52 protein-coding genes and 1 tRNA gene (1 of these 53 running past the window's edge) are annotated in these 57671 nt (G+C 67.4%); 22 read left to right on the forward strand and 31 right to left on the reverse strand.

Annotated elements, in window-relative coordinates; translation table 11 throughout:
* The 13 genes from NVU01S_RS42510 to uraD all read right to left on the reverse strand — a co-directional run.
* Positions 1-165 (reverse strand): thiamine pyrophosphate-binding protein (locus NVU01S_RS42510; RefSeq protein WP_043669988.1); only part of this gene is annotated, 165 nt, incomplete at its 3' end.
* 49 nt (positions 166-214) lie between these two features.
* Positions 215-1087, reverse strand: a complete 873-nt coding sequence (locus tag NVU01S_RS17725) for an NAD(P)-dependent oxidoreductase (protein ID WP_043669991.1) — start codon at positions 1085-1087, stop codon at positions 215-217.
* A complete protein-coding gene (locus NVU01S_RS17730; protein WP_043669993.1) occupies positions 1084-1887 on the reverse strand; it encodes a hydroxypyruvate isomerase family protein in 804 nt (267 codons plus the stop codon). The genes NVU01S_RS17725 and NVU01S_RS17730 overlap by 4 nt, the downstream gene beginning before the upstream one ends.
* Positions 1884-2264 (reverse strand): allophanate hydrolase-related protein, encoded by a 381-nt coding sequence (locus NVU01S_RS17735; RefSeq protein WP_043669996.1) that lies wholly within the window; start codon positions 2262-2264, stop codon positions 1884-1886. Before NVU01S_RS17735 ends, NVU01S_RS17730 begins: the two co-directional genes overlap by 4 nt.
* 145 nt (positions 2265-2409) lie before the next feature.
* Positions 2410-3477, reverse strand: coding sequence for an XdhC family protein (locus NVU01S_RS17740; RefSeq protein WP_043669999.1), 1068 nt, complete (start codon positions 3475-3477; stop codon positions 2410-2412).
* A 13-nt stretch (positions 3478-3490) separates the two neighbouring features.
* Positions 3491-4933, reverse strand: a complete 1443-nt coding sequence (locus NVU01S_RS17745) for an NCS2 family permease (RefSeq protein ID WP_043670001.1) — start codon at positions 4931-4933, stop codon at positions 3491-3493.
* A gap of 149 nt (positions 4934-5082) precedes the next feature.
* Positions 5083-7416: a xanthine dehydrogenase family protein molybdopterin-binding subunit gene (locus NVU01S_RS17750; protein WP_175068901.1), complete on the reverse strand. Its 2334-nt coding sequence runs from the start codon at positions 7414-7416 to the stop codon at positions 5083-5085.
* A complete protein-coding gene (locus NVU01S_RS17755) occupies positions 7413-8762 on the reverse strand; it encodes an 8-oxoguanine deaminase (RefSeq protein ID WP_175068902.1) in 1350 nt (449 codons plus the stop codon). Before NVU01S_RS17755 ends, NVU01S_RS17750 begins: the two co-directional genes overlap by 4 nt.
* On the reverse strand, positions 8759-9232 hold the full coding sequence (locus NVU01S_RS17760) for a (2Fe-2S)-binding protein (protein WP_043670004.1): 474 nt from the start codon (positions 9230-9232) through the stop codon (positions 8759-8761). The genes NVU01S_RS17755 and NVU01S_RS17760 overlap by 4 nt, the downstream gene beginning before the upstream one ends.
* Positions 9232-10101 carry an FAD binding domain-containing protein gene (locus tag NVU01S_RS17765; protein ID WP_043670007.1) on the reverse strand — a complete coding sequence of 290 codons (870 nt, stop codon included), beginning with the start codon at positions 10099-10101 and terminating at the stop codon, positions 9232-9234. The genes NVU01S_RS17760 and NVU01S_RS17765 overlap by 1 nt, the downstream gene beginning before the upstream one ends.
* A gap of 2 nt (positions 10102-10103) precedes the next feature.
* A complete protein-coding gene (pucL, locus tag NVU01S_RS17770; RefSeq protein WP_043670009.1) occupies positions 10104-10979 on the reverse strand; it encodes a factor-independent urate hydroxylase in 876 nt (291 codons plus the stop codon).
* Positions 10980-10983: 4 nt separating this feature from the next.
* Positions 10984-11283 carry a hydroxyisourate hydrolase gene (gene uraH / locus NVU01S_RS17775; RefSeq protein WP_043670012.1) on the reverse strand — a complete coding sequence of 100 codons (300 nt, stop codon included), beginning with the start codon at positions 11281-11283 and terminating at the stop codon, positions 10984-10986.
* Positions 11280-11792, reverse strand: a complete 513-nt coding sequence (gene uraD, locus NVU01S_RS17780) for a 2-oxo-4-hydroxy-4-carboxy-5-ureidoimidazoline decarboxylase (RefSeq protein ID WP_043670015.1) — start codon at positions 11790-11792, stop codon at positions 11280-11282. The genes uraH and uraD overlap by 4 nt, the downstream gene beginning before the upstream one ends.
* A gap of 162 nt (positions 11793-11954) precedes the next feature.
* On the opposite strand from uraD, the gene NVU01S_RS17785 reads away from it, so the two are divergent.
* The gene (locus tag NVU01S_RS17785) at positions 11955-13460 is read left to right on the forward strand and encodes a PucR family transcriptional regulator (RefSeq protein WP_043670019.1); all 1506 of its coding nucleotides are present in this window, start codon (positions 11955-11957) and stop codon (positions 13458-13460) included.
* Between the two features lie 60 nt (positions 13461-13520).
* Here the strand turns inward: NVU01S_RS17785 and NVU01S_RS17790 are convergent, their stop codons facing one another.
* Positions 13521-14060, reverse strand: a complete 540-nt coding sequence (locus NVU01S_RS17790; RefSeq protein ID WP_043670022.1) for a MarR family winged helix-turn-helix transcriptional regulator — start codon at positions 14058-14060, stop codon at positions 13521-13523.
* 77 nt (positions 14061-14137) lie between these two features.
* Here NVU01S_RS17790 and NVU01S_RS17795 point away from each other — a divergent pair, with 77 nt between their 5' ends.
* The 3 genes from NVU01S_RS17795 to NVU01S_RS17805 all read left to right on the forward strand — a co-directional run bounded on the left by NVU01S_RS17795 (position 14138) and on the right by NVU01S_RS17805 (position 17923).
* On the forward strand, positions 14138-14857 hold the full coding sequence (locus tag NVU01S_RS17795) for an SDR family NAD(P)-dependent oxidoreductase (protein WP_043670025.1): 720 nt from the start codon (positions 14138-14140) through the stop codon (positions 14855-14857).
* Positions 14858-14979: 122 nt separating this feature from the next.
* Complete coding sequence (locus NVU01S_RS17800; protein ID WP_043670028.1) at positions 14980-15912, forward strand: family 2A encapsulin nanocompartment shell protein; 933 nt, start codon at positions 14980-14982, stop codon at positions 15910-15912.
* Complete coding sequence (locus tag NVU01S_RS17805) at positions 15884-17923, forward strand: family 2A encapsulin nanocompartment cargo protein cysteine desulfurase (protein ID WP_167829377.1); 2040 nt, start codon at positions 15884-15886, stop codon at positions 17921-17923. The genes NVU01S_RS17800 and NVU01S_RS17805 overlap by 29 nt, the downstream gene beginning before the upstream one ends.
* 85 nt (positions 17924-18008) lie before the next feature.
* Here the strand turns inward: NVU01S_RS17805 and NVU01S_RS17810 are convergent, their stop codons facing one another.
* Complete coding sequence (locus NVU01S_RS17810) at positions 18009-19022, reverse strand: polysaccharide deacetylase family protein (protein ID WP_244467226.1); 1014 nt, start codon at positions 19020-19022, stop codon at positions 18009-18011.
* Between the two features lie 204 nt (positions 19023-19226).
* On the opposite strand from NVU01S_RS17810, the gene NVU01S_RS17815 reads away from it, so the two are divergent.
* Positions 19227-20741, forward strand: coding sequence for a putative glycoside hydrolase (locus tag NVU01S_RS17815; protein WP_052280560.1), 1515 nt, complete (start codon positions 19227-19229; stop codon positions 20739-20741).
* A 58-nt stretch (positions 20742-20799) separates the two neighbouring features.
* Here the strand turns inward: NVU01S_RS17815 and NVU01S_RS17820 are convergent, their stop codons facing one another.
* Positions 20800-21516: an SDR family NAD(P)-dependent oxidoreductase gene (locus NVU01S_RS17820; RefSeq protein ID WP_043670034.1), complete on the reverse strand. Its 717-nt coding sequence runs from the start codon at positions 21514-21516 to the stop codon at positions 20800-20802.
* Positions 21517-21606: 90 nt separating this feature from the next.
* Between NVU01S_RS17820 and NVU01S_RS17825 the strand changes: the two genes are divergently transcribed.
* The 3 genes from NVU01S_RS17825 to rpoB all read left to right on the forward strand — a co-directional run bounded on the left by NVU01S_RS17825 (position 21607) and on the right by rpoB (position 26787).
* Entirely contained in the window at positions 21607-22161 is a 555-nt protein-coding gene (locus NVU01S_RS17825) for a TetR/AcrR family transcriptional regulator (protein WP_052280561.1), read from the forward strand.
* Positions 22162-22189: 28 nt separating this feature from the next.
* A complete protein-coding gene (locus NVU01S_RS17830) occupies positions 22190-22969 on the forward strand; it encodes an alpha/beta fold hydrolase (protein WP_043670038.1) in 780 nt (259 codons plus the stop codon).
* A gap of 341 nt (positions 22970-23310) precedes the next feature.
* Positions 23311-26787: a DNA-directed RNA polymerase subunit beta gene (gene rpoB / locus NVU01S_RS17835; RefSeq protein WP_156161565.1), complete on the forward strand. Its 3477-nt coding sequence runs from the start codon at positions 23311-23313 to the stop codon at positions 26785-26787.
* A gap of 55 nt (positions 26788-26842) precedes the next feature.
* Here rpoB and NVU01S_RS17840 read toward each other — a convergent pair whose 3' ends face one another.
* Both NVU01S_RS17840 and dapA read right to left on the reverse strand, forming a co-directional pair.
* Positions 26843-28378 (reverse strand): DHA2 family efflux MFS transporter permease subunit, encoded by a 1536-nt coding sequence (locus NVU01S_RS17840; protein WP_043670041.1) that lies wholly within the window; start codon positions 28376-28378, stop codon positions 26843-26845.
* A 4-nt stretch (positions 28379-28382) separates the two neighbouring features.
* Positions 28383-29309 carry a 4-hydroxy-tetrahydrodipicolinate synthase gene (gene dapA, locus NVU01S_RS17845; protein ID WP_043670043.1) on the reverse strand — a complete coding sequence of 309 codons (927 nt, stop codon included), beginning with the start codon at positions 29307-29309 and terminating at the stop codon, positions 28383-28385.
* Positions 29310-29380: 71 nt separating this feature from the next.
* Between dapA and NVU01S_RS17850 the strand changes: the two genes are divergently transcribed.
* The 4 genes from NVU01S_RS17850 to NVU01S_RS17865 all read left to right on the forward strand — a co-directional run bounded on the left by NVU01S_RS17850 (position 29381) and on the right by NVU01S_RS17865 (position 33358).
* Positions 29381-30250 (forward strand): LysR family transcriptional regulator, encoded by an 870-nt coding sequence (locus NVU01S_RS17850; protein ID WP_043670045.1) that lies wholly within the window; start codon positions 29381-29383, stop codon positions 30248-30250.
* Between the two features lie 89 nt (positions 30251-30339).
* Entirely contained in the window at positions 30340-31788 is a 1449-nt protein-coding gene (locus NVU01S_RS17855; protein WP_043670047.1) for an MFS transporter, read from the forward strand.
* 60 nt (positions 31789-31848) lie between these two features.
* Positions 31849-32493, forward strand: coding sequence for a class I SAM-dependent methyltransferase (locus NVU01S_RS17860; RefSeq protein ID WP_043670049.1), 645 nt, complete (start codon positions 31849-31851; stop codon positions 32491-32493).
* A gap of 127 nt (positions 32494-32620) precedes the next feature.
* Positions 32621-33358 (forward strand): PAS and ANTAR domain-containing protein, encoded by a 738-nt coding sequence (locus tag NVU01S_RS17865; RefSeq protein ID WP_043670051.1) that lies wholly within the window; start codon positions 32621-32623, stop codon positions 33356-33358.
* Between the two features lie 12 nt (positions 33359-33370).
* On the opposite strand, the gene NVU01S_RS17870 is transcribed toward NVU01S_RS17865, so the two are convergent.
* From NVU01S_RS17870 to NVU01S_RS17900, 7 genes are all read right to left on the reverse strand, one after another.
* On the reverse strand, positions 33371-34768 hold the full coding sequence (locus NVU01S_RS17870) for an APC family permease (protein ID WP_052280562.1): 1398 nt from the start codon (positions 34766-34768) through the stop codon (positions 33371-33373).
* A 52-nt stretch (positions 34769-34820) separates the two neighbouring features.
* Positions 34821-37727, reverse strand: coding sequence for an AfsR/SARP family transcriptional regulator (locus NVU01S_RS17875; protein ID WP_052280563.1), 2907 nt, complete (start codon positions 37725-37727; stop codon positions 34821-34823).
* A gap of 321 nt (positions 37728-38048) precedes the next feature.
* Entirely contained in the window at positions 38049-38579 is a 531-nt protein-coding gene (locus NVU01S_RS17880; protein ID WP_052280564.1) for a hypothetical protein, read from the reverse strand.
* A complete protein-coding gene (locus NVU01S_RS17885; protein WP_043670057.1) occupies positions 38576-39145 on the reverse strand; it encodes a TetR/AcrR family transcriptional regulator in 570 nt (189 codons plus the stop codon). The genes NVU01S_RS17880 and NVU01S_RS17885 overlap by 4 nt, the downstream gene beginning before the upstream one ends.
* 62 nt (positions 39146-39207) lie before the next feature.
* Positions 39208-40362 (reverse strand): hypothetical protein, encoded by a 1155-nt coding sequence (locus NVU01S_RS17890; protein WP_244467227.1) that lies wholly within the window; start codon positions 40360-40362, stop codon positions 39208-39210.
* A 118-nt stretch (positions 40363-40480) separates the two neighbouring features.
* Positions 40481-40906, reverse strand: coding sequence for a tautomerase family protein (locus NVU01S_RS17895; protein ID WP_043670060.1), 426 nt, complete (start codon positions 40904-40906; stop codon positions 40481-40483).
* 24 nt (positions 40907-40930) lie between these two features.
* Positions 40931-41632, reverse strand: coding sequence for an SDR family oxidoreductase (locus NVU01S_RS17900; protein WP_043670063.1), 702 nt, complete (start codon positions 41630-41632; stop codon positions 40931-40933).
* 91 nt (positions 41633-41723) lie between these two features.
* Between NVU01S_RS17900 and NVU01S_RS17905 the strand changes: the two genes are divergently transcribed.
* Positions 41724-42197, forward strand: a complete 474-nt coding sequence (locus NVU01S_RS17905; RefSeq protein WP_043670066.1) for a winged helix-turn-helix transcriptional regulator — start codon at positions 41724-41726, stop codon at positions 42195-42197.
* Here NVU01S_RS17905 and NVU01S_RS17910 read toward each other — a convergent pair.
* Positions 42190-43548, reverse strand: coding sequence for a glycosyltransferase (locus tag NVU01S_RS17910; protein WP_052280565.1), 1359 nt, complete (start codon positions 43546-43548; stop codon positions 42190-42192). The genes NVU01S_RS17905 and NVU01S_RS17910 overlap by 8 nt on opposite strands.
* Positions 43549-43681: 133 nt before the next feature.
* Between NVU01S_RS17910 and NVU01S_RS17915 the strand changes: the two genes are divergently transcribed.
* Both NVU01S_RS17915 and NVU01S_RS17920 read left to right on the forward strand, forming a co-directional pair.
* Positions 43682-45145, forward strand: a complete 1464-nt coding sequence (locus tag NVU01S_RS17915; RefSeq protein WP_167829379.1) for a cellulase family glycosylhydrolase — start codon at positions 43682-43684, stop codon at positions 45143-45145.
* Between the two features lie 56 nt (positions 45146-45201).
* The gene (locus NVU01S_RS17920; RefSeq protein WP_043670072.1) at positions 45202-46188 is read left to right on the forward strand and encodes an SGNH/GDSL hydrolase family protein; all 987 of its coding nucleotides are present in this window, start codon (positions 45202-45204) and stop codon (positions 46186-46188) included.
* 44 nt (positions 46189-46232) lie between these two features.
* Here the strand turns inward: NVU01S_RS17920 and NVU01S_RS17925 are convergent, their stop codons facing one another.
* Entirely contained in the window at positions 46233-47033 is an 801-nt protein-coding gene (locus NVU01S_RS17925; protein WP_043670076.1) for an SDR family NAD(P)-dependent oxidoreductase, read from the reverse strand.
* A 182-nt stretch (positions 47034-47215) separates the two neighbouring features.
* On the opposite strand from NVU01S_RS17925, the gene NVU01S_RS17930 reads away from it, so the two are divergent.
* Both NVU01S_RS17930 and NVU01S_RS17935 read left to right on the forward strand, forming a co-directional pair.
* Positions 47216-47926 (forward strand): enoyl-CoA hydratase/isomerase family protein, encoded by a 711-nt coding sequence (locus NVU01S_RS17930; protein ID WP_043670080.1) that lies wholly within the window; start codon positions 47216-47218, stop codon positions 47924-47926.
* A 204-nt stretch (positions 47927-48130) separates the two neighbouring features.
* Positions 48131-49072 (forward strand): helix-turn-helix transcriptional regulator, encoded by a 942-nt coding sequence (locus tag NVU01S_RS17935; protein ID WP_043670083.1) that lies wholly within the window; start codon positions 48131-48133, stop codon positions 49070-49072.
* Positions 49073-49077: 5 nt separating this feature from the next.
* On the opposite strand, the gene NVU01S_RS17940 is transcribed toward NVU01S_RS17935, so the two are convergent.
* Positions 49078-50502: a lipase family protein gene (locus NVU01S_RS17940; RefSeq protein WP_244467228.1), complete on the reverse strand. Its 1425-nt coding sequence runs from the start codon at positions 50500-50502 to the stop codon at positions 49078-49080.
* A 293-nt stretch (positions 50503-50795) separates the two neighbouring features.
* On the opposite strand from NVU01S_RS17940, the gene NVU01S_RS17945 reads away from it, so the two are divergent.
* From NVU01S_RS17945 to NVU01S_RS17955, 3 genes are read left to right on the forward strand one after another with little or no spacing between them, the layout of a single operon-like run.
* The gene (locus tag NVU01S_RS17945) at positions 50796-51128 is read left to right on the forward strand and encodes a hypothetical protein (RefSeq protein WP_043670089.1); all 333 of its coding nucleotides are present in this window, start codon (positions 50796-50798) and stop codon (positions 51126-51128) included.
* Between the two features lie 32 nt (positions 51129-51160).
* Complete coding sequence (locus NVU01S_RS17950; RefSeq protein WP_156161566.1) at positions 51161-52063, forward strand: SGNH/GDSL hydrolase family protein; 903 nt, start codon at positions 51161-51163, stop codon at positions 52061-52063.
* On the forward strand, positions 52060-53289 hold the full coding sequence (locus NVU01S_RS17955) for an acyltransferase family protein (protein WP_043670094.1): 1230 nt from the start codon (positions 52060-52062) through the stop codon (positions 53287-53289). Before NVU01S_RS17950 ends, NVU01S_RS17955 begins: the two co-directional genes overlap by 4 nt.
* A gap of 1 nt (position 53290) precedes the next feature.
* Here NVU01S_RS17955 and NVU01S_RS17960 read toward each other — a convergent pair whose 3' ends face one another.
* Together NVU01S_RS17960 and NVU01S_RS17965 are read right to left on the reverse strand one after the other, a co-directional pair.
* The gene (locus tag NVU01S_RS17960) at positions 53291-53947 is read right to left on the reverse strand and encodes a TetR/AcrR family transcriptional regulator (protein ID WP_052280566.1); all 657 of its coding nucleotides are present in this window, start codon (positions 53945-53947) and stop codon (positions 53291-53293) included.
* A 164-nt stretch (positions 53948-54111) separates the two neighbouring features.
* Positions 54112-54960: a GAF and ANTAR domain-containing protein gene (locus tag NVU01S_RS17965; RefSeq protein WP_244467229.1), complete on the reverse strand. Its 849-nt coding sequence runs from the start codon at positions 54958-54960 to the stop codon at positions 54112-54114.
* A gap of 96 nt (positions 54961-55056) precedes the next feature.
* On the opposite strand from NVU01S_RS17965, the gene NVU01S_RS17970 reads away from it, so the two are divergent.
* Both NVU01S_RS17970 and NVU01S_RS42515 read left to right on the forward strand, forming a co-directional pair.
* A tRNA-Pro gene (locus NVU01S_RS17970) sits at positions 55057-55130 on the forward strand.
* 359 nt (positions 55131-55489) lie between these two features.
* The gene (locus tag NVU01S_RS42515) at positions 55490-56374 is read left to right on the forward strand and encodes a GIY-YIG nuclease family protein (RefSeq protein ID WP_167829380.1); all 885 of its coding nucleotides are present in this window, start codon (positions 55490-55492) and stop codon (positions 56372-56374) included.
* Between the two features lie 1073 nt (positions 56375-57447).
* Here the strand turns inward: NVU01S_RS42515 and NVU01S_RS43420 are convergent.
* On the reverse strand, positions 57448-57671 hold the end of the coding sequence (locus NVU01S_RS43420; RefSeq protein ID WP_156161567.1) for a hypothetical protein. Its footprint extends 1339 nt past the window's final position; only the last 224 of its 1563 coding nucleotides appear in the window; its start codon lies beyond the right edge, outside the window; its stop codon occupies positions 57448-57450.

Here is a 57671-nt window from a genome sequence, read left to right on the forward strand (position 1 = left end):
CGACGCCGCCTCCACATGCCGCGCCAGCACATGCCCCATCCCCCCATGCGCCCGCATCGCACTATAAAACGGATTGATCGCCGCCCCAGGCAAACCAAACGCCTGCGAAGCCCCCTCCTTCACCAAAATCAACACCGCAGCATCCACCGCACGCATCCGAGCCATCGTCAGACCTCCTCGTTGTGCCGCACGGCGCGCCCGCTCGTCACGGCGTTCATTCGCCCTTGCCCGACAGTGCTTCGGCCACCAGCAGCAGGCCGGAATGATCCAGCGAGCCATAGCCCATCGCCCTGGCCGCGGCGATCAACTGCGCGGTGAGCGCGCCCATCGGAATGGCGACCTCGGCCTCGCGCGCGGCCGCCTGGATGATGCCCATGTCCTTGTGGTGCAGGTCGATCCGGAAGCCGGGGACGAAGTTGCGGGCCAGCATGGTCTCGCGCTTGAGCTCGAGGATCTTGCTGCCCGCGAGGCCACCCGCCAGTACGTCCAGACCCTTCGCCGCGTCCGCGCCGAGATTCTCCATCAGCAAGATGGCCTCGGCGACAAGGGCATACGTCCCGCCGACCACGAGCTGGTTGGCCGCCTTGACGCATTGACCCGCGCCGTTGCCGCCGACCAGCGCGAAGGTCTTGCCGAGCGTCTGGAAAATCGGTGTCGCCGCGTCGAAATCGGCCTGCGTGCCGCCGACCATGATGGACAGGGCGGCGTTGACGGCGCCGGCCTCGCCGCCGCTCACCGGCGCGTCCAGCACCCGCAGCCGGTTCTTCTCGCCCTCGGCCGCTGTCCATTTGGCCGTCTTCGGGGTGATCGTGGAGAAGTCGATATACAGCGTGCCCGGCTCGGTGTGCGCGACGATATCGCCGAACACCTCTTCGATCTGCTCGTCCTGCGGCAGCATCGTGATCACGATGTCCTTGTCGCGCACCGCCTCCGCGACGCTGGCCGCGGTGGCACCGCCTGCCTCTTTGAGCTTCTCCAGCCCCTTGGGACCGATGTCGTAGCCGGTGACCTCGTGACCGGCCGCGACGAGGTGCCCCGCCATCGGGCTGCCCATGATCCCGAGTCCGATAAAACCGATCTTGCTCATGCGTTGATCCACTTCCAATCCAGCTCGGGGTCTTTGTATTCGAGGCCGATCCAGCCGTCGTAGCCTGCGGCGGCGAGGGTGTCGAAAAGGGTGCCGAAGTCGAGTTCGCCGGTGCCGGGTCGGCCGCGGCCGGGATCGTCGGCGATCTGCACGTGGCCGATGTGGCGTGCGTAGGTCTTGATCACCTCGAGCAGGTTCTCGTCCATCCGCGCCAGGTGGTAAAGATCGCAGAGGAAGCGCACATTCGGCTCGCCGGTCTGCTCGATCACGCGCACGGCGTGCGCGGCGCTGACGATCGGATACTGCGGCGACTCATGCGCGTTCAGTGCCTCGACCAAGACGACGGCATCGATCCGGGCGGCGGCGCGGGCGGCCAGGCGCAGATTCTCCAGCGCGAGTTCGTCCTGTCGCGCCGGATCCTCGCCCGCGATCCGGTTGCCGTACAACGCGTTCAGCGCGCGGCACCCGGTACGCTCGGCGAGACCCACGGCCACGTCGATGTTGTCCCGGAAGCGGGTGACCTCGCCGGGCACCGACACCAGTCCCCGACCCGCCGGAATCAGATCGATGAAGTTCAACCCGACCAGCGCCACGCCGGCGTCCTCGAGCGCCCGCACGAACGCGTCGATTTCTTTGTCGCCCGGCACCGGATTCTCGCCGAAGGGCCACCAGAATTCGACCGCGTCGAATCCCGCGGCCTTGGCCGCGGCGGGCCGTTCCAGCAGCGGCAGATCAGTGAAAAGAATAGAGCAGTTGACGTCGAATTTCGGGAGACCGGACTCCCCTGGGTAATGCTTCACTCAGCTCCTTCGCGATATTTCTGCCAACTGCCGACACGGGTGATGTCGATCAGCTCCGGGTAGGACGTCGGCGGTTTGCGCAGCACCATGGACAGCACCGAGCGCCCGTCGTCGAGCTCGATCGCGCCGAGCTCCAGTTCGGGCGGCTCTGCGGGCAGCAGGTGTTCCCGCAGCACGTCCATGGGCACGTCGAACAGCTCGCCGCTGATCGAGTGGCCGCCGTCGGCCGCCGGGTCCAGGCCGGGGAACCGGTCGCCCACCGAGAAGAACCGGTAGCGCGGCGCGGTTTTCGCCTCGCCGGCGAACGGCGCTCCGTGCAGCAGATGATTGAGCGGCCCTCCGCGCATGGCGGAACCGTTCAGAAAAATCAACGGCATGTTCGGGTCCTTTGTCTAGAATTTCACCAAGTATGCGGTCATTGCCTATTTTTCGGATAGCCGAGATCAACCCGAAATCGGCCGATAATTCCGAAGCAGAATTTGTAGGAAGCTCCAGCGCCGAAAGTATCGCGGCGTCGCGCGGTCACCAGGTGGGAATCAGGTCCCGGTGTATGGGTCCGCCGCTCGCGCGCAACGGCTGGGCCGATCCGCCCCGGCGGACCGCGACGATCTCCGCGGCGATGGACACCGCGGTCTCCTCCGCGGTGCGCCCGCCGAGATCGAGGCCGATCGGTGAATGCAGCGCGGACAGTTCGGTTTCCGACAGGCCGGCGGCCCGCAGACTCGCCATCCGATCCTCGTGCGTGCGCCGTGATCCCATCGCGCCGACATAGGCGACCGGCAGCCGTAATGCCAACTCCAGCAGCGGAATATCGAACTTCGCATCATGGGTCAGTACACACAGCACGGTGCGCGCGTCGACCGTGGTGTGCCGCAGATACCGGTCAGGCCAGTCCACCACGACCTCGTGCGCGTCCGGAAAGCGCGCCTTGGTGGCGAACACCGGACGGGCGTCGCAGACGGTCACCCGATAGCCCAGGAAGCGACCGATCCGGGTGAGCGCCGCGGCGAAATCTATGGCACCGAAGACGATCATCCGGGGCGGCGGCACATACGACTCCACGAACACGGTGGCTTCCCGGTCACCGCAACCGATCACCCGCAGGCCGGTGCTGCCCGCGTCGAGCATCGCCCTCGCCTCCGCCGCGACCACCGGGTCGAAGGTGGCACCCAGCGTCCACCACGGACCCAAAGCCATGGTCGCGCCGGAGTTCAGGTCACGAACCAGGGCCACCGGCTCGACCGAGCGCAGCAGCGCCTCGATGGTGCCGAAGTCCGCCGGGGTGATCGGCTGGACGAACACCTCGATGGTGCCGCCGCAGGTGAGCCCGACGGCGAAGGCGTCGTCGTCGCTGTAGCCGAAGCTTTCGCGCACCGGCTGCCCGGTGCGCAGGGCCTCGCGACAGAGCTCGTACACCGCACCCTCGACGCAGCCACCGGAAATGCTGCCGAGGACAACGCCTTCGGCGTCCACCGCGAGGGCGGCGCCGGGCGGTCGCGGCGCGCTGCCGCTGACGCCGATGACGGTGGCGACGGCGTAGGACTTGCCCGCCGTGTGCCAGTGCAGGAGTTCTGTCGCGAGGTCACGCATGGTTGTTGCCGTTCTATCCGCCGAGCAGTAGTTCGATGGCCGAGATGCCGAAGTAGGCGGCGAACACCACGCCCACCACCCAGATGAGCCAATGGATTTCGCGGAACTTCCCGCGCGCCGCCTTGATCACCACGTAGGCGATGACGCCCGCGCCGACCCCGTTGGTGATCGAGTAGGTGAACGGCATCAGCACGATGGTCAGGAAGGCGGGGACCGCGACTTCCAGGTCGGACCAGTCGATCTTGCGGGCCTGGGTCATCATCAGCGCGCCGACCAGCACCAGCGCCGGGGCGGCCGCCTGGATCGGCACCACCGCGGCCAACGGCGTGAAAAAGACCGCCAGGCAGAACAATCCGCCGGTCACCACGCTGGTCAAGCCGGTACGAGCGCCCTCACCGACGCCCGTCGCGGACTCGACGTAGACGGTGTTACCCGCCCCGCCACTGAGACCGCCGATGATCTGGCCGACGCCGTCGACGGTCAGCACCTTGCCGAGGCCGGGCATGGTGCCCTTCTCGTCGAGCAGACCCGCCTCGTCGCAGACGCCGAACACGGTGCCCATGGCGTCGAAGAAGCCGGTGAGCACAAGTGTGAACAGCACGACGCCGGCGACCAGACCACCGGCCTTGGCGAACCCGCCGACCAGATCGATGTCGAACAGCAGACCGAAGTCCGGCGCGGCGAACAGCCCCTCGGGCGTCTCCGGCACGACCGGGCCCCAGGTTTTGGGATCGATTTTCGCCAGCGAATTCACCACGATGGCCAGCACCGTGGCGATCGCGATGCTGATCAGGATGGCGCCGGGCACCTTACGGATGAACAGCGCCAGCATGAGCAGCAGCCCGACCGCGAAAATCACTACGGGCCAACCGGAAAGGTGCCCGCCCGCGCCGAGGGTCACCGGCGGACCGGTCTGCGCGCCGTGCCCGACCACCCCGGCCGACACCAGCCCGATCATCGCGATGAACATGCCGATCCCGACGCCGATGGCGTTCTTGAGGGCGAGCGGGATGGCGTTGATGATCATTGTGCGCAACCCGGTGGCGGCCAGGATCACGATGATCACGCCCATCAGCACCACCAGGCCCATGGCTTGCGGCCAGGTCATGTGCGGCGCCGCTTGGAAGGCGACTACCGGCACCACACCCAGCCCCGCGGCCAGCGCCAGCGGTACGTTGCCGACCAGGCCCATCAGAATGGTGCTCAGGCCCGCGGAAAACGCGGTGGCGGTGGTGAGTTGCGCGATGCTGAGGGTGTTGCCGTCGACGTCCTGGACCCCGCCGATGATCAGCGGGACGAGCAGGATAACGTAGGCCATCGCGACGAAAGTGGTGATACCGCCCCGGATCTCGCGCGATACCGAGGTCTTGCGGTCACTCAACCGGAAGTAGCGGTCGAGCGCGGACCTTCCGGTGGCCGGCTCCGGTACGGAGGAGTGGGTCTGTACTTGGGTCATGGCGTGCCCTCCTCGGGGCATGGCCGACCTACGATCCGGCTGCATCGCCGGATCGCGTGGTTCGGTTTGCTGTTGTGGGACCTGTGCTGTGTTGTCCACGCCGGCAACGGGTCTCCGTGACCGGCGCGGACGAGCACCGCCCCTGTTGATCAACTGCTCCGGATGATGTCTTCCGGACGCACCGGCACTCGGTTGATGTGCACGGTTCCCCCCGCCGAGCGGCACGCGTCCCGTATGGCGGCGACGATCGCGGGAGTCGAGGAGAGCGTGGGTGGCTCTCCGGCGCCGCGCAGCCCGTATGGGGCGTGCGGGTCGGCGTTTTCGAGAATCTCGAGCCGCTGTGGCGGCGAGTCGAGAATCGTGGGAATCAGATAGTCGGTGAACGAGGGGTTGAGTACCTTGCCGTCGCGGACCTGGATCTCCTCCATGACCGCGAGGCCCAGGCCCTGCGCGGAGCCGCCGTGGATCTGGCCCTCCAGCGAGAGCCGGTTCATGATCTTGCCGACGTCCTGAACCGCGTCCAGCGCAACCACTTTGACCAGACCGAGTTCGGTGTCGACATCCACCACCGCGCGGTGTACGCACAGGGCCAGCTGGGTGTGGCTGTCCCCCTGACCGGTGACCGGATCCATGCCGGTGGTCGGCTTGTGGTGGTATTTCCTGGTCTCCTCGATGATTTCGTCGCCGAGCAGATCGACGATCGCGGCGAACACCTCACCGGTGCCCGACACCACCTTGCCGCCGACCAGCCGCAGGCCGCGGGTGGCGCCGAAACGTCCCTGGGCCAGGGCGAGTACACGCATGCGCACCGCTTCACACGCGGCCTTCACCGCGCCACCGGTCATGTAGGTCTGCCGGGAGGCCGACGAGGAACCCGCGCTGTCGATCTGGTTGTCGGCGGGGTGAATGGTCACCCTCTCGATGCCGAGTTCGGTCCGCGCGATCTGCGCTTCGACCGTGACCAGTCCCTGTCCCACTTCGGCGGCGGCGGTGTGCACCAGCGCGACGGGTTCGCCGCCGATCACCTCGAGGCGCACCCGCGCGGTGGAGTAGTCGTCGAAACCCTCGGAGAAGCAGATGTTCTTGATGCCGACGCCGTAGCCGACGCCGCGCACCACGCCTTCACCGTGCGTCGTCTGCGAAGCGCCGCCGGGCAGGTTCCGGATGTCGGCCGCGTCCAGCGGCGCGGGCAGCGGCATGTCGCGCAACTGCCCGAGCATCTCGGCCATCGGCATGGGCGCGTGCACCACCTGACCGGTCGCCAGCTTGGAGCCCTGCGATACCGCGTTCACCTGACGGACGTACACCGGGTCGAGATCGAGCGCCTGCGCCAGCTTGTCCATCATCGACTCGTGCGCGAAACAGGCTTGCACCGCACCGAATCCGCGCATCGCACCGCACGGCGGGTTATTGGTGTACACGCCGTAGGCGTCGATCTTGATGTGCGGAACCTCGTAGGGGCCCAACGCCAGTGAGGACGCGTTGCCGGTGACATTGAGCGTGGCGGAGGTGTAGGCGCCGCCGTCGAGCACGATGCGCACCTCGGCGAAGACGATCTTGCCCGCGCGGGTGGCGCCGTACTCGTAGCTCAGCTGCGCCGGATGCCGGTGCACGTGCCCGAAGAACGACTCCTCGCGGTTGTACACCATCTTGATCGGCTTGCCGGTGTAGAGCGCGAGCATGCCCGCGTGGATCTGCATCGAAATGTCCTCGCGCCCACCGAACGCGCCGCCGACGCCGGCCATGGTCATCCGGATCTGGTCCGGGGACAGGTCGAGACAGGGACCGATCTGGTCGAGATCGTTGTGCATCCACTGGGTGGCGACGTAGAAGTCGAGCCCGCCGTCCTCGCCCGGCGCGACCAGCCCGGCCTCCGGGCCGAGGAACGCCTGATCCTGGATGCCGACCTCGTATTCGCCGGTCACCACGACATCGGACATGGCGCGCCCGACCGCGATATCGCCGACCCGGACCGGCTGATGCCGGGCGATACCGCCCCGCTCCTGCACCTTGTTGGCCTCCGGGTCGGCGACCACCGCGAGCGGATCGATGATGGGGGTCAGCACCTCCCATTCGATGGCGATCACTTCGACTGCGCGCCGGGCGATCTCGGGATGATCCGCGGCGACCAGCGCGATCGGCTCACCGTGGTGGCGCACCTCGTCGAAGGCGAGAACCGGTTGGTCCCAGGTCATGTCGAGGCCGTAACACTTGCGGCCGGGCACATCCTCGTGGGTGAGCACCGCGTGCACGCCCGGCAACGCGAGCGCCGCGCTGATGTCCATGCCGAGGATGCGGGCCCGCGGGTGCGGACTGCGCAGCGTGGCGCCCCACAGCATGCCGTCCATCCACATGTCCGAGGCATAGGCGAACTCGCCCTTGACCTTCAGCGTGCCGTCGGGCCGCAGCGGGCTCTCGCCGATACCGCCCTTACCGGGTGCGGCGACCTCACCCGGGAAGCGAGTGCTCCGTACCGCGGTCATCGTGCTTCCTCCCGTTCCAACAGCCGCTTGCGCGCGGCGGCACCGGCCCGGCCGACCGCGTCGTGCGACACGGTGCGCAGTTCGTCGTCGGCCACGACGGTCCGGCCGCCGACGAACAACCGCGCCAGCGGCGGTATCGGGCCGAACACCAGGGTGCAGACGGGATCTGTGACCGCGGCGCGGAAGCCGTCCACTCGCCACATCGCGATATCGGCGAGCTTGCCGACCTCGAGGCTGCCGATCTCCTGCTGCCGCCCGAGATTGCGGGCACCACCCAGGGTGCCGATCTCCAAGGCCTGGCGCGCGGTGAGCGCGGTGGGACCGTGCACGGCGCGCTGGAACAGCATGGCCTGGCGCAACTCTCCCGCCATCGAGGTCAGTTCGCTGGAGGCCGCCCCGTCCACGCCTAGACCGACGGTCGCGCCGGCGCGCAAAAGCTCGGAGACGCGGGCGATTCCGGCGCCGAGCCGGGCATTGGAGCTGGGGCAGTGCGCCGATCCGGTACCGGTCTCGGCGAAGCGCCGGATATCCGCGTCGTGCAGGTGCACCGCGTGCGCGAACCAGACGTCATCACCGAGCCAGCCGAGCTTGTCCATGTATTCCACCGGCGTGCAACCCATCTGCTCGCGGCAGTGCACTTCCTCGTCCAGTGTCTCGGCGAGGTGGGTGTGCAGCCGCACGCCCTTGGTGCGGGCCAGCAGGGCGGCGTCGGTCATCAGGCCCTCGCTCACCGAGAACGGCGAGCACGGCGCGACTGCTACCCGCAGCATCGAGTCGAACGACGGATCGTGGTACTTGTCAATGGTTTCCGCGGTGTTCAGCAGGATCTCGTCGCGATCCTCCACCACCTCGTCCGGCGGCAGGCCGCCCGCGGACTGGCCCCGGTCCATCGAGCCGCGGCACGGATGGAACCGCAGACCGATCTCGTGTGCCGCGCGGACCTCGGCGTCGAACAGGTCACCGCGTCCCTTGGGGAACACGTAGTGGTGGTCGCTGCTGGTGGTGCAGCCGGTCAGGGCGAGCCAGCCCAGCCCCGCCGCGGCCGCGCCGTAGACCACCTCCGCGTCCATGCCCGCCCAGGTGCGGTAGAGCCCGGTGAGCCATTCGAACAGCGTGGCGTCCTGGTACAGCCCCTGGGTCGCCCACTGGTAGAGGTGATGGTGGGTGTTGACCAGGCCGGGGGTGACCAGGCAACCGGTGCCGTCGACCCGCTGTGCGTCCGGCACCACCGGCGCGGGACCGGCGCCGAGCGCTTCGATCCGGCCGTCGGCGATCACCAGGTAGCCGGACGGGATCTCCGGGCCGACCACCGGTGCGATGTAGGCGTTTTCGATGATGGTCTTCATCGGGCCGCCGCTTTCCGCTGCGCCGCGAGCCGCACGGCGTCCAGGATCTTCTCGTAACCGGTGCAGCGGCACAGGTTTCCGGCCAGGGCCTCGCGGATCTCGACATCGGACGGGTCCGGGTTGTGCTCGATCAGGTCGTGCGCCTGCACGATGAGACCCGGTGTGCAGAAACCGCATTGCACCGCGCCCGCCTCGACGAACGCCTGCTGCATCGGATCCAGCTTCGCCCCCTCGGCCAGCCCCTCCACGGTGCGCACCGAGCGGCCTTCGGCCTGGCCGGCCGCCACCAGGCAGGAGCAGACCGGCGTGCCGTCCAAATAGACCGTGCACGAACCGCATTCGCCTTGTTCACAGGCATTCTTGGAGCCGGGCAGGCCCATCCGCTCGCGCAGCATGTAGAGCAGGCTCTCGCCCTCCCACACGTCGTCCACGGTCTCCTGCGAGCCGTTCACATCGAACCTCACGCGCATCAGGCCGCCTTCCTTTCTGTCAGATAGTCCGTCCAGGCCCAGCCCAGGGTGCGGCGGGCCAGCACCGAGAGGGCGTGTTTGCGGTAGTCCGCGGTGCCGCGGACGTCGTCGATCGGCTTCGCGGCGGCAGCGACGAGCGCGCCGAATTCGCGTAGCACGCTGTCGCTCAGCGGCGTCGCCTGCTGCCACGGCAACTGGGTCGCCAGGAATTCCTCGGCCGACCCGGCGCGCAGCGGTGTCGGACCGGACGATCCGATGCCGGTGCGGACCGTCCCGCTGCCGGGGTACAGCGCGATCGCGAACGAGCACACCGCGATCACCATCGCGTTGCGCGTGCCGACCTTCGAAAAGTATTGCGGCCCTTCGGCGGGTGGCAACCAGATCGCCCGGATCAGCTCGTCCGGTTCGAGCGCGGTCTTGCGCACCCAGAGGTAGAAATCGTCGATCGGGATCATCCGGGTGCCGCGCGCCGCGGACTCGACCTCGACGACCGCGTCCCCGGCGAGCAGCGCGGGATGGGCGTCACCGGCCGGGGACGCCCCGCCCAGATTGCCGCCGACCGTGCCGCGATTGCGGATCTGCGGCGAACCGACGGTGCGCGAGGCCTGCGCCAGGCCGGGCAACTGCTTGCCGAGCCGGTTGATGATCTTGACGTACGGCACACCGGAACCGATCCGGATCCTGCCGTCGATCTCCTTGTGGTCGAACAGTTCCCGGCACGGGTTGAGATCCAGCAGGGCGTCCGGCCTGCCCTTGTCGAAATTGAGTTCGACCATCATGTCGGTGCCGCCCTGAATGGGCACCGCATCCGGTCGATCGGCCTTGATGGCCAGGGCATCCGCCCAGCTGCTCGGTCGCAAGAAATCCATCGTCACTCCCACGCCGGGCCTGCGGCCGGCGCGTCCTCGCGCAGGACCGTGCCCTCGATCAGGCCGTACGGGCGGTCGGCGGCGTAGAACACCTCGTTGTCGTTGGTCAGGCCGAACGCGGACAGGTCGACCACGAAGTGATGTTTGTTCGGCAGCGACAGCCGCACCTCGCCGATCTCCGGGCAGGCGGCGAGTACCCGCTCACCCATCGCGTACAGCGTCTGCTGCAACGAGTAGCTGTAGGTCTCGGCGAACGCCTCCAACAGGGCGCCGCGCGCCGCGCGGTATGCCTTGTCCCAGTCGCCCGGCTCGGCGATGAAGCGCCACTCCGCGTTGACCTCGGTGGCCAGGATGCGGTCGTAGGCTTCCTGCAGCGTCGTGTACTTGTCCTTGATATAGCCGTGGAACTCCGAACCGGTGGAGTTGAGCACCACCAGGCCCTGCAAACCCGCTACCACCCAGGTCTTTTCGCCGTCGTGGTGCACCCGCGCGATGCGGGTCTCCTGACCGGAGCGGACGAACGAGTGCTGATCGTCGCCGGGGTTCAGCACGATCCGCTCCCAGGCGTATTCCTCGACGCTGACCCGCGCGTGGTGGATGGTCGGCTGCGAGCCGACGAAATGCTGTGCCAGCAGGACACCGAACGCCTCGGGCGAGGTGATGCCGTGCTCCTTGGCGAAGGCGAAGACCGTGTTCTTCTGGGTGTCCGTCGGCAGGACCGCGCCGTTGTCGCCGGTGAGGTGTACCTCGTCCATGTCGCCGGAGAGCGCCACACCGACATTGAGATCGCGGATCTCGTGCACGCCACCGTTTTTCGTCACGCCGACGACGTGGGTCTCCGCCTTGCCGTATCGGTTCGGTCCGAGCTTGATCGACATTGTTTCAGCTACCTCGATAAGTGGAGTAGGAATACGGACTGAGCAGCAGCGGTACGTGGTAGTGCGCTGCCGGGTCGGCGACGGTGAAATCGATCGCGACCGTGGGATAGAACGGGCTGATCTCGCCCGTCTCGAAAGTCAGCCGGTGCGTGCCGGTTCCGGGCGCGGGCAGGTCTTTGACGCGGCCGTCGTCGTCGGTACGCCGTTCGGCGAGTACCGTGCCGTGCGCGTCCGAGAGCCGGACCAGCATCCCCGCGGCAGGGCGGCCGGTGACCGCGTTGAGCACGTGCGTGGACAGACTCACTGCTCCCCCAGCAGCTTTCGCACCCGCAGCCGGGTGATGTCGGCGAGCTCGCTCTGTACCTTGATCCGCTCGTCGAGCACCGAATTGTCCAGGCGCAGCCGCAATTCGGCGAGGATCTCGGTGGCGGTGCGGCCGGTGGCACGGATCAGGAAGACGTGACCGAAGCGCTCTTCGTAGGCGAGATTGCCGGCGGCGAGCTCGGTCCGCACGGCGGCGTCGGCGGTCGCGGCACCGGACTGTTCCCCGCGCGACCAGCTCGCCTCCCGCTCGGACAGCTCGGCCTTGGCGCGGTCACCGATGCGCGGATGCGCCGCGAGCGCCTCCTCGACATCCGGCCAACTCAGCTCGCACACCGTGGTGACAGCCGCGGCGACGAGGCTCGCGGTGTCGGCGTAGGGCCGGGCCGCCGCGACCTTCTGCGCCCACTGCCGGGACGCACAGCAGGTCAGCAGTTCCTGTTCGACCCGGTCCGGTGGCAACGAGTTGAGCCATCCGATGTCGCCTGCCATCTGACCTCCTGTAGGGGGTTGCCAATCTGTTCCGCAAGTACACCCGCCGGGGAACGCCGCAGCCAGAAACGAGAAATCTGAACTGTGCGCCAGTTCACACCGAAGTCTTTGTGTGAATGTCCAAGGGCATTCACCAGGGGGTTGACTGTTAGCCTTCGCACCGTGCGCCTCCGATCCCTGCTGACCATGGCGGACCTCGGGCTCGAGCTCGTCACCGGCGAGGACGAGCTGGACCGGTTCGTCCGCTGGGTGGTGACCACCGACATGCTCGATCCCGGTCGCTACCTGTCCGGCGGGGAACTCGTCCTCACCGGCATGCAGTGGCGCCACGATCCGGCCGACAGCGAGGTGTTCGTCCGCGCACTGGCCCAGGCGGGCGTGGCCGGGCTGGCCGCGGGCGATGCCCGCTACGGCGGTGCGCCCCCGGACGTGGTCGAGGCCTGTCGCAAGCATCGGATCCCGCTGTTCCGGGTCCCGGAGAACATTGCGTTCGCCCAGGTCACCGAGCAGATCACGCGCAATCTGTCGACCGGGCGCGCCGCGGACCTGACCGCGATCCTGGACCGGCACCGCCAGCTCGTTTCGGGCGCCGGGCTCGGCTCGGTGCTCGAGCTGATCGAACGCGATCTCGGCATGCGCTGCTGGGTGATCTCCTCGACCGGCCGGGCGGTGGCCGGGCCCGCGACCCCGCCACCGTCCGAGGTGACCACCGCATTCCTCAGCGCCCGCCGCCTGCCGTTGGCGTTCCGGCCGGAGACCGGCCGGTTCTCCCTGTTCGCGGTCGACGAGCACCGCACGTCGCGAGCGGCCGACTGGTTCCTCGTGTTCGAGGGCGACTACACCGAGTGGCCCGAGGAGCGGCGCGCGCTGGCCGGCGAGCTGGCCGCGGTCGTCTCGCTCGAACGCGCCCGCCAGGACGACCGCCAGAGCGCCGAGGGACGGCTCGCCCAGGAACTGATCGAGCTGATCGTCTCCGACGCCAAGCCCGCGGAGATCATCTCCCGCCTCGAACTCACCGGACTCGGACCGGCGGAGACCTATATCGCCGTCGCCGCGGCCGCCGACGACACTTTGCGGCCCGGGGAATTACGCGTCTTGTTGCGCGAAATACTTTACGGCAGAAGGCCTGCCGCGGGCGTGGTGGACGGCGAGGCGATCGCGCTCATCCCCGCCGGGCCGGATAATCCGGTCATCGACGAGATCAACCGCGCGGTAACGGCTTTGGAGCCGGGCCTGGGTGGCAGCCGACTATCCATCGGCGTCAGCGGAGTGGTCGACGGCGAGGGCCTGCGCGGTGCGGTGGAGGAGGCGCGCTACGCGCGCCGGATGGCGGCGGGTCGCCTGCAACCGGCCAGCGTCGTGGGCCATGACGAACTGGCCACACACATGCTGTTGCTCGCCTCGGTCCCCGACGAGGTCCGCCGCATGTTCCGGCTGCGCCTGCTCGATCCGCTCACCACCTACGACCAGGACAATCGCGCCGATCTCGTGCACACACTGGAGACGTTCCTCGAGGTGTCGGGCTCGTGGACCAAATGCGCCGACCTCCTGCACGTACACGTGAACACCCTGCGCTACCGCATCCAGCGCATCGAAGAACTCACCGGGCGTGATCTTTCCCGCCTGGAAGACCGCGTCGACTTCTTCTTGGCGCTCGCGCTGCGCTGAGCACCGGCGTCGCCGAAGCGCTCGAATCATGTTGCGGCCGTTACCAATTCCCCGGATAGCTCAAATGTCAGGTCCGCCGACCTGGGTGATCTTGTGCGTACCGAGGCGGGTCATCAGATCCTGGTGCAGCACACGCAGCAGTTCGGTCAGGTCGGACTGCTGGGCGCGGGTGAGACCGGAGAGCAGCTCCGACTCCCGGCCGAGGACCTGGTCGACCAGCCGTTCGACCACAGCGTGTCCGGCACCGGTCAATTCGACGATCACCCCGCGCGAGCCGTCGCCGAGCGGGGCGCGGGTCACCAGGCCTTCGGTTTCGGCCCGCGCGACGCGCTGGGAGATCGCGCCCGCGGTGAGCATCGTCTGCTCCTTGAGCTGCCGGGTGGTCAGCCGGTAGGGCGCGCCGCTGCGGCGCAGCACGCTGAGCAGGTCGAGGGTGGCCGTGTCGACTCCCTCGGCGGCCAGCACCCGGCGGCGATCGTCACCGAATGTCTTGGCCAGCTGCCAGATTCGGGTCACCACGCCGATGCCGTCGACCGGAGTGCCCGGCCGCTCCCGCTGCCACGCCATCGCGATCGCGTCGACCGGATCGTCGGGATCCATGCGCACCTCCTGGTTGCGTTCAGCCCTGAACGAGAGCTACGGTTTAGATCTAAACGTACCCCATACGAGAGGTAGACATGCCACGCAACATTGTGGTGACCGGTGGCGCGACCGGCATCGGCCGGGCGATCGCCGCGGCCTTCGCGACCGCGGGCGACGCCGTGGTGATCACCGGACGACGCGCCGAGGCGCTGCGCGCGACGGCCACCGAACTAGGCGTCACCGATCAGGTCTGCGACGCCACCGATCCGGCGCAGATCGAGGCGCTGCGCACGGCGCTGCCCGACCGGATCGATGTCCTGGTCAACAACGCGGGCGGCAACACCGACTTCGACCAGGACTCCCCCACCGACCTGGCCGCCGTGGCCGCCGCCTGGCGCGCAAACCTGGACGCGAACCTGATCAGCGCGGTGCTGATGACCACGGCACTGCGCGACCGCCTGGCCGCGGGCGGGACCGTGATCAACATCGGGTCCATCGCCGCGGACAAGGGGGCGGGCGCATACGGCGCGGCCAAGGCCGGTCTCGCCTCGTGGAATATGCAACTGTCCGCCGAACTCGGCCCGCGCGGCGTCACCGCGAACGTCATCGCCCCCGGCTACATCGCCGACACCGAATTCTTCCGCGACCGGCTGACCGAGCAGCGCCGCGATGCGCTCATCGCCGCCACGCACACCGGGCGGCCCGGCCTCCCCGAGGACATCGCTTCCGCGGCAACCTATCTCGCTTCGCCGGGCGCACGCCAACTGACCGGTCAGGTATTGGCGGTCAACGGCGGCGAGCGCACGAGCCGCTGAGCGGCTGCCGACCGCGGCGCGCGGAGCGAGGCGGCGAATAGGGTCTATCCGGGCAACGAGCGCGGCAGGGTCTAGCATGAGCGGGCTGGTAACGGTGGATTTGCCGATCCCAAGGTGGTTCGATGACTAAAGCTGTTCCACAGCCGGTGGCGTTGGGCGATGAAGCGGCCCGCACACTGGCGAACGCAACAAAGACCGTGCCGCAGATGGAGTCGATCACTCCGCGGTGGTTGGTCCATCTGTTGAACTGGGTACCCGTCGAAGCCGGTATCTACCGACGTAACCGGGTTACCCACGAACAAACCGTCGATATCCAGTGCGACAACTTCGACGAGTCTCCGCTGCCGGAGACCTTTATCGACTACGAGCGGGACCCGCGCGAGTATCGGCTCAAGGCCGTGCACACCATCCTCGATGTGCACACGCGCGTCTCCGATCTGTATTCGAGCCCGCACGATCAGATAGCTCAGCAGTTGCGCTTGACCATCGAAGCGATCAAGGAACACCAAGAGGGCGAGCTGATCAACAGCCCGGACTACGGTCTGATCGCCAATACAGCCAAGAAGCAACGGCTCTCGACGATCGCCGGCCCGCCGACGCCCGACGACCTCGACAATCTGATCACCAGGGTCTGGAAGGAGCCCGGCTTCTTCCTGACCCACCCGCAGGGCATCGCCGCGTTCGGGCGGGAATGCACCCGGCGCGGTGTGCCGCCACCGACGGTGAGCATGTTCGGCTCCCAGTTCCTGACCTGGCGCGGGATCCCGATCATTCCGTCGGACAAGGTGCCGGTGGAACGCGGTAAGACCAAGTTCCTGCTGATCCGCACCGGCGAGGCCCGACAAGGCGTGGTCGGCCTGTACCAGCCGGGGCTGGCCGGCGAACAGGGACCGGGGCTTTCGGTGAAGTTCATGGGTATCGATCGCAGCGCGATCGCGTCGTATCTGGTGTCGCTGTACTGCTCGTTGGCCGTCCTGACCGACGACGCGGTGGCAGTGCTCGACGGAGCCGAGGTGGGCAAGTTCCATGACTACGCACCGACCTACCGGAGCTGACGTCTCGCGCCCAGCGGACGACGGTGGTGCCGGGTGGCTGCTGCCGGACGAGGCGACACTGAATCGTCTGGCCGGCGAATTCTTCTCGGCGCTGCCGTCGGCGTCGGCGGGCCTGCCCGCCGCACCGGCGGGCGTGAGCGTGGCACAGCCGGATCTCCCGGCGTCGCCGCCGAATGTGCCTGCACCATCGCCGCTGCCGTCGGCGACTTCCCTTGGTGGGACGGGCTTTTCGGGGGCGGCGCACCCGGGTGCGCATCCGCCGGTGGGAACGTCGGGCGTGACCGGCACCGGACGCGAAGCACCGGGTACCTACGTCCTCGGTGTATCCGGCGTCGAAGTGCCGTCGAGCACTCCCGTCGGCGGAGATGTCGCGTCCGTAGCGACATCGGAGACGGCGCAGGAGGTTTCGAGTAGCGCACCGCCGGGCGGTCGCACCCCGGAACCCTCCGTACCGGGCGCGGCGTCCGCGGCGACACCGAGATCCGCCGGCGCCGCACCGCCCGGCGGAGCCACCCCCGACCCCTATGTACCGACCTGGGGCAGCGACGTCCCGATGTCGGACGCGGCCGGGCGGTCGTCGAACGCGGCGGTGAACCCCGCGGACATCCACCGCGATCCGTTCCTCACCGCGCTGCCCTCGCTCCGGGAAGTGCTGTCTCCGCAGCGTTTTCCCGAGACCACGCAGCAACCGTCGACGGCGCCGAGCTTCTATTTCCTGGAGCCCACTGCGGCGGCGCCGGTTTCGAGCGGTATCGCGCCGAACCGTTTCCCCGCCGCGCACCCCCCGTTCGACGTGCACGCGGTGCGTAACGATTTCCCGATCCTGCGCGAGCGGGTGAACGGCCATCCGCTGGTCTGGTTCGACAACGCGGCGACCACGCAGAAGCCGCGGGCGGTGATCGAGCGTATCGCGCGCTTCTACGAACACGAGAACTCCAATATCCACCGCGCCGCACACGAATTGGCGGCGCGCTCCACCGATGCCTACGAGCAGGCCCGCGATATCGTGGCTCGGTTCATCGGCGCGGCTTCGGCCGAGGAGATCATCTTCGTCCGCGGCGCGACCGAGGGCATCAACCTGATCGCGCAGACCTGGGGCCGCAAGAATCTGCGCGCGGGTGACGAGATCGTCATCTCCCATCTCGAACACCACGCGAATATCGTGCCCTGGCAGCTGCTTGCGGCCGAGACCGGCGCCCAGCTGCGGGTCATCCCGGTGGACGACAACGGTGAGCTGCTGCTCGGCGAATACACCCGGTTGCTCTCCGATCGCACCAAACTCGTTTCTGTGACCCACGTCTCGAACGCGCTCGGCACCATCACGCCGGTGCGCGAGATCGTCGCCGAGGCACAGCGCGCGGGTGCGGTCACGCTCGTCGACGGCGCGCAATCGGTGCCACACGCCGCCATCGATGTGCGCTCGATCGGCGCGGATTTCTTCGTGTTCTCCGGCCACAAGGTGTTCGGCCCCACCGGAATCGGCGTGGTCTACGGGAAATCCGAGGTACTGCAGGACGTACCGCCGTGGCAGGGCGGGGGCAACATGATCAGCGACGTGACCCTGGAACGTTCGCTGTTCCAGCCGCCCCCCGGGCGATTCGAGGCGGGCACCGGAAACATCGCCGACGCGGTCGGTCTCGGTGCCGCGATCGAGTACGTCGAGCGCCTCGGCATGGACGCCATCGCTCGCTACGAGCACGGGCTGCTCGAGTACGCGACGCCGCGGGTCGCGGCGGTGCCGGGCGTGCGGCTGGTGGGCACCGCCGCGGAGAAGGCGAGCGTGCTCTCCTTCGTGATGGCCGGCTACGAGCCGATCGAGGTCGGTAAAGCCTTGAACGAGAAGGGCATCGCGGTCCGGGCGGGGCACCACTGCGCTCAGCCCATCCTGCGACGGCTCGGCCTGGAGGCGACGGTGCGCCCGTCGTTCGCCTTCTACAACACTTGCGCGGAGATCGATCTGATGGTCGCCGCGCTCGAAGAAATGGCAGTGCGCACACCTCGCGCACGCTGAGCGTTCTGCCGTCCGCCGCACCGAGGCAGCAGGGATGATCTCCCGGCTGCCTCGGTGTTTTCGCGTCGAGCAGGCCCGGCCGCGATCAGTAGGACTGCGCCCGATCTGACCAATGTGCGTTCAACTCGCCGGACACGCCTGCCGGAAAAATGATCTTGATCGGGTTACCGTCCGAGGTGTAACGCTGGTCGGGGTGCTCGGCAAGCCGGTCGAGCCAATACGTCGAGTCGAAGGCGACCGGCTCTCTGCCCGAACGGATTCGCGGTACCGCGGTGCGGTCGATCGAACCGAACGGGGACGGAGCGGGCTCGGCGCCGACCAGCATGACGGAGTCGAAGGCGTAGTGGGTGCCGGCCCAGTCGCCCGCGACGGCCAGGGCGCGGTCGGCCGGATAGATCCCGAGCGGCAACGCCATGGTGCGCACCGGACCGGGCGTCGCGGCCGTGATCGCGCGGACGTTCTCGGCCAGTTCGCGCTGCACGCCGGCACCGTCGAGCTGACCGAGGTTCGCGTGGGCGGCGGTGTGGGCGCCGATCTCGTAGCCGTGCGCCGCGAGCCAGGACAGTGCGCGCTCGTCGCCCGCGAAGGGCTCGTTGTTGACATAAAAGGTTGCGGTAGGGGCGAAGTCGGGATGCTCGGCGCGGAACTGTTCGAGGAGGCCGAGCGCGGTGTCGGGTGCGGGCTGCCCGTTGTCGGTGAACGAGACCTGACTCAGGGTCGAATCGTCGAAGGTGAGGACCACGGGATGGGTGCCTGCGGGGATATCGATGGCACCGGAGACATAGGCCGACGCGGTCACCGGCCGATAGTTCTCCCGGTACAGCCGATCGAGCTCGGCGCGGAACTTGGCCGGGGTCTGGTCGTAGTCGCTGACCGGCGCCGCGGACAGCTGGTGATACATCAGGATCGGCACGACGCCGAGTTCGTTCGCCTGCACCGCAACGGGATCGGGCGCCGGTGCGACCGCGGACGCGGCGTCCGTCGTCGCGCGCACTCGCTGATCCCCGACGGTGGATTCCGCCGCGGTACATCCCGTGCCGGCCGCGAACAACAATGCCGACAACATAACTCGAACACCGATCGTTGTGCTCTTCGCCATCGGCCCAACGCTACGCGAACTCGCCGATTTTCCCGTGGAGGACATTGACCGAAAGTAATCGCGACAGTGCGGCACAGCCGGGATAGTAGAAACATCTTCGAACGAAAGTTGGTGTGCGCGTTGCTCGAATGGGTCCGCCTTCCAGGGCACCGACGGTTGACGGCAGTAATTGTTACCGCAGCCTTATCGATTCTCGTCGCTTCTGTGACCATCAGCTCGGTCCGGGCCGAACCCACCGGTTTGACGGTGACCGGTGTACCCGCCGGCCCGATCGGCGCGACCGCGTTGTCCGCCTTGACATTGCGGGTGGACGCGCGCGATCACGATCCGCACGCCATGCGACTGGAGCTGGACGGCGAGCCGGTCACCGGACAGGTCGAGGGCAATGCCGTAGTGTACAGACCGGAGAGACTAGCCAGTGGGGGGCACAGATTCACCGCGGAGATCCCGGCCGGGGGCGCGTTCGGTTTCTTGCGGACAGGCCCGGGGGCGACCGAGACCTTCACCGTGGACAACGAAGCACCCGCGCTCGAGGTGAGCCAACCGGCGAACGTGACGTCCTACCGTCAGCCGGTCACGGTGCGCGGCAAAGCCCAAGGCGCAGACCGGGTATCGATCGGTGATCGGACCGCGACTCCCGCGGCCGACGGAACATTCGAGATCCCCCTCCCGCGCGCGCCGATCGGCGCGCGCGTGGTCGCGGTCGATCTCGCGGGCAACGAAACCACCCAGCCGATCACCACGGCCATGGAGACGGCGCCGATCCGGGCGGTCCACGTCACCGCGCACGCGTGGTCGCACGAGGGGCTGCGCGAGGACGTACTGAACCTGGCCCGCGACGGCCGGATCGACACCGTCCAGCTCGATATCAAGGACGAGGACGGCGTCGTCGGCTACGACTCCCAGGTGCCGCTCGCCCGCGAGTCCGGCGCTGTCGAGGCGATCTACGACGCACCCGCCGCATTGCGGCAACTGCACGACATGGGCCTGCGCGTGGTCGGCCGCATCGTCGCGTTCCGCGACAGCCGGATGGCCGAATGGGCCTGGCACGCCGGGCATCCGGACTGGGTCATCCAGAACCCCGGTGGCGGACCCTACGCGAGCAAGTACGGGCCGATCGCGTTCACCAATTTCGCCAGCCCCGAAATGCGCCGATACAACATCGATCTCGCCGTCGAGGCGGCGAAACTCGGTTTCGACGGCATCATGTACGACTACATCCGCCGCCCCGACGGCGACCTCTCGCAGATGGTGTTCCCCGGTTCCACCGAGTCCCCGAGCATGTCGATCGCCGAGTTCCTGCGCGAGAGCCGCGATCCCGTGCGCGACGCGGGCGCCGATCAGAGCGCCGCCGTCTTCGGCATCGCCTCGACCCGTCCGGACCAGATCGCGCAGGACATTCCGCGCATGGCCCGCCACGTCGACTACATCGCGCCGATGCTGTATCCGTCGCATTGGAACGCGGGTGAGTACGGCGTCGCGAACCCCAACGCCCAGCCTTATGACATCGTGTTCCGCTCACTCCAGGATTTCCGCGCCCAGACCCAGGGCACCGGCGCGAAAATCGTGCCCTGGCTGCAGGATTTCAGTCTCGGCGTGAACTACGGCCCGCACGAGGTGCAGGCGCAGATCGATGCGTCCCGCGATGCGGGCGTGCACGGGTTCTTCCTCTGGAGCCCGACGGTGCGGTACCACATGGCGGGCGCGGCACCCGCCTGAGTCCGCTTGGCGCGCAACGGCAGATGGAGTGCGTCACGGCTCCATCTGCCGCCCGGGCTCACCCGCCGAACACGTCGAACACCTCTTCGGCCCGATCCCGGGCGCGGTACATGTCCCAGGCCTTGTCGGCGAGTTCGTCGGGGTCGAGGGTGTGGCCCGCCGCGTCGCCGAAATGCCCGGGAGCCGCGGTGACCATGGCGTGGATGTCGCCGCGCTCGATCAGGCCGCCGATGGTCAGCGTGCCCGCGTAGACACCGCGGTCGGCGAGGGCGGCATGCAACGTGACGGCATAGTTGCGCAGCGCGGCCGAGGCCAAGGCCAGCTGGCCGAGCATCGGCATGGGCCGCACGCTGGAGAGCCCGCCCGCGAACAGCAGTCCGCCGGAACCACGTTCGAGCATGCCGGGCAGGACCTCGCGCACCAGGTCCAGCGCGGGCCAGACCAGTTCGAAGCCGGATTGTGCGGTCGCAACGTCTATTTCGGCGATGTCGGCGAGCGGGGCGGCAGGCTGGGTCGTCGCAGGCCCGTAGTAGACCACTTCCACCTCCCCGCCGATCTCGGCGAGTGCGGACTTCAGCTGGGCGGGATCGGTGATGTCGGCAGCCCGGGCCGTGGCATCGATCCCCTGCGCGGCAAGGTCTTTCACATACTGCTCGTGCCGAGCCGGGCTGCGCGAGATCAGCGCGACCCGGAAGCCTTCGCGGCCGAAGCGCGCGGCCGTCGACATGCCGAGGCCGGGTCCGGCGCCGACGATCACCGCCGTTGATGGGGACATCTGTCTCTCCTCCTAAATATTGAGGGGCTCCTCATTTTCAGAAGGTAGCACGAAATCGAGGAGGCCCTCGACTTTTGTAGGATGGTCCCCATGACCAAACCGCTGCGCCGTGACGCGGCCCGCAACCGCGAGAGATTGCTGCGCGAGGCCGCCGATGTGTTCACCGAGCAGGGTCTGGACGGTTCCCTCGAGGAGATCGCCCGCCGCGCCGGGGTGAGCATCGGCACGCTCTACAACCACTTCCCGCACCGGGACGCGCTGATCGAAGCGCTGCTTCCGCCCCGTTTGGCGGCGCTGGACGAGTTCGCCGTCCGCGCGCAGGCCGAGCCGGACGCCTGGACGGCACTCACCGGATTCCTCGAAGATCTGCTCGGCCAGATGACCACCGACCGCGGCCTGCTCGAGGCCCTCACTCGCGAGCACCCCGCCGCAGACCAGCTGGCCGCGGCCTGCCATCGCGGCATGTCGCACCTGGCCACCCTGCTGGAACGGGCCCGGCGCGCGGGCGTGCTCCGCGCGGACGCGAGCGACGAGGACGTGACGAATCTGGTGTGGGCGCTGTCGTTGCTCGGCGAGGCCACCGGCTCCCCCGCCTGGCGGCGCTGCCTGGAATTCGTGTTCGACGGCCTGCGTTCGAGCAAGTAGACCGACCCCTCGCGAAAGGATCAGTACTGTGCCGCATGCCAAGGCCGCCGACGGCGTTCGCCTCGCGTACCAGACCGCAGGCGCCGGCACACCGCTGGTCCTGCTCGCCGGACAGGCCAACAACCACCACTGGTGGGACGGGATCCGCACGGACTTCGAAACCCGGTATCGCACCGTCACTCTCGACTGGCGCGGCACCGGCGACAGCGACAAACCCGACGAGCCGTACAGCACAGTGGGTTTCGCCGCGGATGTGGTCGCGGTACTCGACGATCTCGGGATCGAGCGGGCGGCGGTGTACGGCACGTCGATGGGCGGGCGGGTCGGCCAATGGCTGGCGGCCCGGCACCCGGATCGGGTGCACGCACTGGTGCTCGGCTGCACGTCACCGGGTGGCAGGCACAGCGTCGAACGCGGTCCTGAGATCAGGCAGTCGCTCATCCAGCCCGACGCGACCGCGGCCCGGCGGGCGCTGCTCGAGTTGATGTACACACCGGAGTGGCTGGCGCGCACGCCCGGCCCGTTCACTACGCTCGGCGACCCCGAGATGCCCGCCTACGCCAAGCGCAGGCACCTGGTCGCGAGCAACAAGCACAACGCGTGGGAGGTGCTGCCGGAGATCGGCGCGCCGACGCTGGTGGTGCACGGCACCGAGGACCGGTTCAACCCCGTGGCGAATGCGCCGCTGCTGGCCGAGCGGATCCCGCACGCGCGCATGCAGCTGATCCCCGGCGCTCGGCACGCCTACTTCGACGAGTTCCGCGCGGTGGCGAGCCCGCTCGTCCTGGATTTCCTCGACGCGGTCTGAACCGCGGATGTATCGACCCCCGCTCCCCTTTTCAGTGTATCCAATTAATCGGCCAATTGTCAAAACCTTGACTTCATCAGCGCCGCAGAGTTAATCTATAAATGCGGGAAACATTCGCAACGGATTCGATCCGGGCAAATAACTTCGAATGCCTGTTGCGCTGCCGGAAATCTGCGAGTAATTTGAAGCGTTGCGCAGGCCGCCTCCTGTCCGGACTCTCGAATCAAACAGCAGTGAGTATCACCGTTCGCCGTGATGCTCACTTTCTTGCTGATGCGTGAGCTCTGTCCGCAGGCGCGCACGTGCAATTCGTCAGCAGCGAAGTCCCGAAAGGACGCACCGTGCCCGTATCGCCCCAGACCGACGCCGATCACGCCGTGGCCGTTGCCGCTATCCCCGGAGCGCCGCACCGGGTGTCTTTCGCCAGAGTGCAAGAACCCATCGATGTGCCCAAGCTGCTCGACCTGCAAACCGATTCGTTCGGCTGGCTGATCGGCACACCGGACTGGCGGGCCGGGGCACTCGCCCGCGGCGAGACCGACCCGGTCGGCGGACTCGAGGAAATACTCGCGGAACTGTCCCCGATCGAGGATTTCGCGGGCTCGATGTCCCTGTCTTTCTCCGATCCTCGGTTCGAAGAGGTCAAGGCCTCGATCGACGAGTGCAAAGACAAGGACATGACCTACGCGGCGCCGCTGTTCGTCACCGCGGAGTTCATCAACAACAACACCGGTGAGATCAAGAGCCAGACGGTCTTCATGGGTGATTTCCCGATGATGACCGACAAGGGCACGTTCATCATCAACGGCACCGAGCGCGTCGTCGTCTCACAGCTGACCCGCTCGCCCGGAGTTTATTTCGATCAATCGGTGGACAAGACCACCGACAAGAATCTGTACAGCGTGCGCATCATCCCGTCGCGTGGCGCGTGGCTGGAGTTCGACATCGACAAGCGCGACACCGTCGGCGTCCGCATCGACCGCAAGCGCCGTCAGCCGGTGACCGTACTGCTCAAGGCACTCGGCTGGAGTCCGGAACAGATCGCCGAGCGGTTCGGTTTCTCCGAGGTCATGCTGTCGACGCTGGCGAAGGACCACACGAACGGCGCCGACGAAGCGCTGCTGGACATCCACCGCAAGCTGCGGCCGGGCGAACCGCCGACCAAGGAGTCCGCGCAGACCCTGCTGGAGAACCTGTTCTTCAAGGAGAAGCGCTACGACCTCGCCCGCGTGGGTCGCTACAAGACCAACAAGAAACTCGGCATCACCGACAGCACGACGACCACGCTCACCGAGACGGACCTGCTCGCGACCATCGAGTACCTGGCGCACCTGCACGCCGGCGACAAGACGATGACAGGGCCCGGCGGTACCGAGATCCCGGTCGAACTCGACGATATCGACCACTTCGGCAACCGGCGCGTCCGGACCGTCGGCGAGCTGATCCAGAACCAGATCCGCATCGGCCTGTCCCGGCTGGAGCGCGTGGTCCGCGAGCGGATGACCACCCAGGACGTCGAGGCGATCACGCCGCAGACCCTGATCAACATCCGCCCGGTGAGCGCGTCGATCAAGGAGTTCTTCGGCACCTCCCAGCTCTCGCAGTTCATGATGCAGGACAACCCGCTCGCCGGGCTCACGCACAAGCGCCGCCTGTCCGCCCTCGGCCCCGGCGGCCTGACCAGGGAACGCGCCAGCCTCGAGGTGCGCGACATCCACTTCAGCCACTACGGCCGGATGTGCCCGATCGAAACGCCGGAAGGCCCGAGTATCGGCCTGATCGGCTACCTTTCGGTGTACGCGCGGGTCAATCCGTTCGGCTTCATCGAGACGCCGTACCGCCGGGTGATCGACGGCAAGGTCACCGACGAGATCGTCTACCTCACCGCCGACGAAGAAGAGCGCTACGTGCGCGCGCAGGCCAACTCGCCGGTCGACGCCGACCGGCGCCTGTCCGAAAGCAAGGTGCTGGCACGACGTTTCGGTGAGGAGGTGGAATACGTCGCCCCCGCCGAGGTCGACTTCATGGATGTCTCACCGCGCCAGATGGTGTCGGTCGCCTCGGCGATGATCCCCTTCCTGGAACACGACGACGCCAACCGCGCCCTGATGGGCGCGAACATGCAGCGCCAGGCCGTGCCGCTGATCCGTTCCGAGGCCCCGATCGTCGGCACCGGCATGGAATTGCGGGCGTCCATCGACGCGGGCGATCTGGTCATCAATGACAAAGCCGGTGTGGTGGAAGAGGTTTCGGCCGACTACCTCACCGTCATGGCCGACGACGGCACCCGGCGCAGCTACCGGCTGCGCAAGTTCGCGCGTTCGAATCAAGGCAACTGCTACAACCAGCGGCCGATCGTGGACGAGGGGCAGCGGGTCGAGACCGGTCAGGTGCTCGCCGATGGGCCGTGCACCGAGAACGGTGAGATGGCGCTGGGTAAGAACCTGCTCGTGGCGATCATGCCGTGGGAGGGCCACAACTACGAGGACGCGATCATCCTGTCGCAGCGCCTCGTGGAAGAGGACGTGCTGACCTCGATCCACATCGAAGAGCACGAGATCGACGCCCGCGACACCAAGCTCGGTGCCGAGGAGATCACCCGCGATATCCCCAACGTCTCCGACGAGGTCCTGGCCGACCTCGACGAGCGTGGCATCGTGCGCATCGGCGCCGAGGTCCGCGACGGCGACATCCTGGTCGGCAAGGTCACCCCCAAGGGCGAGACCGAGCTGACCCCGGAAGAGCGGCTGCTGCGCGCGATCTTCGGGGAGAAGGCCCGCGAGGTGCGCGACACCTCGCTCAAGGTCCCCCACGGTGAGTCCGGCAAGGTCATCGGCATCCGGGTGTTCTCCCGCGAGGACGACGACGACCTGCCTCCCGGTGTCAACGAGCTGGTACGCGTCTACGTCGCGCAGAAGCGCAAGATCCAAGACGGTGACAAGCTCGCCGGCCGCCACGGCAACAAGGGCGTCATCGGCAAGATCCTGCCCACCGAGGACATGCCCTTCCTGCCCGACGGCACCCCGGTCGACATCATCCTCAACACCCACGGCGTGCCGCGGCGTATGAACATCGGCCAGATCCTGGAAACCCACCTCGGGTGGATCGGCAAGGCCGGCTGGGAGATTCAGGGGGAACCGGAGTGGGCCGCGGCACTGCCCGAAGCACTGCGGTCCGCGCCGCCGAACAGCAATATCGCGACGCCGGTCTTCGACGGCGCCCAGGATGCCGAGTTGGCCGGACTGCTCGGGTCGACACTGCCCAATCGGGACGGCGACGTGCTGGTGGGCGCGGACGGGAAAGCGACGCTGTTCGACGGGCGTTCGGGTGAACCGTTCCCGTACCCGGTGGCGGTCGGCTACATGTACATCCTGAAGCTGCACCACCTGGTCGACGACAAGATCCACGCCCGCTCGACCGGTCCGTACTCGATGATCACCCAGCAGCCGCTCGGCGGTAAGGCCCAGTTCGGTGGCCAGCGCTTCGGTGAAATGGAGTGCTGGGCGATGCAGGCCTACGGCGCGGCCTACACGCTGCAGGAACTGCTCACGATCAAATCCGACGACATCGTGGGCCGGGTGAAGGTCTACGAGGCGATCGTCAAGGGCGAGAACATTCCGGAGCCGGGCATTCCGGAGTCGTTCAAGGTGCTCCTCAAGGAACTCCAGTCGCTGTGCCTCAACGTCGAAGTCCTCTCCGCGGAAGGCCTCGCGATCGAGATGCGCGACGGCGACGACGAGGACCTGGAGCGCGCGGCGGCGAACCTGGGCATCAACCTGTCCAGGAACGAAGCCACGGTGGACGACCTGCCCAGCTGAGCGCCGCTACGCGTGCCGAGATCGCCACCGGCAGTGACGATCTCGGCACGAGGCACTAGACGTGCACCGCGGCCACCGCATCGACCGCGTCGGGATTCTTCGGCTTGGTCCGCGGCAGGAAGAACGCCGGTATCAGGGTGAGCACGATCAGCACCAGCGCCACGATGTAGGTGTGGCTGAATGCCGTTGCGGCCTGGTCCAATCCGGCCTCCAGCACACCCGGCGGCAGCTGACTCGCCAGTTCGGGCTTGGTGGTCGCGGCGATCGCGGGCAGCGCGAACTCCCGATCGTTCAGCAGCGCGGTCAGCACCACCGAGATCGTCGCGGTGCCGATCGAACCGCCGGTCTGGTTGATGATGTTCATCAGGGTCGAGCCGCGGGCGACCTGCTGGTGGGTCAGCGTCTGGATCGCCGCGGTCATGATCGGCATCATGGTGCAGCCCATGCCGAGACCCATCACGAACAGGGCGGCCAGCATCATCGGATACGACGTGTCCACCTTCAGCTGCACGAAGAACGCGGTGCTGACCGTGATCAACGCGATGCCGACCAGCACGATCTTGCCCGGGCCGATCTTGTCCACCAGCTTGCCCGCCACCGGCATGGTGAGCATCGCGCCCAATCCCTGTGGCACCAGCAACAATCCGGTCTGCAACGCCGATTCGCCGCGCACCTGCTGCAGATAGGCCGACAGCAGCAGGCTGCCGCCGAAGAAGGCGATCGCGAACAGCACCATGGTGAGCACCGAGAAGGTCAGCGCCCGGTTGCGGAACAGGTGCAGATCGATCAACGGGTGCTCGGTGCGCAGCGCGTGGAAGACGAACGCCACCAACAGGATCAAGCCGATGATCGCGGGCAGCAGCACCTTGGTCGCGAGCACCGTGCCCTCGCCGGGGATCGACGAGACGCCGAACAGGAACAACGCCAGGCCCGGCGAGGCGAGCAGCATGCCGACGAAGTCGAACGACTCCGCCGGTTCCGGCTTGTCGGCGGGGAACACCACCTGCGCCAGGATGAGCGCGACGATGCCGATCGGCAGATTGATCAAGAAGATCCACTGCCAATGGAATTCGATCAGCCAGCCGCCGAGGATGGGGCCGCAGATCGGGCCGAGCAGCATCGGCACACCGAGCACCGCCATCACCCGGCCGACCCGCTGCGGACCGGCCGCGTGCGTCATGATCGTCATGCCGAGCGGCATCAGCATGCCGCCGCCGATGCCCTGCACCACGCGGAAGGCGATGAGCGACTGGATGTTCCAGGCCAGCGCGCAGAGCACCGACCCGAGCACGAAGAAGGCGAGCGCCGCCATGTAGAGGCGCTTGGTGCCGAAGCGGTCCGCGGCCCATCCGGTGAGCGGAATGACCGTGGCCAGGGCGAGGGTGTAGCCGGTCACGGTCCACGCCGCGATGGCGTAGCTCGTGTCGAAAGTGTCCTGGAAGGTGGGCAACGCGATGTTGACGACGGTGATGTCGAGAATCGACATGATCGCGCCGAGTACCACGACGCCCGCCACCTTGAAGACCGCCGCGTCGAGTTTGTCGGCGGTCGGATCAGGCGTCGTCGCCTGCGTATCCGGAGGTTGTGTCACCGCTTCAGCGTTGCACTTCTTCAGCCGCTACACCAGCAAATTGTCCTGCCATTCGCGAGAAAAGTTCGATTTCGGCCAGGGCGGCCGCGGTCGCGACCTCGCCGGCCGGCAGCAGCGGCAGCCGCACCGCCGGGCTCGGAATCCGTCCCTGAGCCGCGAGAACGGCCTTGATCACGGTGGGGTTGGGCTCGGCGAAGAGGGCGGCCGACAGCGCGGCCAGCCGGTGTCCGAGTGCGCGCGCCGCCCCGACCCGGCCGTCGCGCCAGGCCGCGATGAGCGCGGTGAACGGCGCGGTGGCCACGATGCCGGAGGCCAGGATCCCACCCTCGGCGCCGAGTGCCAGCAGCGGTGAGACGAACAGGTCGTCGCCCGCCAGCACGGCGAAGTCCGCGGGACGTGCGCCCATCAGCGCGATGGTGGCCTCGTCGATGCTGCCGACGGCATGTTTGACGCCGATGATGTTCGGGTGCGCGGCGATATCGAGCAGGGTCTCCGCGCATAGCGTGCGGCCGGTGCGATACGGAATGTTGTAGACCACCAGCGGCACCGGACTGCCCCCGGCCAGCGCCCGGAAGTGCGCGAGCACCCCGGCCTCGGTGGGCCGGGTGTAGTACGGCACGACCGTGAGCGCGGCCGCGATCTGCCCCGACAGCGCGGCCAGCGCGTCGGCGGAGTCGGCCGTCGAGTTGGAGCCGGCGCCGACGATCAAGGGCGCGTTGTGTTCCCGGCACACGCTCGCGCAGATGTCGATGACCCGGGCGCGTTCGGCCGGGGTCAGCGTCGCGGCTTCGGCGGTGGTGCCGAGCGCGACCAAGCCGGTCGCGCCCTCGGCGAGCGCCGAGTGGGCCAATCCGGCCAGCGCGTCGGCGGCCAGGGCGTTCTCGGCCGTGAACGGCGTGACAAGGGGGACGAAAAGGCCTGCGAGCGTCATGGTTATGAGGGTGACGGGCGCAAAGCGTCAGGTCCAGTTCACATTTCTACATTCGAGCATAAGCTGACCTGATGCTCGACATTCGCAAACTGCGCCTGCTGCGCGAGCTCTCGCATCGGGAGACCATCGCGGCGGTCGCCGAGGCACTGGCCTACACACCGTCTGCGGTATCGCAGCAACTCACGGCGCTGGAACGAGAAGCGGGCGTGCCGCTGCTCGAACGGACCGGGCGGCGGGTCACACTCACCCCGGCGGCGCGCACGCTGGTCGAGCACGCCGAGACCATCCTCGCGGTGCTCGAACAGGCCGCCGCCGACATGGCCACGGCGCGTACCGAACTCGCCGGAACCCTGCGGATCGGCGCCTTTCCCACCGCCATTCGCACCATTCTCTCCCCGGCGCTCGTCGCGCTGAGCCGGGATCATCCCCGCCTGGAACTGATGGTCACCGAGATCGATCCGGCGACCGCGCCCGCCGCGTTGCGCGCGGAAGCGCTCGACGTCGCGCTCGTACAGGAATACGACTACGTGCCGGTCGAACCCGACCCCGCCCTCGACACCGAGCCACTGCTGGCAGAGACGATCTATCTGGCCGCGCCGACCGCCGAGCCGCTCGTCGCGTACCGCGAAACCGCTTGGATCGCAGGGATTCCCGACACGCTGTGCTACACGATGACCGTCCGGGCCTGCCAGGCAGCGGGTTTCACGCCGCGGATCCGCCATCACGCCGACGATTTCGGCACCGTGCTCGCGCTCGTCGCGGCCGGGCAGGGGGTCGCGCTGGTGCCGGAGCTCGGCGCGCTCGACTGCCCGGCCGAGGTGACGCTGACCCCGCTGCCCGCCCGGCGGCGCACCCACCTGGCGTATCGGCGCGGCACCGGCAACCACCCGGCGGTCCGGGCGGCCCGGGCGGCGCTGGTCGCGGCCGCGAACGCCGGATGACGCCCCGGTCGGCGGGCGCTGCGCGGGACCGCTGATTATCCGTTGCGGCCCCGGGTAACCGTCGGTCAGTAACCGGGAGGTGGTGGCCTGTGCGGACGATATCGACCGATATCCCGGCGCGCCTGGATCGATTGCCGTGGTCGCGCTGGCACTGGATGGTGGTGATCGGGCTGGGGTCGGTCTGGATCCTGGACGGCCTCGAGGTCACCGTTGTCGGTAGCGTGGCGAGTCGATTGTCCGAGCCGGGCAGCGGGATAGACATCACCGCCGCAGAGGTTTCCGGTGTGGCGGCCGCGATGTACGTCACCGGCGCGTGCACCGGGGCGCTGTTCTTCGGTTGGCTCACCGACAGATTCGGCCGCAAGACGCTCTTCCTGATCACCCTCGCGGTGTATCTGATCGCGACGGCGCTGACCGCCGTCTCGTTCTCGATGTGGTGGTTCATCCTCTTCCGGTTCTTCACCGGGTTCGGCATCGGCGGCGAGTACGCGGCGATCAATTCCGCGATCGATGAGCTGATCCCGCGAAAGTACCGCGGCCGCATCGACATCGTGATCAACGGGACCTATTGGCTCGGCGCGGTGGGCGGCGCGCTGCTGTCCATCGTCGCGCTGAACACCGATTGGTTCGCACCGAATATCGGCTGGCGCTTGACCTTTGCGCTGGGCGCGGTGTTCGGACTGATCATTCTGGTGGTGCGCAGGCATGTGCCGGAAAGCCCGCGCTGGATGTTCATCCACGAGCGCGAGGACGGCGCCGACCGGATCGTCGCCGATATCGAGAAGCAGGTCCGCACCGATACCGGTGCCGAGCTGGAAGACGTGTCGGAGCAACGGATCGAGATCGAGCAGCGGCGCACCATCAGCTTCCGCGAGATCGCGGCGGTGATGGTGCGCCACTATCCGCGCCGCAGCGCGCTCGGCCTCGCCCTGTTCGTCGGGCAGGCGTTCCTGTACAACGCCATCACCTTCAATTACGCGCTCATCCTGGCGAAATCGTTCGACGTGCCCGACGATCGGGTCGGCTACTACTTCGCGGTGATCTGCTTCGGCAACTTCCTCGGGCCGCTGCTGCTGGGCCGGTTGTTCGACACCGTCGGCCGCAAGCCGATGATCGCGGGCTGTTATCTCGGCTCGGCGGTGCTGTTGTTCGGCACCGCATGGCTTTTCGCGGCGGGCCAGCTCTCCGCGGTGACCTTGACCGCATGCTGGACCGTGGTGCTCTTCGTCGCCTCCTGCGGGGCGAGCGCGGCGTATCTGACGGTGAGCGAGATCTTTCCGATGGAGACGCGCGCGATGGCCATCGCGTTCTTCTACGCGATCGGCACCTTCGCCGGCGGCGTGGCCGGTCCGCTGGTGTTCTCGAAATTGTCCGCCGACGGCGACCCGGGCAAGACCGCGCTCGCCTTCGCCATCGGCGCGGCCACGATGTTCGCGGCGGGCCTGGTCGAGCTGGCCTACGGCGTGCGCGCGGAAGGTCGTTCGCTCGAGGACATCGCCACACCGCTGAGTGCCACGTCGAAAAGCTCGGTGACCTGAGCCTGGGAAAATTGTCTCAGACAACCTACACTCGAGCCTGCCACCGCCGAAGGGACAACGATGTCAGCCACCACGCCACCGGCCCGCGCCTACAACCGACTGGTGACCTCCGGCTGGAACCGGCTCGCCGCGATCTACAACAATCCGCTCGCGCAGCGGGTCCTGTATCGGCCGCCGCAGGACGAGATCATCGACCAGTTGCGCCGCGCGGACATCCGACGGATCGCCGACGTCGGCTGCGGCACCGGAATTCTCGCCGCCCGCATCCAGCAGGAGTTGCAGCCTGATGTGATCTACGGCTGCGACGCCTCCCCCGGCATGCTGCGGCAGGCGAAAACCCGCTCCGGACAGGTCAACTGGATCAATCGCCGGGCCGAGGACCTCGGCCTGCCCGCGGGTTCGGTCGACGCCGTGGTCTCCACCCACGCCTTTCACTTCTTCGACCAGCCCGGCGCGCTGGCCGAGTTCCACCGGATCCTCTCCCCCGGTGGGTTACTCGCGATCGTCGTGATCAACCCGCGCAGCCGGTTCGCGCCGCTGTTGCAACCCACCGCGATCCAGGGGGTCGCCTACTTTCCGCCGCCCGCCGAAATGCGGGAACTGATCGTAGCGGCGGGCTTTCGCGTGGTGGAGCAGCGCGCGGTGCGCCGGCCCATCCCCGAGGCGTTCGTCCCGGACCAACTGACCGTCGCGCGCAGCGACTGAAATCTCGGCGTGCCTCGCCGCCGAGCTGTCGGCGGCGCGCGGTAATCTTGTCGCTCGGAACGCGCTGCCCCAGACCCCGCCAGCCGACCACAGCAACGAAATCGGTCGAGGTGGGAAGGGGCAGTTCGTGGATCAGCCTGTCGATATGCCGGACATCGCGCGGGGCGGCGGCAACGACAACCAGGGCGCGGCGACACCACTGCTCGCGCCCAAAAGCGAACCGGGTCACCCGATCGAGGAAGTCCTCGGCGCGGGCGCGTGGCAGAACGCGGGCACCTTCCGGTTCTGGCTGGCCGACGAGCGCTGGGAATGGTCCGACGAGGTCGCGCAGATCCACGGCTACGCCCCGGGTTCGGTCCAGCCGACCACCGAACTGCTGCTCTCCCACAAACATCCGGACGATCGGGAACAGGTCGCGAACACCATCGCGCGCACCGTCGAAACCGGTGAACCATTCTGCAGCAGACACCGGATCATCGACACCAGCGGACGGGTGCGCCACGTGCTGGTGGTCGGTGACGACATGTACGACGCCAAGGCGAAAGTGGTCGGCACCTCCGGCTATTACGTCGATATCACCGACACCCTCGCCGAGGACCGCAGGCAAGCCCTCGACGGCGCCCTGCCCGAGCTGTACACCGCCCGCGCCGCCATCGAACAGGCCAAAGGCGCGCTGCGCCTGGTCTACGGAATCAGTGCCGACCAAGCCTTCCGGGTGCTCGTCTGGCGCTCCCAGGAGACCGGCGTCGAACTGCGCGTCCTGGCCACCCAGTTGCTCTCCGAGCTCACCGCCCTCGACGGCCCCATGGTCGAACTCCGCACCCGCTTCGACCATTTCCTGCTCACCGTCCACGAACGCATGTGATCACCGAGCGCGTCACTTGTCCTCGGTGCGGGTGGTGCCGGGCGCGTTACGCCTTCCCTCCTCGGCGCGGGCAAAACGTTCGTCCGGTTCGGTGTCGGCGGACGCTCTGGTCGGTAGTTCGCCGCCGTTGCGGGCGCGGACCGCGTTGACGGCGGCGAGCGCGACGCCGAGGGCGACCAGGATCAAGCCCCGCAACCACACTTCACCCTCGATCCGGGTGAACAGGAACAGGCACGACGCCAGGCCCAGCCACGGGAGGAACACCGGCACCCGGAAATGGTCCGGTTCGCCGCCCGCGGTGCGGCGCAGCACCAGCACCGCGGCGTTGACGGCGGCGAACACGACGAGCAGCAACAGCACCAAAGTGGCGGCGAGCGAATCGACTTCGCCGGTCGAGGCGAGCACCAGGGAGACCGCGGAGGTCGCCAGGATCGCCACCCACGGCGTCCGCCGCCCCGGCAGCACCCGGGCGAAGAGCGGCGGCAGCAAGCCGTCCCGGGCCATGCCGTAGGTCAGCCGGGACGACATGATGCCGGTGAGCAGCGCCCCGTTCGCCACCGCGACCAGCGCGATCAGGCTGAACAGCCAGTCCGGCAGCTCCCCGGCCGCCCGCACCACCTCGAGCAGCGGACCACTGGACCCGCTCAGTTGTCCGGTGGGCACACTGGCACTGGCCACGAAGCCGATCAGCACATAGACCACGCCCGCGGTGAGCAAAGCACCGAACAGCGCCCGCGGATACGAGCGCCGCGGGTTCTCGATCTCTTCGGCCAGATTCACCGACGTCTCGAACCCGACGAACGAGTAGAACGCGAGCACGGTCCCGGCGAGCACCGCCCCGAACGGCCCGTGCTCGGCGGTGCCGACCTCGGTGACGCGGTGCAGGTCGCCGTCGCCGCGCGCGATGATCCACGCGCCGAGCCCGATGATCAGGACCAGCCCGCCCAATTCGATCAGCGTCGCCGCGACATTGGCGCGCAGGGACTCTTTGATCCCGCGAATGTTGAGCGCGGCGAGCGCGGCCAGGAAGACCACCACGACCGCCGCCGCGGGCACCGAGATCAGCGCCTGCAGGTAGTCCCCGGCGAAGGCCCGGGCCAGCGCGCCCACCGACACCAAACCGGCCGCCAGCATGCAGAATCCGACGAACGATCCGGCAGCGGGCCCGAATGCCGTGGTGACGTAGTGCGCGGACCCGCCCGCCCGCGGATACCGGGTCGCCAATTCGGCATAGGAGGCCGCGGTGAGCGTGGCGAGCGCGAGCGCGACCAGCAGCGGTAGCCAGACCGCGCCGCCGGTCTCCCCCGCCACCGAACCGACCAGCACATAGACGCCGGCCCCGAGGGTGTCGCCGAGGATGAAGAAATACAGCAGGGGTGTGCTCACCGTCCGCTTCAACGCGAGGCTCATGCTGGTCCGATACCCAGATGATCTCTGTTGAAGCGCCGGAAGCTGCTCGACCTCAGCTGGCGGTGAGCGTAACCGGCGCCGGGTTCTGCGCCGGCCGTCCGGGCACGGGCAAGCCGATATGGCGGCGCGATTGCGCGACTTTGCGCATGATCGACTCGGCTTCGTCGCCGCGCCCGGCAGCGGTGAGCGCGCGGCTGTACACCCGCATGGCCCGCAGGCGGCGCACGGTGGCCGAGACCTCGGTGAGCGCCCGCACGGCCTCCGCCGCGATCGGCACCGCGGCTTCGGCGTCGCCACTGTAGAGGGTCACCTCGGCGAGCCGGGCCAGCGCCCAGCCCTCCTGATGCCGGCGTCCGTCACGGCGGGCCACCGCGAGCGCCCGCTCGCACAGTTCCCGGCCTTCCTCCGGATCACCCCGCTGCGCCGTCGCAAAACCCAACTCGTGCAACGCCATCGACTCGAGCCGCAGGCTTCCCACCATGCGCGCGAGGAACAGGGCTTTGCCCGCGGCCTCGACCGCTTCCGGCCAGCGCCGCGCATCGCAGTAGGCCCGGGCCAGGGTCGCCCAGCCCATCCCCTCGCTCCACTGGTTGCCGTCCTGGCGGCCCAGTTCGATGGCCCGCCGGAAGTGCTCCACGGCCACGTCCACCTTCTCCTGGTAGGCCATGGCCGTACCGAGCATCTGTTCGGCGAGGATGGCGCCGGGGCGGTCACCCGCCTCGCGCAGCATCGCCCCGGCATGGCGCAGGATGTGCCCGGCACTCAGATCGCCCATGCCGACCAACCGGGCGACGGCGGCGGCCAGTTGGGCGCGCGCCGTGGTCCGCAGGTCGCCGTCGTTCTCCGCGGCGTGACTCATCAATTCGAGCGCCTCGGCCACCTGCGGCAGATGCTCGCCGGCGTCCCCGCCGACGGCCAGCGACAGCGCGAGATCGACTGCGAGCGTGCGGGTCTGCGCCCCGGGCAGTTCGGTGACCTGCCGATAGAGCGCGACCAGGCCGGATCGCTCGGTCATCGCCCAGACGGCACATTGCCGTTCGTCGGTGAAGCGCTGCCCGGCCCGCTCGGTGACGGCGTAATACTCCGTGCCGACACCCGGATCACGAAGTTCCACAATGTTTTTCGCGCTCGCCAGATAGAAGTCGAGCAGCCTGCGCAGGGCGAACGGCCATTCCTGCTGCCGCAACTGATCGGCCACGCCGCGGGCGAACAGCCGCAACAGGTCGTGATAGCGGTAGCGGCCCCATTCCGGGGTCTGCAGCATGCCCAGATCGACCAGTGCTTCACAGAGCCGCTCGGCCTCGGCCGGCTCCCGGTCGATCAGCGCGGCGATCGCGGCGACCGACAGGTCGGGCGCGTCGGAGAACGAGACCAGGACGAACACGCGCGCCAGCTCGGGCGCGAGTTGCCGGTAACTGTCCCGGAACACGTGTTCCACACTGGTATTGCCGACCGCGAGTTCGGCGAGCCGGCCGCGCTCGTCGGCCAGCCGCTCGGCCACCGCGGCGAGCCGCCAGTTCGGTCGGCTCGCCAGCCGCGCACCGACGATCCGCAGCGAAACCGGCAGATGCCCGCACGCGTGCAGGATTTCGCGCGCGGCGTCCGGCTCGTCCGATACCCGCCGCACCGAGGCCATGCGCTCCAACAGCGTCAGCGATTCGTCCGGGGTGAGCACGTCCAGCGGAACCAGCCGCGCGCCGAACAATTCCGCCAGGCTCGAACGGCTGGTCACCAGTACCGCCGCCGTGCCGGGTCCGGGCAGCAGCGGGGTGAGGTGCTCGACGTCGCGCGCGTTGTCCAGCACCAGCAGCGCTCGCTTGTCCGCCACGGTGTCGCGCCACAGCGCGGTGCGCTCGGTCAGCTCCGCGGGCAGCTCACCGGGCTCGATGCCGAACGCGCGCAACGCGACCGCCAGCAGCACCTCGGCCGAGCGCGGATGTTCGTCCATGCCACCGAGATCGAGGTACAGCACGCCGTCCGGATAGTGTTTGCGCGCGCGATGCGCGAGATGCACTGCCAGCGTGGTCTTTCCGACACCGCCGAGACCGGTGATCGCGATCACGGGGCGGCCGGCGCAGTCCGCGTCGAGCAGTCCGCCCAACTCCTGGGCCAGCTCCGTGCGTCCGACGAAGTCGGCGATATCCGGCGGCAACTGCGCCGGGACCCGCGGCAGATCGAAACTCTTCGGCGCGGGCGGCGCTTCGTAGGCGGGCTCGGTGTCCATCGACTCGGCCGACAGGATCTGCTGATGCAGGCGCACCAGCTCCGGCCCGGGTTCCAGGCCGAGTTCATCGGCGAGCAGCCGGCGCGCGGTCCGGTAGACCTCCAGGGCCTCGACCCGCCTGCCGCTGCGATGCAGCGCGATCATCAGCAGTTCGTACCACCGCTCGCAGTGCGGATCGGCCGCGATCAGCGCCTCCGATTCCGCGACGGCGGTCGCGTACCGGCCGAGATCCAGCGCCACCGAGACCCCGACCTCGTACATCGCCAGGCGCAACCGATCCAGCCGCGTCCGCTCGCCTTCGGCCCACGGGCCGGGCAGCCCGATCAGCGGATCGCCGCGCCACAGCTGCTGGGCCGCGGCCAGTTTGGCGTTCGCCTCGTCGGCTGCACCCGCGCGCCGATCGGCTTCCGCACCCGCGATGAGGTCTTCGACCGCGATGACGTCGAACTCCACCGGCACCCCGAGCCGGTAGCCGCCGCGGGTCGAATCGAGCCACTCGGTCCCCGCACCGGGGTGCCCGTGCGCGTCGAACTGCCTGCGCAGGGCGAGGACATGATTGCGGAGCACACTGCCCGCGGTCTTGGGCGGGCGCGCGGACCACAGGCGCGCGACCAATTGCGTCGTCGAGAGCGTGCGGCCGGGCTCAGCCGCGAGCATGGCCAAGACGGCCAGCAACTGCGGGGCGGCGAGGTCGAGCTGCTTGTCGCCCAACCAGACCTCGACCGGCCCCAACATCCGTAACCGAAGTGCGGCCGGCCCCGCTCCGTCGAGCCCTGAACACTGCTGCGGTGCCACTCGAATCCCTCACATCCCGTCAGCGCAGACCATGCCGGTACAGCGGACTCACCGGAATGTGCGAGCAGTTACGCGACCACCGGTCGCTGTCACCTCCACTGATGGCAAGTCGGCCATGTAACGACGGTAGAAGCGTGCCGACCGGACGGCAATCCGAGTTTACGCGAAGATGATCGAGAAATTACGCTGCGGTGCGATAAGCGCCGCGCCACCGACCTCAGACCGGGAAGCTTACCGTGGCACCCGTCCGTGCCGGCGACCTCACCGGGCTTTTTCGGGCAGCAGATGCGCGAGCAGCAACTTGATCAGCAGCACCGGAGCGAACCACGCCAGCGCATGCGGCACGGTCAGCATACTGGCGACGCCGACGATCGCGAAGGCCGTGACGCCGAACGCGATCGGACGACGCAGCGCGTCCGGCGAGATCGTTACCGCGACCGCGCCGATCAGCGCGAGCGCGTAGATCACCACCGCACTCGGCCAGGTGAACCCCGGCACCACCGCGGCCAAGATGAATGGCTGGAGGTGGATCGCGACGAAGCCGAGGTGGTGGGCGGTGGTCCGGCCGGGCCGGTGGTACCAGCGTTTCGCCGAGTCCGTCGCATTGACGACGGCGCCGCCGAACATGTCGAAGGCGACCAGGGCGACGATCGCGGCTCGCCACACCGCCAGGTCGGCGTGCAGACTCAGCGCGAAAGCTGTTGCCGCACCGGCGAATGCCGCCGCGAATGCGGTGGTGACCTCGCCGTGGGTCGCGTTCGGTGCGATCAATCGATCGGTGAGCGTGGTCATTTCCGGATTCCTTCCACACAGAGCTGCACGAGCGGGTCGGCCAGCTCACGCAGCGCGACTTGCGGGTCGGCCAGCGTCTGCACCAGGCAGCCTTCGATCGCGCCGACGATCACCGCGGCGTGCCGGGTGTCGATGCCGTCGCGGAGCTCGCCTTCGGCCTGCGCCTGAGCGAGGAGATCGGCGACGGCGTCGCGGTATTCGCGATACATGGCGGCCAGGTCGAGCGGCGGATTCGAGGCCCATACGTCCAGGAGCACGCGCGCGTGCTCCGGATGCGCGGCGAGCAGCTCCACGATGCCGCGCACCAACCGCGCCAATCGCGTCAGCCCGCTCCCCGCGCCGAGGTCGCCGAGCACCTTCGCGGCCCGCGCCGAATAACTCTCGAAAACGCCGGACAGCAACGCATCCCGGCTGTCGAAGTACAGATACACACTGCCCTTCGCGATGCCGGCCGCCGCCGCGACATCCTCGATCCGCGCCGCCGCGAACCCCTTGCGCGCGAACACCCGAACAGCGGCGTCGAGGATCTCCTCCTGCCGCGCAACCCGATCAACTCTCTTCGGCACCGACTTATTATGAATGACCAGTCAGTCATAAATCAACCCCCGCGCACGCGCTCGGCGAATGCCTACGGACGCGTATCGTCCTGGCCGCGAACGCTTCCGGGCGCCGGATTCCAACCGCTCGGGCCGAAGACCCACCGTTCGTTGCTGCCGTCACGGGTGTCGTAGGTGGCACCGAACGGCAGGTGCGTGACCTCTCCGCTGTAGTACGCCAACCGGAGCATGTCGACCGCCAGCCAGTAGGCGTGATGGGCAGCCGTCGATTCCCACTCCGCGCGTTCGAGTGCCGTCCGGAAGTGCTCGTCGCGGCGTAAAGCGTCGCCGTTCGGGCAAGTCCAGTACAGCACTCGCTCCGGACCGCTGTAGCCGCACGGCACCAGCTCGCGCGGCGTGCCGCACTCAGCGCACGGTCCCACCGCCCGCGGCGCGAAACGGTCTGTCAGCCAATGCAGGTCGATGATGCTGTGCTCGGTGTCGCGGGCACAGCTGCCGCCGCCCGGGACCGCACAGTCCGGACAACGCATGTCCTTGAATCCGTCGCCGGCACCGGGCCAGCCGGCGGGCCACCGCGCACCGCAGCGCAGGCAACGGAACTGAGCCCGCTGGGCGGCGGTAACCGAGAACTGGGTGACGAACCCAGGCTTGTCCCGCAACGGCCCCAAATACCCGGGATAGGTGCCCCACTCCGCGCGCGGCCACGCGCCCGCTCGCTCCTGCGGCCACAGCAGGCCGATGACCTCGTGCACCGCCTGTCGGTCCCAGGCCACGCCGGGTCGCGCCGGAAGCCTTGCGGCATTGAGATACTCGGTCAAATCGTCGAGGTCCGACAGTGATGATGCGTTCTTCCGCGCGAGCTCCCATACCCCGGTTTCGTCGTACCCGGCCCGGAGTGCCGCCGGTATATCGGCCCATTGCAACGCGATTCGAATCTGGTCCTGATGCCTGCGCTCGGCCGCGGCTCGGGCGGCTGATGCCGCGCGCTCGTCCGCACTGCCCGGCCACGGCGCCACCGACCGATCGCCGTACACTCGGCGGGGTAGCCCCGTCAGCGCCCCGGCACCGGGCGGAAGCACATCCTCGTCGTGATAGTAACCGTGCCGGCGGCCCGCCTGTCGATCGAACTCGGCGAACCCCGCCTTCATTCTGGCGATATCTTCCTTGCTGATCTTCTGCGAGTCCTCCGGCGGCCTGAAATGGCGCCCACCGACTTCCTGCGTCACCGCTCACCCTCCCCGTCACGGCCTGAAGTTCGTGCAGACGAACGGTACCTGGCGTCTACCGTCGAGCCGAGTCGACACCGGCGGAAGGCGGTTCGGGGCAGGGTGCCCGGGGGTCGGCTCAGTATGGGAGTGCTGAATTCTGTTCGGCCCAGAGCTTTTCGGTGTCGGAGCCGCCGGGTGGGGGGACCAGGCCGTTGATCATCCAGAGGTCTTCGCTGGTTTCGTCGGCGTGGAACTCCCAGTGCAGATTCGGGTGCCGGGTCAGGTGGGGGTGCAGGATCGTCTTGATCCATTGGGCGGTGCGGCGGCGGCTTTCCTGGTCGGGGTTGCGGCGGGCGATGTGGTCGATGACGACGCGCACGCCGGCCGGGGTGGGTTCGCCGCCGACGTAGAAGTTCTCAGGGCGGGTTTCCTGGAAGACGGTGACGACGTAGAACCTCGGCAGGCCGACCTTTTCGTAGTGGTCGGCGATACGCATGGCCAACTGGTGTTTCTCGTCGTCACCGAAAACGCCGGGCGTATGATGGATTGTCCACAGGGGCATGACTTTTCGTACTCCTAGGTGAGTTCAGCGGGCGACCGCGAAGGTCAACCGCTCGACCGGACCGGACAGCGCCGCCTTGACCTCCACGGTGACGGCGTCGGCGAGCACTTCGGCGTCCCCCGCCGCCACGCCGTCGAGGATCCGCGCGGCGATCTCGGCAGGCGTGGCCTTGGGCTGCGCGACGGCGGCGACCATGTCGGTATCGATGAAGCCCACGTGCACCCCGACGACCTGAGTCCCCTGCCGCGCCAACTCGACTCGCAGCGAATTGGTGACCGACCACGCCGCCGCCTTGGAGGCCCCGTACGCACCACTGCCCGCCAGCCAGGACAGCACCGAGTGCATGTTCACCAGCGCCCCACCGCCGTTCGCGGCCAGGATCGGCGCGAACGCCCGCGCCACGCGCAGCGGCCCGAACACGTTGACATCGAATGTCTCGGTGACACTGTCGAACTCGCCCGTCGACAAGGCGGCGGGGAGCAAGATCCCGGCGTTGTTGAACACGATCTCGGCATCGGCGGCGAGTTCCGCCAGCGCCGCGACCGAGTCGGCGGAACGAACCTCGAGTTCGGCGGTGACCACCTGCGGACGATCGTCCGAGTACGCCGAGCGCGCGGTGGAGTACACCTTGCGCGCCCCACGCGCCAGCAGTTCGTCGACCAGTGCCGCGCCGAGCCCGCGCCGGCCGCCGGTCACCACAGCCACCTTGCCTGCTATCGCCACCATGCATCCTCCATCTCAGTAACGATGTCGTTAGTTAGATGGAAGCACAGCATCACTGACTAACGCAAGCGTTAGTTATACTGACCGGGTGGCGATGGAGTTCGAACCCCGGTTGCGCGACCGCGACGCATGGTCGATCGGCGCAGGCTGTTCGGCCGAACGCGTCCTGCGCCTGCTCAGCACCAGGACGGTGTTCCTCGTGATCCGCGAATGCTTCTACGGCACAACGCGGTTCGAGGATTTCGTGCACCGCATCGACACCTCCGCCCCGGCAGTGTCCCGGGCGCTCAAACAGCTGGAGGGCGCGGGCATCGTCGCCCGCGTGCCCTACCGGGAGCCCGGAAAACGCATCCACGACGAGTACCGCCTGACCACGTCCGGTGAGGACATGCTGCCGGTGTTCCTGTCACTGGTGCAGTGGGGCGACAAGTACCTGCAAGACGGCCGCCCGCCGCTGACCTTCGTCGATGCGGAGACCGGCCGCCCCCTGCGGGTCCGGATCACCACCGAACCCGTGCCGGAGCCATCCTCGGACGATATCGAGATCCGGCTGAACCCGGCTAGGTGAGCCTGCGGGCGTCCTCGCCGTCACCGCGCACCAGCGGCGCCATCTCGCCGGGCGTGATCGCCGGAAACGTCCCGCTTTCCGTCCGTCGCACGACTCGCGGTACGGATCGCGGTGCGGCGCTTCGATTTCCGGCGCGGAAAAGTTGCCGTTCGAGCAGATCTGCGCCGTGCGCGGTGCCGCCCGCCGCCGCGAAACCCGCCGCGACCCGTTCCGCCCCGGCCCGGCAGGTCTGCGCCCGATCGATCGCGGTCCGCAGATTCGACACGCTCATCCGCTTCTTCGGCACCCAGGTGCCTGCCGCGTTCGTCACCACGCGGCGCGCGACTTCGGATTGATCCCGCCCGAACGGCACGACGCACACCGGCACGCCCGCGGCGAGCGCCTTCTGCGTGATGCCCATCCCGCCGTGCGACACGACGACGGCCGCGCGATCGAGCAACAAGTGATGCGGCAGAAAGGATTCGACCCGCGCGTTCGGTGGCGCCCGAAAGGTCCCCGGGTCGATCGCGCCAGTGGTGACCACCGTGAACACCTCGCTGTCCGCGAGCGCGTCCATCGCGGCCTGCGCCAGTTGCCCGTCGTCCTGGAATTCGGTGGAGCAGGTGACCAGGGCCAGTGGCCGATCGATCTCGTCGAGCCACCCCGGACGCTCACCCGCGGGAGCCCAGAGGCCGGGACCGATCTGCCGCACCGACGCGGGCCAGTCGCTGCGCTCGTCGTCGAACGGCGGCGCGGTGAAGTTCAACAGCAGCGGCGGCTGTTCCAGGTAGTCGAGCGCATGGTCCAGCGCGGCCAATCCGTACTGTCGCCGCGCGTCGTTGAGCGCGGGCAGCATGTCGTCCCACAGCCGGTTCAACACCCACTGGACACCCCCGTCACGCAACCGCCCGAGTGGTCCGGACATGGGGTGCAGCCCGGGCCCGAACGGCGGCACCTCCCGCGACCGGATCGGCAGCAGCATCGGCGCCCACGAGGCCCACGGCAGCCCGCTCGCCGCGGCGTAGGTCTGCGCGCCCACCGTCGTCACATCGACCAGCAGCGCGTCCGGACGTTCGGCGCGCACCGCGCCGCGAATGGCCGCGATCTCGTCCGGGATCCGCGCCACCAGGGCACGCACGGCGGCCCGCAACGCGCCGATCTTGGAGGTAGCCGCCCAATCATCGAGCGTGTCCTGCGCCAACCGCGCGGGCAGCTCGATCACGTCGATACCCAGCGGATCGAGAGCTTTCTCACTTCCCGGGAGCGTCATCACGGTGACGTCGTGTCCCCGCTTCACCAGTTCTGCCAGGACCGGAGCTATCGGATAGAGGTGGCCCTTGGCCGGTGAAGTGAATGCCAGGATCTTGGTCATGACTCAAGCTAACCTATAGCTATCACTATTGCAGCTTAGGTCGAGTGCTACGTTGTGGACCATGAGCTTCTGGGGAGAACATCGGCTTAGCGCGATTAGTTTGTGCACATCAACAGTTTTGATGGCCCTTAGCATGACGATCGGTGCAACCCCAGCTTCGGCAAACGGCTCGGATTCCGGAGAAATCGGACTTCCGGCGCAATCTTCTGGCAAATGGCTGATCGACAGCACCGGGCGGGTCGTGGTGCTGCACGGCGAGAACATTGCCGACAAACGTGCGCCATATCTCCCTTCCGCCGCGGGGTTCGGTGCCGAAGATGCCGAACTGCTCGCGCGCGAGGGCTTCGACGCGGTCCGGCTCGCCCTCTTCTGGGCCGCCGTCGAGCCGGTCGCCGGCCAGTACGACGACACCTATCTCGCCGATATCGCGCGCACCGTCGATCTGCTGCACGCGCACGGCATCGTGACCGAACTGGAGTTCCACCAGGACATCTGGTCGGCGCGATACGGCGGGGACGGCGCACCGGACTGGGCGTCGATCGACGACGGATTGCCCAGCGGTGCAAGCGATCTGGTGGCCGCGAACCTGTCGAATAGCGCCTATTGGCGCGCCACCGACAATTTCTATGCCAATCGGCCCGGCCCCGGCGGTATCGGCATCCGGGACAGGTTTCTGCGGATGTGGACCCACGTGGCCGGATTCTTCGCGGGCACACCGGGTTTGATCGGCTACGGCCCGCTGAACCAGCCGCCCGCGGGCGCGGCGTTCCTGCCGTGCCTGGCCGATGCCTGCCCAGCGGTGACGGTCGAACACGTGCGCGCGCTCAACCGGGACGCCACAGCTGCGATCCGGCAGGGCGACCCCGCCACTCCGGTGTGGGTGGCACCGTTGATCACCGCCAACTACGGCACGCGGCCCGACCTGGGCCCGCCGCCGGACCCGAACGTCGTGTACGGCTTCAACTCCTACTGCGTGGTCGCCGCACTGCAGGGCGGCGGCGGACTGGGTTGCGCGCCGCAGTGGGAGGCGAGCGTCGCTCGCGCGGCGGAGTATTCGGCGGTAGCCGACGTGCCGACGGTCGTCACGGAGTTCGGTGCGACAGGCGCGGCCGACGCGCTGAGCGAGACCGCGGAGATCTTCGACCGCAACCAGAACAGCTGGCTGCACTGGACGTATTTCGGTGGTGACCCGGCCACCGTATCCAAAGACGCTGACGCACAGGCCATCGTGACCAACGGTCACGCCCCGCGCACCCCCGGCAACGTTCGCGAAGCGAATCTCGACGTGCTGGCCCGCCCCTACCCGCAACTCACCGCGGGCACACCCGGGCCCTGGCGCTTCGACCGCGGCACAGGCGTGTTCACCTACTCGTGGCGCACCGCGCGGGTCACCGGCGGGGTCTTCGGCGACGGCGCCGAAACGGTCATCGCGGTGCCGCAGCGGCAATACCGCACGGGCTACCACTTGCGCATCGACGGTGGCACAAAGGTTTCCGAGCCGGACGCGACGCGGCTTCGGATCGCGTCCTGTCCTGGCGCCGGACAGGTCGCGGTGACGGTGCTACCAGGCGCCGGGCCCGATCAGCAGAGCTGTTGACCCTGCGCGCGAAACATCCGGCTCGGCCGGACCATTCGAGAAAGAGGACGACACCGATGAAGGTTTTGCGAATCAGTTCGGTTGTCGCCACCGCGATAGCGATGGCGACGTTGTGCCTGGCGCCGGCCGCGACCGCGACCGAACCCGGCGTCCGCTATGTGGCCTTCGGGGACAGCATGACCGTGGCGCCGCACGGTGGTGGCGGCGGTGTGTTCGGTCTGCCCGCGTACCAGCAGCAGCCGAAGACCGTGCCGGCGCCCAATCCGCTGGCCTGTGCGCGCAGCAACTTCGGCTGGCCCTCGATCATGGCCGCGCAGTGGGGGCTCGGCGCACCACAGACCGGAGACTGGGCCGACTACGCCTGCCAGTCCGCCACCACCGATACCGAGCCCGTGAACAACCTGCGCACCCAGATCGACCAATCCGTGCAGGACGGCATGCTCGGCCCCGCAACGCGATTGGTGACCATTCAAATCTCGGCCAACGACGTCTGGCACCCCGGCCAGGTATCCAACTACGCCTACACGCTCGCCATGTGCCTCACCGATATCGTGCGCGGCTGCGACTACCGCACCGATCCCGACCACTACATCGACGCCGACGCGATCACCGGAGCCAACCTGGCCCACCGGCTCACCGCGGGCAGCCGCGGCGACATGATCGGCGCCATCCGCGCCGCCGCACCCCACGCGCAGATCCGCCTGGTCGGCTACGAGGACCAGAACCCGCCGCCGGGTGTCCCGTTCACCTGTTTCTCCGTCTTCGGCCTGCGCTTCCAGTGGCCGCAATACCGAACCGCGTACGCGCACAAGCTGACCGACAACATCGAGAACGCGATGAGCGCGGCCGCCGATCAGATCGGCATCGGTTTCTGGTCCCTGCGACCGGTCGGCATCGGCCGCGACCTCTGTGCCCCCGCCACCCACTGGACCGGACTAGCCGACCCCGGCGAACCGTTCTTTCCCTTCCACCCCAACCTGCAGGCGCACTTCGACCAAGGCTCGTTCCTCAACGGGATACGGCTGGCCGAAGGCATCGCCTAGGGCGGAGCCGTATCGGCCTAGCTGCCAGCAGGTTTCAGTTCACCTCACTGGACCCTCCGGTAGACCGCGCGCACGATCGGGCTGATCAACGCGCGCGGCGTGTACTGACCACCGATGGTCTGCACCTTCGCGAAGACGCCTGGCACGACCCGGCGTCGGCCGTCGGCCATACCCGAAAGCGCCTCGGCGGCAGCCTGTTCCGCACTCACCCAGCACAGCGCGGGCAGCATCGTGTCCAGCTTCGGCACCTCCGCCACCGCCGCGTACTCGGTACGGACCGGGCCGGGCGCGAGCAGTGTGCACCGCACACCGGTGCCCGCCAGCTCACCGTGCAACGATTCGGCCAGGGTGTTGGCGAACGCTTTGCCCGCCGCGTAGGTGGCGTTACCGGGCCCGGGCTGGTTACCCGCGGTGGATCCGGTGATGAGGATCGCGCCCGCGTCCCGGCGCACCATGCCGGGCAGCACGGCGAGCGTGAGGTCGTGCACCGCGACGCAGTTCAATTCCACCTGCTGCCGCTCCCGGGCCGGATCGGCTTGCGCGAGTTCACCATAGGTGGCGAAGCCGGCGTTGTTGCACAGCACCGTGATCTCGCGTTCGGACAGCTCCGCGCACAGTTTCGCGCGGGCGTCCCGGTCGGACAGGTCGACGGCGCGGATCTCGGCCTCGACCCGATAGCTGCCCGACAGCCGGTCGGCGAGGGCACGCAGCCGATCCGCACGCCGCGCCACCAGGATCAGCGAATGGCCTTGCCGGGCCAAACCTTCCGCGAGCGCTTCGCCGATACCGGAGGACGCCCCCGTGACGACCGCGCGAGCGGTGGGTGTGGGTGCGGGCAAACTCATCGGATTCTCCTCGCTGTTCGGAATCAGGTCAGCGCGTGCGCCGTCACCGTGGCGCCGACTGTCACCAATGTTCGCAGTGCACCCGGCCCGCTGCTGTGATTGTCCCCCGCCGCGATGCGCCTCGAGTGCGCCGCGTGGTGTGTCAGCGTCGTGCGCACGAGGTGAGGCGCTATGTTGCCCGGATGCCGTATCTGCGACGAGAAGGACCGGTGTTCATCGCGCATCTGGGCAACAGGGATGAACGGGACACGGAGAACAGATTCAATCCCGAATGGATCGCGGCGCTGGACGCGATCCTCGACGAGGCCACCACCACCGGCGGGCCCGCCGCCCTGGTCACCACCGGTACCGGGAAGTTCTACTCGACCGGTGCCGACCTGGCCTGGGCCGCGGCACATCCCGACGAGATCGACGCCTATCTCACCGACCTGCAACGCCTGCTCGCCCGCATCCTCACGCTGCCCATTCCTACGGTTGCCGCGGTGAACGGCCACGTTTTCGGCGCCGGCGCCTTCTTCGCCGTCGCCCACGATCGGCGCATCATGCGCAGCGACCGCGGCTATTTCTGTTTCCCCGGCGTGACCCTCGGCGCCGACTACGCCCCGGCATCGGTCGAGCTGGTGCAGTCACGGTTGCCCGCGCATCTGGCCCATCATGCGCTGGTCTCCGGCCAGCGCTACAACGGACCCGACGCGCTCGCCGCCGGTCTGGTCGACGCCGTCGCCGATGACGACGCCGTCCTGCCCGCCGCGATCCGGTACGCCGAAGGGCTGGCCCACACCAGCGGACCGGTGCTCGGACACATCAAATCGTGCCTGCACACCGCGGCGGCGAACGCGCTGCGCGAACCGGTCACCGGCTACAACCGTCACGTGCTCGCGAGCCAGTCCTAGTCCGTCTCCTGTCCGGCGCGACCGCACCGACGAAGTCCGGGTCGCTGCGGTCGCGCCGGGCATGTCCAGTTCCTGTTTGAGCCGCCCACTTCTGGGTAACGCCGGACGGAACGTCACGGCGACACGCCGGACGGAACGAGCGGCACCTCGATTCGACCACGGTGTTCGTTCCCAGGCAGTGCCGACAAGGAACGAGGATGCACCGTGCGCACTCTGTCTTTCGACAGCCACAACCTAGGCGCGATCGAGGAATTCCTGAACAGCGCCTACACGACCATGAGCATCGGCAACGGCAGCCCGCAGGATGCGTCGGCGCAGATCCGGCGCGACATGCTCGGCGCCGTGAGCCTGGATCAGCTGGATCTCGGTTTCGACATGAGCTACGACGCCGATCCGCTGGAGCGGGTGTGCCTGTGCGCGGTGCAGACCGGCGCGATCGAGGAAACCTATCGCGACGTGGGCACGGACGTGTTCCGACCGGGTGAGGTCGGCCTGCTGACCCCGCCGGACCTGCCGTACCGCGGGACGATCCGCACCGCCCGCTACAGCATCACGATGTTCGCCCCGGCGCTGCTGTCCCGGGTGTGCGATCCGCTCGGCGAGCCCGTCCGCTTCACCGGCCACAAGCCCACCGGCGCGGCGGCGACCCGGCGGCTGAACCGCGCGATCGAACATCTGCAAGAGGTCGCCGCGGACTCCGCCGCTCCCCCGAGCGCGCTCGTCGCGGCCACGCTCACCGACTATCTGGCCGCGACCGTGCTGGACACGCTGCCCACCACGGTGGTCACCGATCCGACCGCGACGGACCGGCGTGACGCCCACCCGGATGTGGTGCGCCGCGCCGTCGCCTATATCGAAACGCATCTCGCCGAGGACATCGCCGTCGCCGATATCGCGACGGCCGCATTCGTCTCCGTGCGCGCGCTGCAGTTGGCCTTCCGCAAGCATCTCGACACCACCCCGCTGGCGCTGCTGCGCCGGCTGCGCCTGGCCGCGGCACACGAGCAACTGCGCGCCGCACTCCCCGGCGAGCACGTCACGGTGACCACCGTCGCCTACCAGTGGGGCTTCACTCATTCGGGACGATTCGCGATCGAGTACAAGCGCGTCTACGGGCAGCATCCGAGCCAAACCCTGCACAGCTGAACACCTTACGGGTGGGTGCCCGCGCCGACGGGCAGGCCCGTGACCAAACCGGCGATGGCGGGCCACGTCTCGGCGAGCAGCGCGATGAAATCACCGTCGGTGAACGTGGAGAACGGGCTGTCGATCGCGCAACCCGGGTGCACCGGAACGTCGTTCAGCCGGTCGATGATGAACTGGTAGCCCTTCGGCAACCAGCCCGGGATACCGACGACGTGTTCGGCGAAGAACTCCCGGGTGTAGCCGAGCGAGACCTCGGGATTGCGGCAGTACTTGTCCACCAACCGATCTACGCCCGGGCTCGGGATGAACTCGTCGTTCTGGGCTTGATAGATGTACATCGGCACATCCGGATCGCGTTTGCCCAATTCCTGCGCGGTGATGGCGGTGCTCAGCTCCGGGATGTCCAGCACGTCACCGGGGCCGGTGTAGGACCCCAGATAGTTCCACCACGGGAAGAACGCGGAACCCTGTGTGTGACAGAGCATTCCCTTGATCGAGGTCATGAAGCGGCCGAACCAGTCGTATCTGGTGTCGAGCACATGCTGCACCTCCGGATATTCCGTCGCGAAACCCCGCAGCGCGGCCCCGATCAGTCCCGCACCCAGGTTGAAGTTGTTGGAGCGCAGCACCGCTCGTAGGTCGGCCATCGCGACGCCGCCCATGGTGACGCCGACGATATTGATCTCCGGGGCGTACTCGCCGTGGTTCTCGGCGACCCAGCCCGTCGGGATCGAACCACCCGAGTAGCCCATCACTCCCACTCGCGCGTCCGGCGTCAGCTGCGCGGGGATGAAGTTCTGCGTCGCCCTGATGCCGTCGAGGGTGGCCTGACCACCCAGAATCGCCGCGCCGTAGGCGGACCCCGGCCCCTGATAGTCCGGGATCGACACCACCCATCCCTGCGAGATCCCCAGGGCGATCGCCAGCGACACCTCCGCCGAGTTCACATAGTCGACGGGTATCGAACCCTGTTGCACCACATACGACATCGCGCAGTACTGCGCCGTGGAGTCCTCGGCGACCTGATAGGACAGCAGCTTGAAGCCTTCCGCCGGTGCCGGACCACGCGGCTTGACGACAGTGGTCACCGTCGCGATCGGATTTCCGTGACTGTCGTTGGTGCGATACAGCAATTGCCACGCGTCGATGTTGAACGGAACGAGCGACAGCAGAGCGGGCGTGATCATCCTGGCCTTGATGATGCCGCCCGGCGGGGTGTCGGCGATGACGTTCGCCGGCGCCTTGTAGAAGGGGTCCAACTCCGGAGGCAGGACCAGTACCGGCAACGGCGCGATCGGCACGTCCCGCAGCGCGGGGGCGGCGTGTCCGAGGGCCGGTGCCGACGCCAGGACGGCCACGCAGAGCAGCGCGGCCAGGGTCATGCGTCGACGGCCGGAGCCGGGTTCATGGGTAGCAACGTTGCGCCACATGGGTACCTCATTTTCTCGCGGTCACCGGCGGATCGTCGGCGACCAGAATGAAATGATAAGGCAGATTATCAGATCTATGGCCTTCTCGTGACCCATCCGCAACCATCGCTCACGGCATAGTTGAACAGTAACTACATCGGTTGTGACGCAAGTCACTCTTCCTCAGCTACTTTCTGGCAGCGTTGTAACATATCTGGTAATTTCACCTATCAGTTGCTTGATGGCAAATCTCCACACTCGGTAATCGCGAAAACCCATTCGGGGATGGGCGCGCTGCCGGAAAGGATCTCTCGATGAACGCACCCCGGATCGCCGCCGCGCTGACGGCGGGCACCCTGCTCGCGAGCAGCTGGCTGCTCACGGCTTGTTCGAACGACACGTCCGCACCCACCCCTGCCGCGACCACCAGCCGTGGTGCGCCGACCTCGGTCCCCGCGCCGTCAACCGAGGTGCCGCCCCCGCCCAGCACCGTGCCGATACCGTCGCCTACCACTACTTTCCCGGTTCCGAGCACGGTCACGCCGCCGACGTACCGGCCACCGGTCAGCGAGGCCCCGCGACCGCCGCAACCGCAAGCACCGCCGGAACTTCCGGACCCGGGTTTCGCCCCGCGGCCCGGGTACTGACTCCGGCCCCGCCCCGAGCAGGAGAGGAACCAGTGCAACCGAACTCGATGATCGCCCGCCTCTGCATCGCCGCCACCGCGACGCTGTGCGCAATCGCGCACGCCGCCACCGCCAGTGCCGCGCCGGTACCCGGCGGTGCACGGATCGTGGTGCTCGGCGATTCGTTCGCCTCGAATTCGATAGGGACGGACCAGCACTCGAACCAGTGCGACCGGAACCCCCGGTCCTGGCCCAATCAGCTGGCACAGACGACCGGCGCGACCATGGTCGACGTGTCTTGCGCCGGGGCCGCGCTCGATACCGGCACCGGCTGGAATCTCGCCCACCAGGCGCGAAAAGCCGCCGATGCCGCGGCCTTCGGCACCGGGACCGAGGCCGTCCTGCTTCAGTTCGGACTCAACGACATCTGGGGCGACAACGACGTCGTCGCGTTGAACGTGGTGCTGCGCTGCGCGATCAACCTGCTGCAGGGATGCGAGCCCGATGCCGCCGGACAGGGCCGGCTACCGGACCTGAGCCGGATCACTCCGGAGAGCTATGCCGCCCGCATCGCCCGGGTCATCGAATACGTCCGCTACTACGCTCCGCACGCGCGTATCGCCCTGGTCGGCTACCCCGAATTCTTCGAGCCCACCAGCACAACGGCCTGCCTCGGGCTGTTCGGCCTCGGCACGGTGACGCAACCGCGGGCGGCGGGACTCGCGGCCTATCTCGCGGCATTGCGCGCAGCCACCGCGGGTGCTGCGGCCGCGCTCGACATCGAGTACTTCGATACCGCGGCGGCCTATCGCGGTCACGGGATGTGCGCAACGGAGCCGTGGCTCAACGGAATCGGCGATCCCCGCGCCGAGTTATTCGGCATCCCCGGCCATCCCTCCCGGCGCGGCGACGCCGCGACCGCCGCGGGGATACGGCAGATGCTCGGGCTGACGTGACGATCGAGGAGACCCGCGCGCCCGTAGGCCTTGCCGCGCGACGACCCGCCCAGCTCCCCTCCCTCACCGGCATGCGCTGGTGGGCGGCGTCGGCGGTGTTCGCGCTGCACGCCGTGGTTTTCCTGCCCGCGTATCCGTTCCAGCACAGCGAGACCTTCCGGCGCATCCATGCGGTGCTGCCGATGCAGCTCGGCGCGGCGGGCGTGACGTTCTTCTTCGTGCTGTCGGGGTTCATCCTCTACTGGAACCGCCGACCGGGCGACAGCGCCAAATCCTTTCTGCGCCGCAGGTTTCTGAAGATCTATCCGACACATGTCCTCGCGCTGGTGTTCTTGCTCGTCGTGGCACCGGTGCCACTCGCCAGAGCGGTGGTCTGGCTGCCGAACCTCCTGCTGATCCACACCTGGGTGCCCGGCTGGACGGCACTGGGCGGACTCAATGTGCCCTCGTGGTCGCTGGTCGCGGAAGTCCTGTTCTACCTTTCCTTTCCGGTCCTCGCACCGTACGTCGACCGGCTCCGCGACAACCAGATCCTGCCCGGCCTGATCGCGGTCTTCCTGGTGATCGTCGCGTTGCACTGCGCCTTCTATCTTTTCGCGGACGGGCCGAAAGGCGTGACGAACATCTTCGTGCCCCGCCTGCTGCCCGGCGAGGTGACACCGGAGCACGAGATACATTCCGCGCCGGCATGGTTCGCCCAGGATGCCATCCCCGTCACACCGTCGTACTGGCTGAGCTACAACTTCCCGCCCAGCCGCCTGCTCGAGTTCTACATCGGTGCGCTCACTGCCAAACTCGTCATGGTCGGCCGCTTCACCGCGACTCGATACCGATACCCCTTGCTGCTGTTGGCCGCCGGGTACGCGCTCACCTGGGTGGTGCCGTTGAACTTCAAGCTTTCGGTGCCGATCATCCTGCCCGCCGCGTACGTCATCGCCACCGCATGCTGCCGCGATACGGCCGGCTACCGCGGCCTCAACGCGAGCCGTCCACTGGTCTGGCTCGGCGATCTCTCGTTCGCCTTCTACCTGGTGCAGTATCCGATCATGGTGACCGTCACCCGGACCTGGATGAGCGGTCATCGCTACGACATCCGGGGTTGGCTCGCCTGGTCCGCGGTCTGTCTCGTGCTCTCGATCACGCTCGCGGCAGCCATCTTTCGCTACCTCGACCGGCCCATCACCCGATGGGCACGGTCGATCGATCGACGGCAGCGCGCCGCCTGAGTCACGGCAGCAGCGGGCCCACCGCGTCGAGGTAGATCCGGGCGAGCTGGTCGGCGAGTTCCTCGGTGTCGGCGCCGACGAATTCGGCGAACACCGGCTCGGCGTTCACCCACTCCTGGATCGCGTAGATCACCGCACCCATGGTCGCGATCGCCGCGAACGCGAACGGCCGTGACGCGATCTCGCCGCGCTCGGCCGCGATCTCGGCCTGCGACACGAACAACCGGGCAAATCGCCTGCGCCGCTCCCTACGCCAGATCTCGACGGTATCGGCGACCCGCACGATCTCGACGAAACACATCCGCGCCGCCTTCCGATTCGGGCACGTCGCCGCCAAGAACGCCCGGAACGTCACCGCGGCGCGCGTCGCGAAATCGGCCTCGTCGGTTTCGACCAGGGCCGCGACCACCCGTTCCGCCGCGCGCGCGTCGAACTCGTCCACCGCCGCGATCAGCAACTGGTCGAGCGCACCGAACTCTTCATAGAAGGAGCGATACGAAACCCGTGCCGCCGTGCACAATTCGCCGATGGACGTGCCGGGATAGCCGCGTCCGCCGAACAGCTCCACCGCCGCGTCCAGCATCCGCCGCCGACGCTCGGACGCCCGCTCGTCAGCGCTGCGCCCGCGATAAACCCGCCCGCCGACCTCCTCGCCCACCACATCACCTCGCCTCCGATTCGGCAATCGTCAACGCCTGAGCGTATCCGTGCCCGAGAGTCGGCAAGCAACGAGTCAGCCAACACGGCCGACAGCGATACGGTGGTTCCGATCACGCGGTGCCCGATCCTGCACGCAGGCGCGGAAATTCACCCGGGCGAGTGTCATCCCGGTCTGTGGTTGCTGTGCGCGAGGATCACGCGCGCATCGATCGTCCGCTCCACCACCGCCCGCGCCAGATCCGGCAGCCGGCCGCGAGAGTGACGCGCGTAGCCCCGCAACGCGTGGAACGCCGTCTCCGGATCCAGATCGCCCTGCGCGGCCAGTATCCCCTTCGCCTGCTCGATCACGATCCTGGTCTGCAGCGCCGACTGCAGCTGCCCGTTCACCGTCTTGTGGTCGGCGAGCTGGCGCGCCCGCAGGATCGCGATGCTCGCGATATCGGCCATCGCCTGCCCCACCACCAGATCGTCCTCCGACAGCCGTGTCTCCCCGTAGCTGAACAGATTCAGTGCCCCCACCCGGTCCGCGCGCAACCGCATCGGCAATGCGTACACCGACCGGAACCCCTCCACCAGAGCCTGTTTCGCGAACGCGGGCCAACGATCCTGGGCCGCCTCCAAATCCTCGGCGATCACCCGTTCACTGGCCCGATAGCACTGCAGGCACGGCCCGTCCTGCGCCTGGATCTGTAGCAGCTCCAGCCATCGAGTCGCCTCACTCGTGGAAGCCAGCACCCGCAACTCGCCGTCCTCGCGCGCCAACAGCACCGCCGCGGTATCGACCGCCAGCAGGTCCACCGCCCGATCCAGCAGCCCCTGCACGACGTCCACCGGGTCGTACTCCTCCACCAGTGAGTCCGCCAGCTGCACAAACGCCTCAACCAGCCGCCGCTCCCGACGCATGACCGCCGCCTCCTTCGCGCTTCCGGCACCCGTGCCTGTCACGGACCGTGCCGAATCCCGAATGCCCCGACAACCCGTCATCAATCGCCCGAATCCGACGACCCCCATCACACTCCGACCCCCGCGCCACGCCGTCTACCAGCCGATTAGCTCCACCGCCCGCCCCTGAGGTAATCTCTTCGAGCGCGCAGCAATGAGCGCAAACGGGCTGTGGCGCAGCTTGGTAGCGCACCTGACTGGGGGTCAGGTGGTCGCAGGTTCAAATCCTGTCAGCCCGACAGAGAGAAACCCCTTCCGACCTCGGTCGGAAGGGGTTTCGTCATTTGACGACTCGGAGCTTTGGGACCAGACGGGGCTTCAGGTGGATAGACAACCTGACTCGGTCGGCTTGCAGCGCCTCGTTGTCCGGGTGCAGGTACGGCTCGGTGATTCTCGGGTCGCTGTGACCGGCGATACCTCCCCTGCAGCAGACAGACAAAACCTCGAATATGCCAGTCGGAAGGGAAACAGGTGCGTACTCCTGGGGCGGGTCCCAGTCCGCCCTCAGGAGTCCGGTATCGCGAACGCACGAACCAACGCCCAGGCAGACCCCAGCCAGCCCCCAGTATGTCGGATGCAGAAGGTAGCGTCCGGAGTCATGGCTGAACAAGGGTGCCCCGATCAGCGCGCAGGCCGACGGGGTGTCGTCTACGTCTTGATGAACAAGGCGATGCCGGGTTACGTGAAGATCGGCAGGACGATCAACACCTCTGACGAGCGTGCTCGGCAACTCTCTGGCGCTACAGGGGTTCCGGAAGATTTCGAGGTCGTATTTGACGTCATCGTTTCCGATGTCGAACAGGTCGAAAGACTCGTTCATGCGAGACTCGACAACGTCCGGCCAAATAAGCGAAGAGAATTCTTCCGGACAGACATTCGAACAGCAATCCGAACCGTCTCCGAGATATCGTCACTCTTCCCCGCCGGGGAAGAAGACTCAAGCAGTGTTCAGATTCTGCCCCAGCTGGAAACTCGAATGCGACGCTGGTTGCGTCGAGAAATAATCTCTGTCGAGTTCGTGCAGTACTCAGATCTGTGCATCGCCAGAGTTACCGAACAACCAATACTCGCAGCAAATTATGCGAAATCAATCGCATTCAATTTAGAAGTACTCGGCGGGTCGAACTGCGATCACGACTTATTGTTCGATCCGTACTGCAGATCGATTAGTAAGAATGTCAGTACTTTCCTAGAAGAACTTGACCCGTATTCAATGGCAATGGTCGGGATTCCACTCCTATCGGACGAAGCTACGCAGCACATCGTGTACCATCAGGGCGAGGAGAACTCTCCTATGCAGCCGGAGGAATGTGCCGTAACCGAACTCTGGCTGGAAGGCTGGACGATCGATTCAGCGCCCGGTAACCAGACCTTTATCGACCTTCAGTCACTCGATATGAATATTCGGCAGAGGATCTCCAAGGCAACTGGGCGCCGCGACGACAACGGGTGGCCCCGCGCGCAGTTCAATCTCACCCCGTGACAGGTGACGAATAAGATCGGCGATCCGGAAACATGCAGCAGACAGGAGCCGATTAGGCGGATTATATTTGTACGACGACGTTATCGCCAGGCTGAGCCGTTACGACAAAGGCCGAAGATGCTGTCACACCCTCCTGCTCAACGATTGTGTTCCATTTGCATGGACCCCGGAGAAAGGGGAATACCCGGGCTTATATCCACAGTGAAAGCGGAACGCAAAACAGGGAAATCCAAATCAGTCCGATGACTGGAGCGAACGGTCGCTTGAAACTCAATCGGACCGGCACGCTCGCCAATAAACACAAGCTGACCATCCAGGTCGCTGATCGAACAACTTACGACATGCTGAGCCCGTGCAGGCTCAGCAGGATTCGTCTCGGTGAATACTACTAGGGCCATTAGCGGGGGTAGGCGTCGAGATTGCCACCCCGCCCCATGCCCGACGCGCTCAACTTTCCACTCTCGGATTGTGCCGCGTCAGTAAGTAGCATTGTTAGTTTTATCGAGGCCTCCGATGAGACAGCGTTACCTCGGTTTCCCACCCGCCCTTCGACGTGAACACCGAAAATGAATCGGCCACGGGCCGTTTGGTTTGCGAAATATCGACCACGTCGATGCCATACGCCGCCTGCGATGGTTGTGCAGCACCCGAATGAGCGAAGGCCGGAACCACATGATGAACAATCCGCGCGCCTATTGCCATAGCATATCGCCGGATAGTGGAGAGGTGAGGATCGCTGTGAGACGCTCAAAGTTGGTAACGACAGCTCGATCGCAGCTCATAGCTGCTTGTTCATGCCCCAGGTAACGCGGGCCTTGACAGAGGAAAAAGGGGGCTGCTGCCAGGGAGCCGATAGTAAACCTCCCCCTGGCGTCCGCCTCCCTGATTCGGGGCAGCCAGTCGATAGGAGTCTTTGTTCACGAACGATTACTGATTGTCGATACCTAAAATGCCATTTGCCAGCATAGCTTTTATGAGCGCGGATTCTACCCGTGTCAGGATCCAACAACCCCACGCAACATGTGCAGAATGCGCAGTCGATGAGATCGGATGGCACTGAGGGGCAGAGAACGTTATTCTACACTGCGAAACGCAGGTGACCATTCGACGTCCAACAGAATGATTGAATCGACGTTAAATATATGTCGCCCGAATCGGAAATTAGTCGGTCGGATTTCAAAATGAAGCCCCCTCTTGGGATAATCGGGCGAATGCAGAATTCCGATAACCTCATTCAGATCTGATGCCGCCCCCAAGCTCGCTAGATATCGAAATGAGGTCGCCATCATGTCCGAAT

It is taken from the genome of Nocardia vulneris (assembly GCF_001613425.1).
Taxonomy (GTDB): Bacteria; Actinomycetota; Actinomycetes; order Mycobacteriales; family Mycobacteriaceae; genus Nocardia; species Nocardia vulneris.

Excerpts from the sequence above, each read along its gene's own strand:
- NVU01S_RS17795 (WP_043670025.1), top strand. The coding sequence starts at position 14,138 with ATGCCACGCAACATTGTGGTGACCGGTGGCGCGACCGGCATCGGCCGG.
- NVU01S_RS17825 (WP_052280561.1), top strand. The coding sequence starts at position 21,607 with ATGACCAAACCGCTGCGCCGTGACGCGGCCCGCAACCGCGAGAGATTG.
- NVU01S_RS17870 (WP_052280562.1), bottom strand. The coding sequence starts at position 34,768 with ATGAGCCTCGCGTTGAAGCGGACGGTGAGCACACCCCTGCTGTATTTC.
- NVU01S_RS17765 (WP_043670007.1), bottom strand. The coding sequence starts at position 10,101 with ATGGATTTCTTGCGACCGAGCAGCTGGGCGGATGCCCTGGCCATCAAG.
- NVU01S_RS17930 (WP_043670080.1), top strand. The coding sequence starts at position 47,216 with ATGCCGTATCTGCGACGAGAAGGACCGGTGTTCATCGCGCATCTGGGC.
- NVU01S_RS17850 (WP_043670045.1), top strand. The coding sequence starts at position 29,381 with ATGCTCGACATTCGCAAACTGCGCCTGCTGCGCGAGCTCTCGCATCGG.
- NVU01S_RS17900 (WP_043670063.1), bottom strand. The coding sequence starts at position 41,632 with ATGGTGGCGATAGCAGGCAAGGTGGCTGTGGTGACCGGCGGCCGGCGC.
- NVU01S_RS17965 (WP_244467229.1), bottom strand. The coding sequence starts at position 54,960 with ATGGGGGTCGTCGGATTCGGGCGATTGATGACGGGTTGTCGGGGCATT.
- NVU01S_RS17895 (WP_043670060.1), bottom strand. The coding sequence starts at position 40,906 with ATGCCCCTGTGGACAATCCATCATACGCCCGGCGTTTTCGGTGACGAC.
- NVU01S_RS17875 (WP_052280563.1), bottom strand. The coding sequence starts at position 37,727 with ATGTTGGGGCCGGTCGAGGTCTGGTTGGGCGACAAGCAGCTCGACCTC.
- pucL (WP_043670009.1), bottom strand. The coding sequence starts at position 10,979 with ATGTCGATCAAGCTCGGACCGAACCGATACGGCAAGGCGGAGACCCAC.
- NVU01S_RS17750 (WP_175068901.1), bottom strand. The coding sequence starts at position 7,416 with ATGACCGCGGTACGGAGCACTCGCTTCCCGGGTGAGGTCGCCGCACCC.
- NVU01S_RS17790 (WP_043670022.1), bottom strand. The coding sequence starts at position 14,060 with ATGGATCCCGACGATCCGGTCGACGCGATCGCGATGGCGTGGCAGCGG.
- NVU01S_RS17740 (WP_043669999.1), bottom strand. The coding sequence starts at position 3,477 with ATGCGTGACCTCGCGACAGAACTCCTGCACTGGCACACGGCGGGCAAG.
- dapA (WP_043670043.1), bottom strand. The coding sequence starts at position 29,309 with ATGACGCTCGCAGGCCTTTTCGTCCCCCTTGTCACGCCGTTCACGGCC.
- NVU01S_RS17910 (WP_052280565.1), bottom strand. The coding sequence starts at position 43,548 with ATGACCAAGATCCTGGCATTCACTTCACCGGCCAAGGGCCACCTCTAT.
- NVU01S_RS17945 (WP_043670089.1), top strand. The coding sequence starts at position 50,796 with ATGAACGCACCCCGGATCGCCGCCGCGCTGACGGCGGGCACCCTGCTC.
- NVU01S_RS17805 (WP_167829377.1), top strand. The coding sequence starts at position 15,884 with ATGACTACGCACCGACCTACCGGAGCTGACGTCTCGCGCCCAGCGGAC.
- NVU01S_RS17760 (WP_043670004.1), bottom strand. The coding sequence starts at position 9,232 with ATGCGCGTGAGGTTCGATGTGAACGGCTCGCAGGAGACCGTGGACGAC.
- NVU01S_RS17925 (WP_043670076.1), bottom strand. The coding sequence starts at position 47,033 with ATGAGTTTGCCCGCACCCACACCCACCGCTCGCGCGGTCGTCACGGGG.
- NVU01S_RS17920 (WP_043670072.1), top strand. The coding sequence starts at position 45,202 with ATGAAGGTTTTGCGAATCAGTTCGGTTGTCGCCACCGCGATAGCGATG.
- NVU01S_RS17800 (WP_043670028.1), top strand. The coding sequence starts at position 14,980 with ATGACTAAAGCTGTTCCACAGCCGGTGGCGTTGGGCGATGAAGCGGCC.
- NVU01S_RS17915 (WP_167829379.1), top strand. The coding sequence starts at position 43,682 with ATGACGATCGGTGCAACCCCAGCTTCGGCAAACGGCTCGGATTCCGGA.
- NVU01S_RS17860 (WP_043670049.1), top strand. The coding sequence starts at position 31,849 with ATGTCAGCCACCACGCCACCGGCCCGCGCCTACAACCGACTGGTGACC.
- NVU01S_RS17905 (WP_043670066.1), top strand. The coding sequence starts at position 41,724 with ATGGAGTTCGAACCCCGGTTGCGCGACCGCGACGCATGGTCGATCGGC.
- NVU01S_RS17880 (WP_052280564.1), bottom strand. The coding sequence starts at position 38,579 with ATGACCACGCTCACCGATCGATTGATCGCACCGAACGCGACCCACGGC.
- uraD (WP_043670015.1), bottom strand. The coding sequence starts at position 11,792 with ATGGCAGGCGACATCGGATGGCTCAACTCGTTGCCACCGGACCGGGTC.
- NVU01S_RS17745 (WP_043670001.1), bottom strand. The coding sequence starts at position 4,933 with ATGACCCAAGTACAGACCCACTCCTCCGTACCGGAGCCGGCCACCGGA.
- NVU01S_RS17820 (WP_043670034.1), bottom strand. The coding sequence starts at position 21,516 with ATGTCCCCATCAACGGCGGTGATCGTCGGCGCCGGACCCGGCCTCGGC.
- NVU01S_RS17725 (WP_043669991.1), bottom strand. The coding sequence starts at position 1,087 with ATGAGCAAGATCGGTTTTATCGGACTCGGGATCATGGGCAGCCCGATG.
- NVU01S_RS17755 (WP_175068902.1), bottom strand. The coding sequence starts at position 8,762 with ATGAAGACCATCATCGAAAACGCCTACATCGCACCGGTGGTCGGCCCG.
- NVU01S_RS17735 (WP_043669996.1), bottom strand. The coding sequence starts at position 2,264 with ATGCCGTTGATTTTTCTGAACGGTTCCGCCATGCGCGGAGGGCCGCTC.
- NVU01S_RS17810 (WP_244467226.1), bottom strand. The coding sequence starts at position 19,022 with ATGGCGAAGAGCACAACGATCGGTGTTCGAGTTATGTTGTCGGCATTG.
- NVU01S_RS17940 (WP_244467228.1), bottom strand. The coding sequence starts at position 50,502 with ATGTGGCGCAACGTTGCTACCCATGAACCCGGCTCCGGCCGTCGACGC.
- NVU01S_RS42515 (WP_167829380.1), top strand. The coding sequence starts at position 55,490 with ATGGCTGAACAAGGGTGCCCCGATCAGCGCGCAGGCCGACGGGGTGTC.